The 56,069-nt window shown below is 72.0% G+C and carries 51 protein-coding genes, 2 pseudogenes and 1 riboswitch (2 of these 54 only partly in view); of the genes and pseudogenes, 22 read left to right on the forward strand and 31 right to left on the reverse strand.

Translation table 11 applies throughout. The annotated features are described in order from the left end of the window. Nucleotides 1-445: the beginning of a beta-N-acetylhexosaminidase gene (locus tag ACWD11_RS02035; RefSeq protein WP_451280721.1), read on the reverse strand. 1,217 nt of this gene lie to the left of the window's left edge; only the first 445 of its 1,662 coding nucleotides appear in the window; its start codon is at nt 443-445; the stop codon falls past the left edge of the window. 154 nt (nt 446-599) lie between these two features. Between ACWD11_RS02035 and ACWD11_RS02040 the strand changes: the two genes are divergently transcribed. The 7 genes and pseudogenes from ACWD11_RS02040 (at nt 600) to ACWD11_RS02070 (ending at nt 6,434) form a co-directional block, all read left to right on the forward strand. Then, entirely contained in the window at nt 600-1,175 is a 576-nt protein-coding gene (locus ACWD11_RS02040; RefSeq protein ID WP_451280723.1) for a 2-oxo-4-hydroxy-4-carboxy-5-ureidoimidazoline decarboxylase, read from the forward strand. Between the two features lie 170 nt (nt 1,176-1,345). Beyond that, nucleotides 1,346-1,726 (forward strand): succinate dehydrogenase, cytochrome b556 subunit, encoded by a 381-nt coding sequence (sdhC, locus tag ACWD11_RS02045; RefSeq protein WP_308293287.1) that lies wholly within the window; start codon nt 1,346-1,348, stop codon nt 1,724-1,726. Between the two features lie 5 nt (nt 1,727-1,731). Then, the gene (locus ACWD11_RS02050; RefSeq protein ID WP_250077920.1) at nt 1,732-2,214 is read left to right on the forward strand and encodes a succinate dehydrogenase hydrophobic membrane anchor subunit; all 483 of its coding nucleotides are present in this window, start codon (nt 1,732-1,734) and stop codon (nt 2,212-2,214) included. A 19-nt stretch (nt 2,215-2,233) separates the two neighbouring features. Next, nucleotides 2,234-3,988 carry a succinate dehydrogenase flavoprotein subunit gene (gene sdhA / locus ACWD11_RS02055; protein WP_389415301.1) on the forward strand — a complete coding sequence of 585 codons (1,755 nt, stop codon included), beginning with the start codon at nt 2,234-2,236 and terminating at the stop codon, nt 3,986-3,988. Next, nucleotides 3,988-4,749: a succinate dehydrogenase iron-sulfur subunit gene (locus ACWD11_RS02060; RefSeq protein ID WP_389415302.1), complete on the forward strand. Its 762-nt coding sequence runs from the start codon at nt 3,988-3,990 to the stop codon at nt 4,747-4,749. The genes sdhA and ACWD11_RS02060 overlap by 1 nt, the downstream gene beginning before the upstream one ends. Before the next feature lie 160 nt (nt 4,750-4,909). Then, nucleotides 4,910-5,317, forward strand: a pseudogene (locus tag ACWD11_RS02065) (VOC family protein); the annotation flags it as partial. Nucleotides 5,318-5,450: 133 nt separating this feature from the next. Then, nucleotides 5,451-6,434 (forward strand): trypsin-like serine peptidase, encoded by a 984-nt coding sequence (locus ACWD11_RS02070; protein WP_389415304.1) that lies wholly within the window; start codon nt 5,451-5,453, stop codon nt 6,432-6,434. Between the two features lie 77 nt (nt 6,435-6,511). Here ACWD11_RS02070 and ACWD11_RS02075 read toward each other — a convergent pair whose 3' ends face one another. Beyond that, a complete protein-coding gene (locus ACWD11_RS02075) occupies nt 6,512-8,896 on the reverse strand; it encodes an MMPL family transporter (RefSeq protein ID WP_451281129.1) in 2,385 nt (794 codons plus the stop codon). A 167-nt stretch (nt 8,897-9,063) separates the two neighbouring features. On the opposite strand from ACWD11_RS02075, the gene ACWD11_RS02080 reads away from it, so the two are divergent. Both ACWD11_RS02080 and ACWD11_RS02085 read left to right on the forward strand, forming a co-directional pair. Next, a complete protein-coding gene (locus ACWD11_RS02080; protein WP_389415305.1) occupies nt 9,064-9,753 on the forward strand; it encodes a response regulator transcription factor in 690 nt (229 codons plus the stop codon). After that, nucleotides 9,750-11,192, forward strand: coding sequence for a sensor histidine kinase (locus ACWD11_RS02085; protein ID WP_451280726.1), 1,443 nt, complete (start codon nt 9,750-9,752; stop codon nt 11,190-11,192). The genes ACWD11_RS02080 and ACWD11_RS02085 overlap by 4 nt, the downstream gene beginning before the upstream one ends. 30 nt (nt 11,193-11,222) lie before the next feature. On the opposite strand, the gene ACWD11_RS02090 is transcribed toward ACWD11_RS02085, so the two are convergent. Continuing rightward, a complete protein-coding gene (locus ACWD11_RS02090) occupies nt 11,223-12,446 on the reverse strand; it encodes a metallophosphoesterase (RefSeq protein ID WP_451280728.1) in 1,224 nt (407 codons plus the stop codon). A gap of 18 nt (nt 12,447-12,464) precedes the next feature. Further along, nucleotides 12,465-12,707 carry an SCO4848 family membrane protein gene (locus tag ACWD11_RS02095; RefSeq protein ID WP_389415308.1) on the reverse strand — a complete coding sequence of 81 codons (243 nt, stop codon included), beginning with the start codon at nt 12,705-12,707 and terminating at the stop codon, nt 12,465-12,467. Nucleotides 12,708-12,798: 91 nt separating this feature from the next. Between ACWD11_RS02095 and ACWD11_RS02100 the strand changes: the two genes are divergently transcribed. Further along, nucleotides 12,799-14,085 carry a D-alanyl-D-alanine carboxypeptidase family protein gene (locus ACWD11_RS02100; protein ID WP_451280730.1) on the forward strand — a complete coding sequence of 429 codons (1,287 nt, stop codon included), beginning with the start codon at nt 12,799-12,801 and terminating at the stop codon, nt 14,083-14,085. Here ACWD11_RS02100 and ACWD11_RS02105 read toward each other — a convergent pair. The 5 genes and pseudogenes from ACWD11_RS02105 to ACWD11_RS02125 all read right to left on the reverse strand — a co-directional run. Continuing rightward, a complete protein-coding gene (locus tag ACWD11_RS02105; RefSeq protein WP_451280732.1) occupies nt 14,039-14,941 on the reverse strand; it encodes a YihY/virulence factor BrkB family protein in 903 nt (300 codons plus the stop codon). The genes ACWD11_RS02100 and ACWD11_RS02105 overlap by 47 nt on opposite strands. After that, nucleotides 14,929-15,366 carry a GtrA family protein gene (locus ACWD11_RS02110; RefSeq protein ID WP_451280734.1) on the reverse strand — a complete coding sequence of 146 codons (438 nt, stop codon included), beginning with the start codon at nt 15,364-15,366 and terminating at the stop codon, nt 14,929-14,931. Before ACWD11_RS02110 ends, ACWD11_RS02105 begins: the two co-directional genes overlap by 13 nt. Next, on the reverse strand, nt 15,363-16,343 hold the full coding sequence (locus tag ACWD11_RS02115; RefSeq protein ID WP_451280736.1) for a decaprenyl-phosphate phosphoribosyltransferase: 981 nt from the start codon (nt 16,341-16,343) through the stop codon (nt 15,363-15,365). The genes ACWD11_RS02110 and ACWD11_RS02115 overlap by 4 nt, the downstream gene beginning before the upstream one ends. Then, a complete protein-coding gene (locus ACWD11_RS02120; RefSeq protein WP_451281131.1) occupies nt 16,336-16,944 on the reverse strand; it encodes a phosphatase PAP2 family protein in 609 nt (202 codons plus the stop codon). The genes ACWD11_RS02115 and ACWD11_RS02120 overlap by 8 nt, the downstream gene beginning before the upstream one ends. Beyond that, nucleotides 16,936-17,316, reverse strand: a pseudogene (locus tag ACWD11_RS02125) (phosphatase PAP2 family protein); the annotation flags it as partial. The gene ACWD11_RS02120 and the pseudogene ACWD11_RS02125, both read right to left, overlap by 9 nt. A gap of 133 nt (nt 17,317-17,449) precedes the next feature. Between ACWD11_RS02125 and ACWD11_RS02130 the strand changes: the two are divergent. Together ACWD11_RS02130 and ACWD11_RS02135 are read left to right on the forward strand one after the other, a co-directional pair. Beyond that, entirely contained in the window at nt 17,450-18,805 is a 1,356-nt protein-coding gene (locus ACWD11_RS02130) for an FAD-binding protein (RefSeq protein ID WP_389415313.1), read from the forward strand. A gap of 65 nt (nt 18,806-18,870) precedes the next feature. After that, a complete protein-coding gene (locus ACWD11_RS02135) occupies nt 18,871-19,626 on the forward strand; it encodes a decaprenylphospho-beta-D-erythro-pentofuranosid-2-ulose 2-reductase (protein ID WP_389415314.1) in 756 nt (251 codons plus the stop codon). 111 nt (nt 19,627-19,737) lie between these two features. Here the strand turns inward: ACWD11_RS02135 and ACWD11_RS02140 are convergent, their stop codons facing one another. Continuing rightward, entirely contained in the window at nt 19,738-20,316 is a 579-nt protein-coding gene (locus ACWD11_RS02140; RefSeq protein ID WP_389415315.1) for a 2'-5' RNA ligase family protein, read from the reverse strand. Nucleotides 20,317-20,453: 137 nt separating this feature from the next. Further along, on the reverse strand, nt 20,454-21,467 hold the full coding sequence (gene trpS / locus ACWD11_RS02145; protein ID WP_389415316.1) for a tryptophan--tRNA ligase: 1,014 nt from the start codon (nt 21,465-21,467) through the stop codon (nt 20,454-20,456). A 142-nt stretch (nt 21,468-21,609) separates the two neighbouring features. On the opposite strand from trpS, the gene ACWD11_RS02150 reads away from it, so the two are divergent. The 4 genes from ACWD11_RS02150 (at nt 21,610) to ACWD11_RS02165 (ending at nt 24,674) form a co-directional block, all read left to right on the forward strand. After that, nucleotides 21,610-22,170: an RNA polymerase sigma factor gene (locus ACWD11_RS02150; RefSeq protein ID WP_389415317.1), complete on the forward strand. Its 561-nt coding sequence runs from the start codon at nt 21,610-21,612 to the stop codon at nt 22,168-22,170. Further along, nucleotides 22,163-23,047 (forward strand): hypothetical protein, encoded by an 885-nt coding sequence (locus ACWD11_RS02155; RefSeq protein WP_451280740.1) that lies wholly within the window; start codon nt 22,163-22,165, stop codon nt 23,045-23,047. Before ACWD11_RS02150 ends, ACWD11_RS02155 begins: the two co-directional genes overlap by 8 nt. Before the next feature lie 168 nt (nt 23,048-23,215). Then, nucleotides 23,216-23,893: a hypothetical protein gene (locus tag ACWD11_RS02160; RefSeq protein ID WP_451280742.1), complete on the forward strand. Its 678-nt coding sequence runs from the start codon at nt 23,216-23,218 to the stop codon at nt 23,891-23,893. A gap of 64 nt (nt 23,894-23,957) precedes the next feature. Further along, nucleotides 23,958-24,674: a hypothetical protein gene (locus ACWD11_RS02165; protein WP_389415320.1), complete on the forward strand. Its 717-nt coding sequence runs from the start codon at nt 23,958-23,960 to the stop codon at nt 24,672-24,674. A 125-nt stretch (nt 24,675-24,799) separates the two neighbouring features. Here ACWD11_RS02165 and ACWD11_RS02170 read toward each other — a convergent pair whose 3' ends face one another. Continuing rightward, nucleotides 24,800-26,248 (reverse strand): glycine hydroxymethyltransferase, encoded by a 1,449-nt coding sequence (locus ACWD11_RS02170; protein ID WP_389415321.1) that lies wholly within the window; start codon nt 26,246-26,248, stop codon nt 24,800-24,802. Nucleotides 26,249-26,281: 33 nt separating this feature from the next. Further along, nucleotides 26,282-26,371, reverse strand: a riboswitch (ZMP/ZTP riboswitch). 101 nt (nt 26,372-26,472) lie between these two features. Here ACWD11_RS02170 and rocD point away from each other — a divergent pair. Continuing rightward, complete coding sequence (gene rocD / locus ACWD11_RS02175; RefSeq protein WP_451280744.1) at nt 26,473-27,678, forward strand: ornithine--oxo-acid transaminase; 1,206 nt, start codon at nt 26,473-26,475, stop codon at nt 27,676-27,678. Here the strand turns inward: rocD and ACWD11_RS02180 are convergent. The 3 genes from ACWD11_RS02180 to pdxR are packed head-to-tail and all read right to left on the reverse strand — an operon-like array spanning nt 27,675 to nt 30,697. Next, nucleotides 27,675-28,859 carry a glutathionylspermidine synthase family protein gene (locus ACWD11_RS02180; RefSeq protein ID WP_451280746.1) on the reverse strand — a complete coding sequence of 395 codons (1,185 nt, stop codon included), beginning with the start codon at nt 28,857-28,859 and terminating at the stop codon, nt 27,675-27,677. The two genes, rocD and ACWD11_RS02180, sit on opposite strands and share 4 nt — an antisense overlap. 23 nt (nt 28,860-28,882) lie before the next feature. Continuing rightward, nucleotides 28,883-29,260 carry a hypothetical protein gene (locus ACWD11_RS02185; protein WP_389415324.1) on the reverse strand — a complete coding sequence of 126 codons (378 nt, stop codon included), beginning with the start codon at nt 29,258-29,260 and terminating at the stop codon, nt 28,883-28,885. 39 nt (nt 29,261-29,299) lie between these two features. Next, nucleotides 29,300-30,697 carry a MocR-like pyridoxine biosynthesis transcription factor PdxR gene (gene pdxR / locus ACWD11_RS02190; protein WP_451280748.1) on the reverse strand — a complete coding sequence of 466 codons (1,398 nt, stop codon included), beginning with the start codon at nt 30,695-30,697 and terminating at the stop codon, nt 29,300-29,302. A 52-nt stretch (nt 30,698-30,749) separates the two neighbouring features. Between pdxR and ACWD11_RS02195 the strand changes: the two genes are divergently transcribed. Next, nucleotides 30,750-31,262 (forward strand): carboxymuconolactone decarboxylase family protein, encoded by a 513-nt coding sequence (locus tag ACWD11_RS02195; RefSeq protein ID WP_389415634.1) that lies wholly within the window; start codon nt 30,750-30,752, stop codon nt 31,260-31,262. Nucleotides 31,263-31,306: 44 nt separating this feature from the next. On the opposite strand, the gene ACWD11_RS02200 is transcribed toward ACWD11_RS02195, so the two are convergent. From ACWD11_RS02200 to ACWD11_RS02220, 5 genes are read right to left on the reverse strand one after another with little or no spacing between them, the layout of a single operon-like run. After that, complete coding sequence (locus ACWD11_RS02200; RefSeq protein ID WP_451280750.1) at nt 31,307-32,260, reverse strand: ABC transporter substrate-binding protein; 954 nt, start codon at nt 32,258-32,260, stop codon at nt 31,307-31,309. 1 nt (nt 32,261) lies between these two features. Next, complete coding sequence (locus ACWD11_RS02205; RefSeq protein ID WP_451280752.1) at nt 32,262-34,196, reverse strand: ABC transporter permease; 1,935 nt, start codon at nt 34,194-34,196, stop codon at nt 32,262-32,264. Then, a complete protein-coding gene (locus ACWD11_RS02210; protein WP_389415328.1) occupies nt 34,196-35,287 on the reverse strand; it encodes a quaternary amine ABC transporter ATP-binding protein in 1,092 nt (363 codons plus the stop codon). Before ACWD11_RS02210 ends, ACWD11_RS02205 begins: the two co-directional genes overlap by 1 nt. Next, nucleotides 35,284-36,825 (reverse strand): GMC family oxidoreductase, encoded by a 1,542-nt coding sequence (locus tag ACWD11_RS02215; RefSeq protein ID WP_389415329.1) that lies wholly within the window; start codon nt 36,823-36,825, stop codon nt 35,284-35,286. Before ACWD11_RS02215 ends, ACWD11_RS02210 begins: the two co-directional genes overlap by 4 nt. A gap of 33 nt (nt 36,826-36,858) precedes the next feature. Continuing rightward, complete coding sequence (locus ACWD11_RS02220) at nt 36,859-38,358, reverse strand: aldehyde dehydrogenase family protein (protein ID WP_451280755.1); 1,500 nt, start codon at nt 38,356-38,358, stop codon at nt 36,859-36,861. A gap of 218 nt (nt 38,359-38,576) precedes the next feature. Between ACWD11_RS02220 and ACWD11_RS02225 the strand changes: the two genes are divergently transcribed. Then, nucleotides 38,577-39,458, forward strand: a complete 882-nt coding sequence (locus ACWD11_RS02225) for a GNAT family N-acetyltransferase (protein WP_451280757.1) — start codon at nt 38,577-38,579, stop codon at nt 39,456-39,458. Between the two features lie 94 nt (nt 39,459-39,552). Here ACWD11_RS02225 and ACWD11_RS02230 read toward each other — a convergent pair whose 3' ends face one another. From ACWD11_RS02230 to ACWD11_RS02245, 4 genes are all read right to left on the reverse strand, one after another. Further along, the gene (locus ACWD11_RS02230; RefSeq protein ID WP_389415332.1) at nt 39,553-40,542 is read right to left on the reverse strand and encodes a malate dehydrogenase; all 990 of its coding nucleotides are present in this window, start codon (nt 40,540-40,542) and stop codon (nt 39,553-39,555) included. Nucleotides 40,543-41,039: 497 nt separating this feature from the next. After that, on the reverse strand, nt 41,040-42,209 hold the full coding sequence (locus tag ACWD11_RS02235) for a helix-turn-helix domain-containing protein (protein ID WP_389415333.1): 1,170 nt from the start codon (nt 42,207-42,209) through the stop codon (nt 41,040-41,042). A gap of 567 nt (nt 42,210-42,776) precedes the next feature. Beyond that, a complete protein-coding gene (locus tag ACWD11_RS02240; protein WP_389415334.1) occupies nt 42,777-43,253 on the reverse strand; it encodes a DUF3017 domain-containing protein in 477 nt (158 codons plus the stop codon). Continuing rightward, the gene (locus ACWD11_RS02245; protein WP_389415335.1) at nt 43,243-44,097 is read right to left on the reverse strand and encodes a bifunctional methylenetetrahydrofolate dehydrogenase/methenyltetrahydrofolate cyclohydrolase; all 855 of its coding nucleotides are present in this window, start codon (nt 44,095-44,097) and stop codon (nt 43,243-43,245) included. Before ACWD11_RS02245 ends, ACWD11_RS02240 begins: the two co-directional genes overlap by 11 nt. Before the next feature lie 246 nt (nt 44,098-44,343). Here ACWD11_RS02245 and ACWD11_RS02250 point away from each other — a divergent pair, with 246 nt between their 5' ends. Then, nucleotides 44,344-44,946, forward strand: a complete 603-nt coding sequence (locus ACWD11_RS02250; RefSeq protein ID WP_451280760.1) for a proline-rich domain-containing protein — start codon at nt 44,344-44,346, stop codon at nt 44,944-44,946. A gap of 73 nt (nt 44,947-45,019) precedes the next feature. Here ACWD11_RS02250 and purH read toward each other — a convergent pair whose 3' ends face one another. Beyond that, on the reverse strand, nt 45,020-46,582 hold the full coding sequence (gene purH / locus ACWD11_RS02255) for a bifunctional phosphoribosylaminoimidazolecarboxamide formyltransferase/IMP cyclohydrolase (RefSeq protein WP_451280762.1): 1,563 nt from the start codon (nt 46,580-46,582) through the stop codon (nt 45,020-45,022). Then, nucleotides 46,579-47,196 carry a phosphoribosylglycinamide formyltransferase gene (purN, locus tag ACWD11_RS02260; protein WP_451280764.1) on the reverse strand — a complete coding sequence of 206 codons (618 nt, stop codon included), beginning with the start codon at nt 47,194-47,196 and terminating at the stop codon, nt 46,579-46,581. Before purN ends, purH begins: the two co-directional genes overlap by 4 nt. A gap of 295 nt (nt 47,197-47,491) precedes the next feature. Here purN and ACWD11_RS02265 point away from each other — a divergent pair, with 295 nt between their 5' ends. Then, nucleotides 47,492-48,271 (forward strand): hypothetical protein, encoded by a 780-nt coding sequence (locus ACWD11_RS02265; protein ID WP_389415339.1) that lies wholly within the window; start codon nt 47,492-47,494, stop codon nt 48,269-48,271. 55 nt (nt 48,272-48,326) lie between these two features. Here ACWD11_RS02265 and ACWD11_RS02270 read toward each other — a convergent pair whose 3' ends face one another. Next, nucleotides 48,327-50,048 (reverse strand): cell division protein PerM, encoded by a 1,722-nt coding sequence (locus ACWD11_RS02270; RefSeq protein WP_451280766.1) that lies wholly within the window; start codon nt 50,046-50,048, stop codon nt 48,327-48,329. 96 nt (nt 50,049-50,144) lie between these two features. Here ACWD11_RS02270 and ACWD11_RS02275 point away from each other — a divergent pair, with 96 nt between their 5' ends. Continuing rightward, nucleotides 50,145-51,272: a helix-turn-helix domain-containing protein gene (locus tag ACWD11_RS02275; RefSeq protein ID WP_389415341.1), complete on the forward strand. Its 1,128-nt coding sequence runs from the start codon at nt 50,145-50,147 to the stop codon at nt 51,270-51,272. Between the two features lie 58 nt (nt 51,273-51,330). Here the strand turns inward: ACWD11_RS02275 and sucD are convergent, their stop codons facing one another. The 4 genes from sucD to ACWD11_RS02295 all read right to left on the reverse strand — a co-directional run. After that, entirely contained in the window at nt 51,331-52,215 is an 885-nt protein-coding gene (sucD, locus tag ACWD11_RS02280; protein ID WP_250071099.1) for a succinate--CoA ligase subunit alpha, read from the reverse strand. Between the two features lie 27 nt (nt 52,216-52,242). Next, entirely contained in the window at nt 52,243-53,424 is a 1,182-nt protein-coding gene (gene sucC, locus ACWD11_RS02285; RefSeq protein ID WP_451280768.1) for an ADP-forming succinate--CoA ligase subunit beta, read from the reverse strand. A gap of 427 nt (nt 53,425-53,851) precedes the next feature. After that, on the reverse strand, nt 53,852-55,069 hold the full coding sequence (locus tag ACWD11_RS02290; RefSeq protein WP_451280770.1) for a hypothetical protein: 1,218 nt from the start codon (nt 55,067-55,069) through the stop codon (nt 53,852-53,854). 91 nt (nt 55,070-55,160) lie between these two features. Beyond that, on the reverse strand, nt 55,161-56,069 hold the 3' portion of the coding sequence (locus tag ACWD11_RS02295; RefSeq protein ID WP_451280772.1) for a hypothetical protein. The gene runs 147 nt beyond the window's last position; the window shows 909 of its 1,056 coding nt (coding positions 148-1,056); its start codon lies beyond the right edge, outside the window; it ends in the stop codon at nt 55,161-55,163.

Below are 56,069 nucleotides of genomic sequence, written 5' to 3' on the forward strand. Positions count from 1 at the left end.
TGAGCGACAGCCTTACGTCACCGGCCCGCACGTCGTCCTTCTCGCCCGCGTAGGTCAGCCCCAGCTCCTCGGCGACCAGCCGCCCCTCGTCCGCCAGGTCCGCGTCCCCGACGACCACCCGCCCGCCCCGCTCGGGCCGCCACCCCGGCCCACGTGCGGGCGTGTGCGAGCGGACCGCCGGAATGGTCCGGGGGGTGCGGGACAGCGCGTACGACGGGCTGGGGCTCGGCACCGGCGCCGCCGCGGAGCGGGACGCCCCGGCCGACCGGGACGTGGCCTCGCCGGACGGCTGCCGCACCGCGGCCCCCGTGGGCCCGGCGGAGCCGCCGCCGTCGCCGGAGGCCCACACTCCGAGGCCTACGCCGAACGCGGCGACCAGGGCCCCGACCAGGAGGGCTCGCTGTCCGACCTTCTTCTCCGGCGCCCGGCGCCTGTGCTGGCTCACCCGGCCAACCTACGACCGGCGAGCGCGGTACGCGTCCACCACACGTTCCGAAACTCTCCCGTTCGGCTGAAATTCGGTCCTCGGTCGGACGACTCAGGTGCCCTGTCGATACCGTGGCGACACATCTCTCACAGCATCCCCTGCCGAAACACACGTGACGCCCACACACCTCCCTGGCCAAGTGGCCATACCCCACCAGCAGCGCGGCACCACTCTGGAGCGCTTCAACACGGCATGCGCCGACGAGCTCCGGCACACCCTCCTGACCTGCCTGCGCAGCCTCCGCTGGGCCCACCGCATCACGGCCCACCGGCCCTACCCGACCCCGGAAGCCCTGCTGGCCGCGTCGGACGAAGCGGCGTACGACCTGACCCCGGCGGACCTGACGGAGGCGCTGGCCGGCGAGACGCTGCCGGTGCTGCCGGAGGACGCGTACTCGGCCGCCCACACGGCACTGGATGCCGCGAATGCCGCCTACGAGGCGAAATTCGGCCATGTGTTCGTCATTTGCCTCGACGGGGTGCCGCCGAACGAGTGCCTGGACCACGTCCTGACGGCCATCCGGTCACGATTGACAAACGATCCGGAGGAGGAGCGGGTGGTGGCCTGGGAGGAACTCCGCCGCCTGGCGAGAGGACGCTTGCTGGACTCCCTGAGGGGCGCGGGGAACTGCGCGACCAGCCACAACGCACCCGCACTCGGCACACAACAGGACACACCGCCCACGTAGCCGCCCGCGCTCACCCATATGCGTGCCACTTTGATCACACCGACAGGCCCGGCGTAAGCATCCCGACAGCGCGTCGCTACGATGCTGGGGGCCGGAGGACCGTACCCGGCCGGGCCCGACCGACAGCACAAGCCGGCGCGGCCCCAATCCCCGCTCCCGGAGGGACTTCCGTGCCGGCTGGAACGCTGTACCGCGGCCGGGAAGGAATGTGGTCCTGGGTGGCTCACCGAGTCACCGGCGTCCTCATCTTCTTCTTCCTGTTCGTTCACGTACTGGACACCTCTCTCGTGCGTGTCTCCCCCGAGACCTACGACGAGGTCGTCGCGACGTACAAGACGCCGATCATCGCGCTGATGGAGTACGGGCTGTCCGCCGCCGTCCTCTTCCACGCGCTCAACGGTCTGCGGATCATCGCCGTCGACTTCTGGTCCAAGGGCCCGCGCTACCAGAAGCAGATGCTCTGGGCCGCCGTCGGTCTGTGGCTGGTGCTGATGCTGGGGGCGATCTACCCCCTCCTCGGCCACGCCGCTCGTGAACTGTTCGGGAGCTGACGCCCATGTCCACGACTGAGAAGACCGCGTCCGGAATCGGCCCCGTCGAGGGCCCCTCCGGTTACGACGTCGACAACCCGGCGCCCTACATCGAGGCCCCGCGCAAGCGCACCAAGAACACCCCGAAGTCGACCCGGGGCAACTTCGAGATGGCCGCCTGGCTCTTCATGCGGCTGTCCGGCATCGTCCTGGTCGTCCTGGTCATCGGCCACCTGCTGATCCAGCTGGTGCTCGACGGCGGCGTCTCCAAGATCGGTTTCGCCTTCGTGGCGGGCCGCTGGGCATCCCCGTTCTGGCAGGTCTGGGATCTGCTGATGCTCTGGCTCGCGACGCTGCACGGCGCCAACGGCCTGCGCACGGTCATCAACGACTACGCGGAGCGCGCGAACACCCGGCTGTGGCTGAAGGGCCTGCTCTACACCGCCACGGTGTTCACCATCCTGCTGGGCACGCTGGTGATCTTCACCTTCGACCCGAACATCCGCTAGGCACGGGGCTGCGAGAATCATGAAGATCCACAAGTACGACACCGTCATCGTCGGCGCCGGTGGCGCGGGCATGCGCGCGGCCATCGAGTCCACCAAGCGCAGCCGCACCGCCGTGCTCACCAAGCTCTACCCCACCCGCTCCCACACGGGCGCCGCGCAGGGCGGCATGGCCGCCGCGCTGGCCAACGTGGAGGAGGACAACTGGGAGTGGCACACCTTCGACACGGTCAAGGGCGGTGACTACCTGGTCGACCAGGACGCCGCCGAGATCCTGGCGAAGGAGGCCATCGACTCGGTCCTCGACCTGGAGAAGATGGGCCTGCCGTTCAACCGCACCCCGAACGGCACCATCGACCAGCGCCGCTTCGGCGGTCACAGCCGCAACCACGGTGAGGCCCCGGTCCGCCGGTCCTGCTACGCCGCGGACCGCACCGGCCACATGATCCTCCAGACGCTGTACCAGAACTGCGTCAAGCAGGGCGTGGAGTTCTTCAACGAGTTCTACGTCCTGGACCAGCTGATCACCGAGGTGGACGGCGTCAAGCGCTCCGCCGGTGTGGTGGCGTACGAGCTGGCCACCGGTGAGATCCACGTCTTCCAGGCGAAGGCCGTCATCTACGCCTCCGGCGGCTGCGGCAAGTTCTTCAAGGTGACGTCGAACGCGCACACCCTGACCGGTGACGGCCAGGCCGCCGTCTACCGGCGCGGGCTGCCGCTGGAGGACATGGAGTTCTTCCAGTTCCACCCGACCGGCATCTGGCGCATGGGCATCCTGCTGACGGAGGGCGCCCGCGGTGAGGGCGGCATCCTCCGCAACAAGGACGGCGAGCGCTTCATGGAGAAGTACGCGCCGGTCATGAAGGACCTCGCCTCCCGGGACGTCGTCTCGCGCTCCATCTACACGGAGATCCGCGAGGGCCGCGGCTGCGGTCCCGAGGGCGACCACGTCTACCTGGACCTCACCCACCTCCCGCCGGAGCAGCTGGACGCCAAGCTCCCGGACATCACCGAGTTCGCGCGCACCTACCTCGGCATCGAGCCCTACACGGACCCGATCCCGATCCAGCCGACCGCGCACTACGCGATGGGCGGCATCCCGACCAACGTCCAGGGTGAGGTGCTCGCCGACAACACGACCGTGGTCCCGGGCCTGTACGCCGCCGGCGAGGTCGCGTGTGTGTCGGTGCACGGCGCCAACCGGCTGGGCACCAACTCGCTGCTGGACATCAACGTCTTCGGCAAGCGCGCGGGCATCGCCGCCGCCGAGTACTCCCAGAAGGCCGACTTCGTCGAGCTGCCGGAGAACCCGGCGGAGCTGGTGCTGGCCCAGGTGGAGAGCCTGCGCACGTCCACCGGCACCGAGCGGGTGGCGACGCTGCGCAAGGAGCTGCAGGAGACCATGGACGCCAACGTCATGGTGTTCCGCACCGAGCAGACGATCAAGACGGCGGTCGAGAAGATCGCCGAACTGCGCGAGCGCTACCGGAACGTGTCGATCCAGGACAAGGGCAAGCGGTTCAACACCGACCTGCTGGAGGCCATCGAGCTGGGCAACCTGCTCGACCTCGCCGAGGTCATGGCCGTCTCCGCGCTCGCCCGCAAGGAGTCCCGCGGCGGTCACTACCGCGAGGACTACCCCAACCGCGACGACGTCAACTTCATGCGCCACACCATGGCGTACCGCGAGGTGGGCGACGACGGCACGGAGTCCGTACGTCTCGACTACAAGCCGGTCGTCCAGACCCGCTACCAGCCGATGGAGCGTAAGTACTGATGGCAACCCCCGTTCTGGACAAGGTGGAGGCGGACTCCGCCGCCTCTCCCTACATCACCGTCACCTTCCGCGTCCGCCGGTTCAACCCGGAGGTCTCGGCCGAGGCGACCTGGGAAGACTTCCAGCTGGAGATCGACCCCAAGGAGCGCGTCCTCGACGGTCTGCACAAGATCAAGTGGGAGGTCGACGGCACGCTGACCTTCCGTCGCTCCTGCGCGCACGGCATCTGCGGTTCCGACGCCATGCGGATCAACGGCAAGAACCGTCTCGCCTGCAAGACGCTGATCAAGGACATCAACCCCGAGAAGCCGATCACGGTCGAGCCCATCAAGGGCCTCACGGTCCTGAAGGACCTCGTGGTCGACATGGAGCCGTTCTTCCAGGCGTACCGCGACGTGATGCCCTTCCTCATCACGAAGGACACCAACGAGCCGACGCGTGAGCGACTGCAGAGCGCCGAGGACCGCGAGCGGTTCGACGACACCACCAAGTGCATCCTGTGCGCCGCGTGCACGTCGTCCTGCCCGGTCTTCTGGAACGACGGCCAGTACTTCGGCCCGGCGGCCATCGTCAACGCGCACCGCTTCATCTTCGACTCGCGTGACGAGGCCGGCGAGCAGCGCCTGGAGATCCTCAACGACAAGGACGGCGTGTGGCGTTGCCGCACGACCTTCAACTGCACGGACGCCTGTCCGCGTGGCATCGAGGTCACCAAGGCGATCGCCGAGGTCAAGAAGGCGCTGATCACGCGCCGCTTCTGAGCTCCGCCGCGTTGGCCGAGGGCCCTGCTTCCGTCGCATCGGGAGCGGGGCCTCCGGGCTTTCCGGGGCCCTCTGCACCGTGGCCTGTCCCATGCGCCAACCGTACGAGCCGCCGCTGACAATCCCGGGATCCGGCCGATCATCCACCTACTCTGACTGTGTGTCAGATGACGAGTCCTACGAACTGCTCGGGTTCGACAACGTGCTGCTGCCCGTCGGTGACCTCGGTGAGGCCGTCGGGTTCTACGAACGCGCCGGGTTCACGACGGCGTTCCGGTTCGACGAGGCGGGGATCGCGCTGCTGAAGGTGGGCGGGGAGACCCCCGGCATCCTGCTGCGGCAGGAGGAGGGGCTGAATCACCGCCCGCCGCCCTGGCACGCCCCCCGTCTGTGGCTGGAGGTGCCGGACGCCCGCGCGGCCGCCCGCCGGCTCGCCGACGCCGGGATCGTGCCGCTGGACGAGCCGTTCCCGGGGGCCACCGGATGGACCGTCGAGGTCGCCGACCCCTGGGGGAACGTCCTCGGCCTCACCGACTACACCAAGCGCCCGGCGCTCGGCCGACGCCCCAGAGGCGGACCCGCACCTGCTGAGGCGGCCGGTTTTCGACCACCGACTTGGCATGCACCCTTCCAAAATGGCGCTCAGGTGGGACGCTCCTGACAGCTTCGATCCACTCCGCACCCCTCACAAAGGAGTACGCGTGCGAGGCATACCTCGGATATCCCGCTCCCTCCTCGTCGGCGTCACCGCCCTGCTCACCGCCGCCGGGGCACTGGCCGTACCGGCGAGCGCCGGGCCCCGGTCCGACACCGGCGTCCGTCCGGTCACCCAAGCCGCGCAGGAGAGAGCCGCCGCGTTCTGGACCCCCGCGCGGATGCGGGCGGCCGAGCCGCTGGACCTGCTCCCGGTGAGCGGCCACCGCGGCACGGCGCCGGCCAAGGGCGCCCGGACCACCGTCCCGGCCACCGTCCCGGCCACCGACGCCGGCACCGGCATCCAGGCCTTCCCGCACGGCGGCGGCGCCTGGACCGGCGGCGGGGCCGTGGTCTCCACGGCGGGCCGGGTCTTCTTCACCTACCAGGGCCGTACGGCGTCCTGTTCCGGCAACGCCGTCACCAGCGCCAACAAGAGCACCGTCATCACCGCGGGCCACTGCGTGCGGATGGGCGGCGCCTGGCACACCAACTGGGTCTTCGTGCCCGGTTACCACGACGGCCAGTCCCCCCACGGCCGCTGGACCGCCACCAGGACCCTCGCCACCCCGCAGTGGACGGCGAGCGAGGACATCAACTACGACATCGGCGCCGCCGTCGTCGCCCCGCTGAACGGGCGGTCTCTGACGGACGTCGTCGGCGGACAGGGCCTCGCCTTCAACACGGGCTACAACCTGCGCATGTACGCCTTCGGCTTCCCGGCCGCGAGCCCTTACGACGGGGAGAAGTTCATCTACTGCTCCGGCAGCACCAGCCGGGACTTCCTGCTCTCCAACGACCACGGCATGACCTGCAACATGACCGGCGGCTCCAGCGGCGGCCCCTGGTTCACCCAGTTCAACGAGTCCACCGGCACCGGACTGCTGTCCTCGGTGAACAGCTTCAAGTACAACTTCCTCCCGAACCGGATGTACGGCCCCTACTTCGGCGCCGACGCGCAGAACCTGTACCAGGCGGCACAGTCGTCCTGATCCGCACCGGTCGGTGCACGGACTTCCTGCCGGGGATGACGCGGGTGACGCCGCCCCCGGCAGGAAGCCGTATCCGTTCAGTTGACCGCGTCGACCTCGCCCTCGGCGAGCTCCACGTCGTAGACCAGCGGCTCACCGTCCACCACCACGTGCCCCGCGCGCGAGCCGTGCGCCGAGGCCGTCGCCGCCAGCAGATAGGTGCCCGGCGCCGGGACCGAGACGATGTACGAGCCGTCCGCCAGGGAGGTCACCCGGTCCAGTTGGCGGCCGCCCTTGGACAGCAGGGTGACGGCCGCTCCCGGCACCGGGTCGCCGTCCGCGGTACGGATGAAGCCGTGCACCACCGAGGCACCGCCCTCGACCGCCGGCCGCTGCTCCAGCGCCTCCTCCTTCGGCTCGACCGCCAGATGCGGCAGCCGCTTCTCCAGACCGGCCGGCAGCCACCAGTTGGACTTGCCGAGCAGGAACATCGCGGCCGGCACCAGCGCCGTACGCAGGATGAACGCGTCCAGAGCCACCGCCGCCGCGAGACCGACGCCCGCCATCGCGCCCTCCATGTCACCGCTGAGGACGAACGCGGAGAACACGCAGATCATGATCAGGGCCGCGCAGTTGATGACCCGGCTGGTCTCCGCCAGGCCCACCCGCACGGCGCGCGCGTTGTCCTTGGTGTGCACCCATTCCTCGTGCATCCGGCTGACCAGGAAGACCTGGTAGTCCATGGAGAGGCCGAAGAGCAGCGAGAGCATGATGACCGGCAGGAACGACGTGATCGGGCCCTCCTTGCCGACGCCGATCAGCTCGGTGCCCCAGCCCCACTGGAAGATCGCCACCAGTACACCGAAGGACGCGGCGGCCGCGATCAGGTTCATCAGCGCGGCCGTCAGCGGCACGACCAGCGAGCGGAACGCCACCAGCAGGAGCAGGAAGCCCAGCGCGATGATCGCCGCGATGAAGTAGGGCAGCCGGTCCGAGGTCACCGACGCGAAGTCCTTGAACACGGCCGTCACACCGCCCACATGGGCCTCGACGCCCGCCTGGGCGATCACGTCGTCGCGCAGCCGGTCGATCAGCTGGTCGGTCTGCTCCGACTGCGGTGAGGTCGTCGGCACCACGTTGATCACCGAGACGCCGTTGGCGGGCGGTACGGCGGCCACCTGGGCCACTCCCTCGGTGGACTCGATGGCGGTGACGAGCGAGTCGGGGGCGGGGCCGTCCACGACGACCTGGAGCGGGCCGTTGACACCGGGTCCGAAGCCCTCGGCGAGCAGGTCGTAGGCCTGCCGGGTGGTCGTGGACTCCTGGTGGTTGCCCTGGTCGGTGGCGCCGAGCCGGATCGACAGCACCGGCAGCGCCAGCACCGCCATGACGGCGAGGGCGCCCGCGGCGACCGTCCGCGGCCGCTTCTGGACGTACACCGACCAGCGCGCCGCGAGCCCGCTCGCCTCGTCCGGCTCCGGTCCCGTCGCGGCCAGCCGACGGCGCTGCCTGCGGCTGAGCACCCGCGGGCCGAGCAGGCCCAGCAGCGCGGGCAGCAGGGTGATCGCGGCGAGCACGCTGAGCACCACCGTCAGCGAGGTCGCGATGACCACGCCGTCCAGGAACCGCATGTTCATCACCAGCATGCCGGCGAGCGCGATGCACACCGTGCCGCCCGCGAACAGCACCGCACGCCCGGAGGTGTTCAGGGCCGTCACCGCGGCCTCCTCCGGCTTCATCCCGCGCAGGATGCCGCGCCGGTGCCGGGTCACGATGAACAGCGCGTAGTCGATGCCGACGCCGAGGCCGATCAGCGAGCCGAGCAGCGGCGCGACCTCGGGCACGTCCGTGACATGGCTGAGCAGCATCGTGGAGAGCATGCCGGTGCCCACGCCCGCGATCGCCACCACGATCGGCACCAGCATCGCGAACAGCGAGCCGAAGGCGAGGAACAGCACGACCGCCGCGGCGAGGATGCCGACCGCCTCGGCGGTGCCGGCCGGCGGCTCCTGCGTACGGGCGATCGCCTGTCCGCCCAGCTCCACCTGGAGTCCGTCCCGCTCGGCGGCCTGCGCGGTGTCGACGATGTCCTCGATCACCTCCTTCGGGATGGCGTTGGCCTGCTCCTTGAAGGTGATCTGGGCGTACGCGATCCGCCCATTCTCGCTGACCTGCGGGTCGGTGACCTCACCGACCCCGTCCATCCCCGCGATCTCCTCCAGCGCGGGCCGTACGCGGCTCTCCACGGCCGCGTCCCGCACGGAGCCCTCGTCCACCTTCCACACCACCGTGTCGGTGTCTCCGGCGCGCTCCGGGAAGGCCTTCTCCATCAGGTCGTACGCGCGCTTGGAGTCCGTGTCCGGCAGGGAGAAGACGTTCGCGTAGTCCGTGCCCGCGGCGGAACCGCCGAAGCCCAGGCCGAACAGTGCCCCCACCCACAGCAACAGGACCACCAGCCGGTGCCGATAGCACCACCGTGCCAATGTCGCCACGCTCAACGCTCCTTCATCGGTCGTCGGTCGGTCCCCCAGGTCCTGCACACCACCATCGGGGCCGCCGCTCGCGCGCGGACAGCCGACGGGCTCGACTCTCAAGGAACTCCAAACCGGGAACCGGCCCGGTTGTCAGTGGTCGCGCCGATACTGGGCACATGACTACGGCTGTGGGCACCGTGCTGGTCGTGGAGGACGAGGAGAGCATCGCGGACGTCCTCGCCATCGCCCTGCGCTACCACCGGTTCGAGGTGATGACCGCGGGCACCGTCCGTGAGGCCCTGGCGCTCGCCGGGCGCACCCGGCCCGATGTGGCGCTGCTGGACGTGATGCTGCCGGACGGCGACGGCCGCGCCCTCGGCCGTCAGCTGCGCGTCCATCAGCCGGAGCTGGCGCTGGTCTTCCTCACCGCCCGCGACTCGCCCGCCGAGATCGTCGGCGCCCTGGGCTTCGGCGACGACTACATCACCAAGCCCTTCGACATCGACGTGGTGATCGCCCGCGTCACCGCCGTCCTGCGCCGCACCCGCGCCGCCGACGTCCTCCCCCAGCGCCCGCCGCTGCGCTACGGCGATCTGGAGCTGGACGAGTCGACGTACTCCGTGCACCGCGCGGGCCGCACCGTCGAGCTCACCCCCACCGAGTACGCCCTGCTGCGCTTCCTCGTCCGCAACGGCGGCCGGATCGTGCCCAAGGAGCAACTGCTGCGGCACGTCTGGCAGTACGAGCACACCCCGCCCGAGTCGACCGTCGTGGAGACCTACATCAGCTATCTGCGCCGCAAGCTCGACACCCTCGGACCGCCCGTCATCACCACCCGCCGGGGCGTCGGCTACGGACTGGCATGAGGTTCCGGTGCCTGGGCCGGGGGCATCGCGGCATCCACTCGCTGCGCGCCAAGCTGACCCTGGCGAACGTGGCCCTGCTGGCCCTGGGCATCGTCGCGGCGACCGCGATCAGCCTGATGGCCGCCCGCCACTATCTCCTCGACAAGATCGACTCCGAGCTGCTCGCGACCCGCACCACCCTGCAGAACGCCGGGTTCAGCATGCGCCAGATCGAGTCGCTCGGTGAACTGGGCATCGCCATGGACCAGTTCGCGGGCAGCGGCGCCGAATCCCTGCCGAGTTCGACCGGGTCGGTCTTCGTGGCCGTCGACCGCGTGGGCCGGCCCGTCTCCCTGGGCCCGCTGGCACCGACGGCACGGCAGCGTTCGGTGGCCGCCGAGGTCGGTGATCCCACGGTCCTGGCCGCCGCGGCGGAACCCCGGGACATCGAGGTGGAGGGCACCCCGTACCGGGTGGTCGCCGCCCGCCTGTCCGACGGTCCGGTGGTCCTGATCGCGATCTCCACCGACGCCCTGCACGAGGGCATGGCCAAGGCGCTCAAGCTGGACCTCGCCTTCGGCACCCTGCTGCTGGCCCTGCTGGCCTGTCTGACCCTGTTCAGCGTCAGCCGCAGGATGCGTCCGCTGGAGGACATGGTGGAGACCTCCTCGGCCATCGCGGAGGGCGACCTGACCCGCAGAGTCCCCTCCAGCCGGGACGCCACCCTGGAGGTGGAGCAGCTGCGGCTGGCCCTCAACTCCATGCTCCACCAGGTCGAGTTGGCCTACCGCACCCGTGAACGCAGCGCGGCCCAGCTCCGCCGCTTCGTGGCGGACGCCTCGCACGAACTGCGCACCCCGCTGGCGGCGATACGCGGCTATCTGCAGCTCTACGACAAGGGCATGCTCAGCGACCCCGACCAGCGCAAACGGGCCTGGGAGCGGGTGCTGGCGGAGGCCGACCGGATGGGCCGCCTGGTGGACGAGCTGCTGTGCCTGGCCCGCTTGGACCAGCAGCCCGAACTCCGGTTCCGCAACGTGGACATCAGCCGGCTGGTCCGGGACGCGGCGGAGGACCTGCGCGTCCAGCAGCCGGAGCGTCCGGTGACGGTGTCGGCGGAGGGCGCCCTCCTGGTCCGGGCCGACGAGTCGGGGCTGCGGCAGGTGGTGGGCAACCTGACCGGGAACGTCCGCACGCACACGCCCGTCGACGCCCCGGTCCACCTCGCGGTGGAGCGGGCGGACGGTGTCGTGCGGATGCGCGTGGCGGACCGGGGCCCGGGGCTGGCCCAGGAGGACGCGGCCCGCATCTTCGACCGCTTCTTCCGGGCCGGAGGAGGCGCGGGCAGCGGCCTGGGCATGGCGATCGTGCAGGGGGTGGTGAAGGCGCACGGGGGCGAGGTGGCGGTGGACACGGCGCCGGGCGAGGGGCTGACGGTGACGGTGACCCTGCCGATGTGAGGGGGCGGGGTGCCGTCGACAGACCCCGGATCAGGCCTGCCTGGAGGCCAGTTGGATGACCGTGATGTCCGACTCGGCCCCGACTCGCGTGGGCGGGCCCCACGCGCCGGCGCCGCGGCTGACGTAGAGCTGAGTGTCGCCGTACCGCTCCAGGCCCGCCAAGGTCGGGTTGGCGCCGGCCGCGACGAGGTTGCCGGGCCAGAGCTGGCCGCCGTGGGTGTGGCCGGAGAGCTGGAGGTCGACGCCGTGCTCGACGGCGTCGTGGATCTGCACGGGCTGGTGGGCGAGGAGCACGCACGCGCGTGCCGGGTCGCGGTCGCCGAGCGCCTTGGCGAAGTCGGGGCCCTGGCCCTCCTCCTCGCCCGCGATGTCGTTGACTCCTGCGAGGTCGAACCAGGGCAGTTCGGTCCGGGCGTTCTCCAGCGGGAGCAGACCGAGGCGCCGCACCTCCTCGACCCACTGCTCGGCGCCCGAGAAGTACTCGTGGTTGCCGGTGACGAAGTAGGCGGGGGCGTCGAGGCCGCGCAGCGGGGCCACGGCCGGGGCGAGGTCCCGCACGCTGCCGTCGACGAGGTCACCGACGACGGCGACGAGGTCCGGCCGGGTGGAGTTGATGGTGTCGACGACCCGTTGCGCGAAGCCCCTGCCGAGGACCGGGCCCAGGTGGACGTCGCTGACGACGGCGATGCGGTAACCGTGGGCCGCGCGCGGGAGCTTGGCGAGCGGGACGGTGACCCGCTTCACGCTCGGCCCGTTCAGCACGCCGTACGTGCCGATCCCGACGGTCCCCACGGCCGCCGCCGCGGCGGCGCCGCCGATGACACGGGAGCCGAACAGGCGGCGGGAGGGGGCGGCCACCAGCAGCGGGCCCTCGGGCTCGGGCGAGGAGGGCGCGCCCACCGGCACCGGCTCGGCCTGCCGCACGGGCGCCTCGGCGGGCTTGCGGCGCTCCAGCAGGCGGCGCAGCAGCGGTCGTAGGGCCTCGCCCGCCAGCAGGGCCAGCAGCAGGTACATCGAGAGCGCCAGCCACAGGAAGCCCGGCCACGCCAGCACCTGCTGCAGCCAGAAGGGCGCGCCGGTGCGCTCGGCCACCAGGGCGGCGAACGCCAGCAGCCAGCCGCCGGCGATCAGCGCGGCGCCCGCGCGGCGGACCCAGCCGGGGCCGCTGGAGGTGTCGCGGAAAAGGCGGCGCCACACGTACCAGTTGGCGGTCACCATGACCGCCAGGACGAGCACCACGAAGACGATGACCACGAAGTCGTATCCCTCTGCCTATGACGTCCGGCGCAATGCACGCACCCCGCGCAACCCGATGGCCCCGACAACCGTCCCCAATACGAAGGAGACGACCGCGAGCAGCAGGTGCACCCAGAAGTAGCCCGTCGGGTCGCCCGCGTCGTCGAACGCGAGCCCGCTGCCGTCCTTGACGAGGTTCTTGACGAAAGTGATCCAGATGAACCAGCTCCACACCCCGAAGGCGAGCAGGAACCAGGAGACGGGGCGGCTGAGCTTCATACGTTCAGTATCACCGCCGCGTGTCCGGTTCCACGGCCGGGGTGGGGGTCGGGGCGGGACATCACCCGCGGTGCCCTGTACGTTCTCGTCCGTGCCCGCACCCCAGAAGACCACCAGGCGATCGCTGCTGGTCACTTCCGCCGTTGCCGCCTCCCTCGCGCTGAGCGTGCCCGTCTCTCACGCGGCCCCGAGTCCCTCACCGACTCCGTCCGCGACTCCCCCGGCGACCATGTCGACGGTGGGCGGCGAGCGGCTCGGGCAGCCGGGGACACAGGTCGAGCTGGCGAGCGGGGTGCCCGTACTGCCCAAGAAACTGTCCGCGCGCTCGTGGATCGTCGCCGACGCCGAGTCCGGCGAGGTGCTCGCCGCGCACAACGCGCACTGGCGGCTCGCCCCCGCGAGCACGCTGAAGATGCTGTTCGCGGACACCCTGCTGCCGAAGTTCCCCTCCTCCACCAAGCACAAGGTGGTCCCCTCCGACTTGGTGGACGTGGGATCCGGGTCCAGCCTGGTCGGGATAAAGGAGGGCGAGAGCTACACCGTCCACGATCTGTGGCTGGGTGTCTTCCTGCGCTCCGGCAACGACGCCGTGCATGTGCTGTCGAAGATGAACGGCGGCATCGACAAGACCGTGGCGGAGATGAACGCGCACGCCGAGGAGCTCCAGGCGCTCGACACCCACGCGGTCTCCCCCGACGGCTACGACGCCCCCGGGCAGGTCTCCTCCGCCTACGACCTGACCCTGATCGCCCGCTCCGGACTGCAGAAGGAGGACTTCCGGAAGTACTGCTCGACGGTCTCCGCGAAGTTCCCGGGCGAGACGAAGAAGACCAAGAAGGGCAAGAAGGTCCGCGAGTCCTTCGAGATCCAGAACACCAACCGGCTGCTCAGCGGGGACGCCGGCATCTCCGTCTACCAGGGCATCGCGGGCGTGAAGAACGGCAACACCACCAACGCGGGCGCCACCTTCACCGGGGTCGCCGAGCGCGACGGCAAGGTGCTGCTGGTCACCGTCATGAACCCGGAGAAGGACGAGCACAACGAGGTCTACAAGGAGACCGCGCAGCTCTTCGACTGGGGCTTCAAGGCGGCCGGCAAGGTCCAGCCGGTGGGCGAGCTGGTGCCGCCGAGGAGCGCCGTCGAGGCGAGCGCCCAGCCGGGCGCCAGCGACTCCGGCGCCGGCTCCGGCGAGGCCGGCGGCTCCGGGGACGGCGAGCCGGTCGCGAAGCCGGTGGTGGGTGCCACGGCCGAGGGCGGTTCGAGCGGCGTCGGGATCGCGCTCGGGGTGACCGGTGGGCTGCTGGTGCTGCTCGCGGCGGGCGCGCTCCTGGTCAACCGCCGGTGGCCGCTGCCGGATCTGGTACGCCGACGTCGGTGACCTCTTCCGCCTTGGTGCCGGTCGCCGTCCACGCCGCGCAGAACACCACGAGCTTCGAGGTGAAGTTGATCCACAGCAGCAGGGCGACCGGCACCCCGAAGGCGCCGTACATGCTCTTCGAGGCCACGCCCTGCATATAGCCGCTGAGCAGCAGCTTCAGCAGTTCGAAGCCGATCGCGCCGATCAGCGCGGCCACCATCAGGCGGCGGCGCGGCGGCTCGACCCCGGGCAGCAGCGTGAGGACGTAGAGCAGGACCAGGAAGTCGGCGAGGACGGCGACCGCGAAGGCGACGATGTGCAGCAGGACGCTGCCGAAGCCGCCCTCGGCGATCCCCAGTTCCTTGATCAGCCGGCCGACCAGCGCGGACGCCACGGCGGAGGCGGCGATCGTGACCAGCACGGCGCCGCCGAGACCCAGCGGGATGCCCGCGTCCTTCGCCTTGTGCAGGACGGGGTTGTCCTCCTCGTCGTCCAGCTCCCACACCGCGCGCAGGCACTCGCGCATGGAGCCGACCCAGCTGATGCCGGTGAACAGCAGCAGGGCGCCGGCGATGAGGCCGATGGTGCCGGCGTTGTCCACCAGGCCGTCGACGTTCAGCTGGTCGGAGATGCCGGGCACCTGCTCGGCGATCTTGTCCTCGAGCGTGTTCTGCTGGTCGCTGCTGAGCGTGGCGGCGGCGATCGCGGCCGCCACGGCGAGCATGGGGAACAGCGCGACGAAACTGGTGAACGTCATCGCCGCGGCCAGCCGCGTCCATTTCACCCGGTCCATGCGCTCGTACGACCGCCACGCGTGCGTGGTCATCAACCGGGCCATGAGCGGCCCGATGACGGGGAGCTTTTTCAGCCAGTCCATGATCCGACTCTCCCCTCGTTGCGAAAGACCCATGTACGGGTTCCCCAGAACCGCAGGACAGTCGCCAGCGCCATGCCCACTCCGGCGCCGGACACGACGTCCGCGCGCGGGGAGGTGAACCCCAGGCCGTAGTGGCTGACGGCGAGGCAGAGCAGTTGTACGGCGGCCCCGGCGACGTTCACCGCGAAGAAGGCGGCGTACGGGCGCAGGCCCCTGGGGCGGGTGTGCCGGTAGGTGCCGAGCGCGTTGCCCGCGTAGGCCACCGTGCAACCGGCCACGAAGGACAGCGCCTTGGCGGTGAGCGGGTCGAGACCGGCCGGTCCGCGCAGGGCGACGAACAGGCCCGTGTCGACGGCGTAGGCGAGCAGGCCCGCGGCGGCGAAGCCCAGCAGTTCCCGCCGGTCCGCCCACGCGCGCGTCCTCACCAATTGGCCACCGCCAGGCCGTACATGGCGAGCCAGACGAGCGCGATCAGGGCGAGGGCGCGGTCGCGCAGTACGACGTCCTCGGGTTCGCCCGCCGTGCCGCGGTCGGCGAAGACGGCGTACCGGAGGATCGCGAGGATGAACGCGACCATGGACAGCTGCCGCCAGGGCAGCACGCTGGTGTGCGGGACCCCGCCCTCCTCCAGCGCCCACAGGCAGTACCCGAGGACGGCGACCCCGGCCGCGAGCTGCCACACGAAGCGCAGGTAGCCGGTGGTGTACTCGGTGAGCAACGCGCGCGTGGCGCCCGCCTTTCCGGCCATCTGCACGGCTTCGGAGTAGCGCTTGGCCGACACCATGAACAGCGCGCCGAAGCCGGTCGTGATCAGGAACCAGCGCGAGAGCGGGATGCCGAGCGCGAGCCCGCCGACCATGGCCCGCATCAGGAAGCCCGTGGTCACGACCACCAGGTCGACGACCAGGACGTGCTTGAGGCTGACGCAGTACGCCAGTTGCATGCCCAGGTAGGCGGCGAGCAGGGCGGCGACCAGGGGGTGGCTCAGCCAGGCGGCGGCGGCCGGGGCGAGGACGGCGAGGGCGCCGCCGACGGCGTAGGCGACCAGTACGGGTACCTGGCCGGCCGCGACCGGGCGGTGCCGTTTGGTGGGGTGGGCGCGGTCGGCCTCCGCGTCGCGGGCGTCGTTGATCAGGTAGACAGCCGCGGCGCAGGCGGTGAAGAGGGTGAAGACGAGGGCGAGTTGGGTGAGGGCGTGGGTCGTGAAGAGCTGGCCCGCGGCGGCGGGGGCGGCTACCACCAGGACGTTCTTGACCCACTGTTTGGGGCGGGCGGTCCGGAGGAGGCCGCGCAGGAGGCCGGGGGTCGTGGTGCCGGTGGCGCGCGGGGGCGTGCGCTGTTCCAGGAGCGCGGGTTCTCTGGTGCCGGGCGTGGCACCGGCCAGGGGCGTGATCTCAGTCATGCGCGCCGCCCTTCATCCACCGCGCGCCCGCACACGCCGTGAGAACTCCCAGGGCGGCGCCCGCCACCACGTCGGAGGGGTAGTGGACGCCGACGACCAGACGGGAGAGACACATGGCGGCAGCGAGGGGCGGGAGGACGACGCGGGCGGCTGTGAGGGTGGGGTGGGGGGTGGTGTCGGCGGGCCGGGGTGTGGTGTCGGCGGGCCGGGGTGTGGTGTCGGCGGGGCGGGTGGCCGTGCCTACGGGGTGGGCCGTGTCGGCAGGGCGGGCGGTCGTAAGGGCGGGGTGGGGTTCCGTGGGCGGCAGGCGCTTGGCCGTGAGGGCGAGGTGAGGCGCCGTGTCGGCGGAGCGGGCGGCCGTGCCGACGGGGCTGGCGGGCGTAAGGGCAGGGCTGGTGGCCGTGAGGGCAGGGTGGGGTGCCGTGAGGGCAGGGTGGGGTGCCGTGCTGGCGGTGTCGGTTGCCCGGAGGGCGGTGTCGGTTGCCCGGAGGGCGGGCGCGGCTGCCTGGCGGGCGGGCGCGGCTGCCTGGCGGGCGGGCGCGGCTGCCCGGCGTGCGGGCGCGGCTGCCCGGCGTGCGGGCGCGGCTGCCGTGGCGGCCAGGGATGGCGCTGTGCTGCCGCGCGCTGTCAGCATGCCGAAGGCGACCGCGGCGGCCGCTGCGGAGGCCGCGTGGGAGCTGGGGAAGGAGTGGCGGCCCGCGGTGCGTACGAGGGGGGCGACGTGCGCGGGGCGCGGGCGGCGCACCACCCTCTTCACTCCCATGCTGGCGAGGTGCGCCCCCGCGGTGAGCGCGGTCCCGCGCAACCAGGCGCCGCGCCGCGCTCCGTCGGCGGCGGCTCCCGCGAGGCCCGCCGCCAGCCACAGGGCACCGTGCTCACCGGCCCAGGACAGGGCCCGCGCGGCGCCGGCGACGCGCGGATCACCGCCGTACACACGCAGCGCCGAAAGGATTCGGTGGTCCAGATGGTCCATGAGGACTCACTGTTCACGCCGACCCCGCCGTAACTCCGGCAATATTGAGCGACATCCCATTAATCACCCATTTCGGGGAGAGTAGGGATGTTTCACAACGAATCGCTCGTTAACCGGCGATACGGTCGCCGACATGCCTGCCGACACCGTTTCCGTCACGGGATGGGGCCGCACCGCTCCCACCGCCGCCCGTCTGATCCGCCCCCGGACGTACGAGGAGGCCGCGGCCGCCGTCCGCGCGTGCGGGCCCCGGGGCGGCATCCCGAGAGGCCTGGGGCGGGCGTACGGGGACGCGGCGCAGAACGCCGGTGGCGCCGTGCTCGACATGACGGGCCTGGACCGGGTGCACGCCATCGACGCCGACGGCGGCACCGTCCTGTGCGACGCGGGCATCTCCCTGCACCGGCTGATGCAGGTGCTGCTGCCGCTCGGCTGGTTCGTGCCGGTGACGCCCGGCACCCGCCAGGTGACCGTCGGCGGGGCGATCGGCGCGGACATCCACGGCAAGAACCACCATGTCTCCGGGTCCTTCTCCCGGCACGTCCTCTCCCTCGAACTGCTCACCGCGGACGGCGAGATCCGCACCGTCGGCCGGGGGACGCCGTTGTTCGACGCGACCGCGGGCGGCATGGGCCTGACGGGCGTGATCCTGACAGCCACGCTCCAGTTGCTGCCGGTGGAGACCTCGCTGATGTCGGTCGACACCGAGCGCGCGACGGACCTCGACGACCTGATGGCCCGCCTCACCGCCACCGACCACCGCTACCGCTACTCGGTGGCCTGGATCGACCTCCTGGCCCGCGGGGCCGCGACCGGCCGCGCGGTCCTCACCCGCGGCGACCACGCCCCCCTGGAGGCGCTGGGCGACGGCACACGCGCGCGGAGGGACCCGCTGGCCTTCCGCCCCTCCCAGCTTCCGTCCCCGCCCGCCCTGTTCCCCGAGGGCCTGCTCAGCCGCCGCACGGTCGGCCTGTTCAACGAGATCTGGTACCGCAGGGCGCCCCGCGCGCGTACCGGCGAACTCCAGCGGATCTCCACGTTCTTCCACCCCCTGGACGGGGTCCCGCACTGGAACCGCGTCTACGGCCGCGGCGGCTTCGTGCAGTACCAGTTCGTCGTCGGACACGGGCGGGAAGACGCCCTGCGCCGGATCGTGCGGCGCATCTCGGACCACCGGTGCCCGTCCTTCCTGGCGGTCCTCAAGCGCTTCGGGGACGCCGATCCCGGGTGGCTGTCCTTCCCGGTCCCCGGCTGGACGCTGGCCCTGGACATCCCGGCGAACCTGCCCGGCCTCAGCCCCCTCCTCGACGAACTGGACGAGGAGGTGGCCTCGGCGGGCGGCCGCGTCTACCTCGCCAAGGACTCCCGCCTGCGCCCGGAGCTGCTCGCCGCGATGTACCCGCGCGTGGCCGACTTCCGCGCCCTGCGCGCCGAGACGGACCCGCGCGGGGTCTTCACATCGGACCTCTCCCGCCGCCTCGGCCTGTAGCCCACGCCCGTCGGCCTGTCGCCCGCCACTCCACCCCTCACCGCCCCCTCCCCCAAGGAGCCGTCATGAAGGACGCCTTCGGCCTCCCCCAGTCCCTGCTCGTCCTCGGCGGCACGTCCGAGATCGCGATGGCGACCGCCCGCCGGCTCATCGCCCGGCGCACCCGCACGGTGTGGCTGGCGGGACGTCCGACGCCCGCCCTGGAGGAGTCGGCCGAGCAACTGCGCGCGCTGGGCGCCCGCGTGCACACCGTCGCCTTCGACGCGCTGGACACCGAGTCCCACGAGTGGGTGCTCGGCAAGATCTTCGCCGAGGGGGACATCGACCTCGTGCTGCTGGCGTTCGGCGTCCTCGGCGACCAGGCCCACGACGAGCGCGACCCGGTGGCCGCGGTGCGCGTGGCCCAGACGAACTACACCGGCGCGGTCTCGGCGGGCCTGATCTGCGCCGGCGCCCTCCAGAACCAGGGCCACGGCTCCCTAGTCGTGCTGTCCTCGGTGGCCGGCGAACGCGCCCGCCGCGCCAACTTCATCTACGGCTCCAGCAAGGCGGGACTCGACACCTTCGCCCAGGGCCTCGGTGACGCTCTGCACGGCACGGGCGCCCACGTGATGGTCGTACGCCCCGGCTTCGTACGCTCGAAGATGACCGCCGGGCTGGAGGAATCCCCCCTGTCGACGACCCCGGAAGCCGTGGCGACGGCGATCGAGCTGGGGCTCAGGCGCCGGTCGGAGACGGTGTGGGTACCCGGGGCCCTGCGCATGGTGATGTCGGCGCTGCGGCACCTGCCGCGTGGCGTGTTCCGGCGGCTACCGATCTAGCACTTTCACAGCACGCCCTAGGCGGGAGATCGGCGTCGCCGGTGTCAGGGGCGGGACCAGCCCCCACCGGCCCGCAGATCACCCACGACCTTTGTCCGCCCTCCCGGCGAGTCAACTCGCCGGGATCGACCCGCGCTTGACGTGGCTCGCCTGCGGCGGCACCACCGCCCCGCCGAAGGCGTACTCCCGGAGCTTGCGCCACACGCCGTCCGCGCCCTGCTCGTAGAGCGCGAACCCGGTGCAGGGCCACTCGGCCTCGTAGTCGGCGAGTTCCTCGAACGCGCGGTCCATCGCCGCCTCGTCGATGCCGTGCGCGACCGTCACATGCGGGTGGTACGGGAACTGAAGCTCACGCGCCACCGGACCGGACGCGTCCCGCACCTGCTTCTGCAGCCACGTACAGGCGTCCGCCCCCTGGACGACCTGGACGAAGACGACCGGTGACAGGGGCCGGAAGGTCCCCGTGCCGGACAGCCGCATCGGGAAGGGCCGCCCGGCCGCCGCCACCTCCATCAGGTGCGCCTCGATCGCCGGCAGCAGCGAGGCGTCCACCTCGGTGGGCGGCAGCAGGGTGACATGCGTGGGGATGCCGTGAGCCGCGGCGTCGCCGAAGCCCGCGCGCCGCTCCTGGAGCAGGCTGCCGTGAGGCTCCGGGACCGCGATCGACACGCCGATCGTTACGGTCCCCACGTCGTCTCCTGTCGTCGTGACGGTCGGTTCTCTCAGCCGTCGGCTATCGACTGTACGGCCACGGCTGTGCTGCGGGCAGGCGCAAGGGAAGTGATGTGCAGCGCTCTGCCAGTAGTACGTGTGTGCGGTGGTGCGCCTCAGTGCTTGGCGGGCAGGAAGCCGACCCTGTCGTAGGCCTGCGCCAGCGTCTCCGCGGCGACGGCACGCGCCTTCTCGGCACCCTTGGCCAGGATCGAGTCGAGCGTCTCCGGGTCGTCCAGATACTGCTGGGTCCGCTCCCGGAACGGCGTCACGAACTCGACCATGACCTCGGCGAGGTCCGTCTTGAGCGCACCGTAGCCCTTGCCGTCGTACTTCTGCTCCAGTTCCGCGATTCCGGCCCCCGTGAGGGTCGAGTAGATCGTGAGCAGGTTGCTGACGCCCGGCTTGTTCGCGGCGTCGTAGCGGATGACGGTGTCGGTGTCGGTGACCGCGCTCTTGACCTTCTTCGCGGTGGCCTTGGGCTCGTCGAGGAGGTTGATCAGACCCTTCGGCGTGGACGCCGACTTGCTCATCTTGATCGACGGGTCCTGAAGGTCGTAGATCTTCGCCGTCTCTTTGAGGATGTACGGCTTGGGGATCGTGAAGGTCGCGCCGAACCGGCCGTTGAAGCGCTCGGCGAGGTCGCGGGTCAGCTCGATGTGCTGGCGCTGGTCCTCGCCGACCGGGACCTCGTGGGCCTGGTAGAGCAGGATGTCGGCGACCTGGAGGACCGGGTACGTGAACAGGCCGACCGAGGCCCGCTCCGTGCCCTGCTTGGCGGACTTGTCCTTGAACTGGGTCATGCGGGAGGCCTCGCCGAAACCGGTGAGGCAGTTCATGACCCAGCCGAGCTGGGCGTGCTCGGGGACATGGCTCTGGACGAAGAGCGTGCAGCGCTCGGGGTCGAGACCGGCGGCGAGGAGCTGGGCGACGGCCAGCCGGGTGTTCCCGCGCAGCTCCGCCGGGTCCTGCGGGACCGTGATCGCGTGCAGGTCGACGACCATGTAGAACGCGTCGTGGGTCTCCTGGAGGGCCACCCACTGGCGGACGGCGCCCAGGTAGTTGCCGAGGTGGAACGAGCCTGCGGTGGGCTGGATTCCGGAGAGCACACGGGGTCGGTCAGAAGCCATGCTCACCATTCTCTCAGGTCTCGGCGCCCGATCCGGAACCGATCGCGAACTGGTCCGCAACAGGTGGGAACCGATCCGTCTGCTGCGGTGTAACAAGGGTGTGAGAACGCGGGAGAGGGGCCGCATCGTCGATGAGGCCGCGGTGATCGCTCGCGTACGCGCCGGGGATCCGGAGGCGTACGCCCAGTTGGTGCGTGCCCATACGGGCATCGCGCTGCGGGCGGCCGCCGCGCTCGGAGCCGGTGCGGACGCGGAGGACGTGGTGCAGCAGGCCTTCGTCAAGGCGTACTGCGCGCTGGGGCGGTTCCGGGACGGTTCGGCGTTCCGGCCGTGGCTGTTGTCGATCGTCGCCAATGAGACGAGGAACACAGTCCGCACGGCGGCCCGGCAGCGCACGCTCGCCGGCCGGGAGGCCGCCTTCGTGGAGGCCGAGCCGCTGATACCGGAATCGGCGGACCCGGCGGCGGCGACGCTGCGCCAGGAGCGCCGCGCGGCCCTGCTGGCCGCCTTGGAGAAACTGAGCGAGGAGCACCGCCTGGTCGTCACCTACCGCTATCTGCTGGAGATGGACGAGCCGGAGACGGCCCAGGCGCTGGGCTGGCCCCGCGGGACGGTGAAGTCCCGGCTCAACCGCGCACTGCGCAAGCTCGGCAAGCTGCTGCCGGATTTCGAGCCCGGGGAAGGAGGTGAGAAGCATGAGTGAGGAGCGCGAGGCGTACGACGGTGACGGCAGCCGCGGGCTGCCGGAGGAGCTGCGCTCGCTCGGTCGGTCCCTGGACCGGCCTGAGCCGGCCGGTGCCGAGACGATGGCCGAGCGGGTGCTGGGGCAGATACTCGCCGAGCGGATCCCGACGCCGGTGGCCGAGCCGGCGGGGGCCCGGGAGCGGATGCGGGCGGCGCGGCGGTGGGTGCGGGCGCGCCGGCGTTCGCTGACGGCGGCGCTGTGCGGTCTGCTCACAGTGCTCGTGCTCACTCCCCCGGTGCGGGCGGCGGTCTTCGACTGGTTCGGCTTCGGCGGGGTCGAGGTGCGCTACGACCCGTCCGCCCGGCCGTCGGCGAGCGCCGAGGTGCCTCGCTGCGAGGGCTCGGGTTCGGTGTCGCTCGCGCAGGCCGGGCGCCGGGCCGGGTTCGAGCCGGCCGTGCCGGGGGCGCTGGGCGCGCCGGACGCGGTGACGGTGACCGGGGAGCCGCGGGGGCGGTTCCTGGTGAGCCTGTGCTGGCAGGAGGGCGGCCGGACGATCCGGCTGGACGAGTTCTCGGCCCGGCTGGACACCGGTTTCATCAAGACCGTGCGGGAGCAGCCGGAGTGGCTCACGCTGGGCCGCTCCTCGGCGCCGGAGCCCGCGCTGTGGTTCGCGCGACCGCATCTGCTGAGCTTCTGGCTGGTGGGCGCGGACGGTTCTCCGTACACCCGCGAGGAGCGGACGGCGGGGCCGACCCTGCTGTGGATGCACGGGACGGGCACGGCGGACGACGACATCCTCACGCTGCGTCTTGAGGGCGTCGCGTCGAAGGAGCGTGCGGCGGAGATCGCGACGTCGCTGGAGGCCGCGCAGTCGCCGGAAGGGGCCTCCGAATAGTCGGTCGGGGGTGGGAACCCCGGCGGGCCGGGCGGTGTACCAGAAGTGACACGCGGCTCGCGGACGGGCCGCTCGGTGATCGACTGCTTGGGGGTTCGGATGCGCGGGCGAGTGCTCGGTTCGAGAGGCGGACGGCGTCGGCTGACGGCGTCGGCAGGGGCGTTGACGGTGGCGCTGGGGATGCTGGTGTGGGGGGCGGCACCGGTCTCGGCCGGGGGGCCGACGAGCGCGTTCCTGGCCTCCCCGGAGACCGGGAAGGCGGGAGGGCTGTACGCCTCGGACCGCAGGTACGCCCAGCTGGATTCCCTCATCCAGGCGGGCACCCCGGGTACCCCGCCCAAGGACGCGATGGCGGACCGGCGCGTCACCGTTACCTGGCTGGTACACGACACCTCTCCGTGGCGGGTCGACCAGATCTTCCCCGTCACCGGGGGCGAGGACGTCTGGGTGCACCGGGCGATGGACGTCACCGAACGGACGGACGGCAGCTGGCACCGTGCCCCGAATCCCGAGCGGCTGCGGGCCCTGCTGGCGGACGTGGGCGTGCTGAGTCAGGGGGACGGTGGTGCGGACCTGTCGTCCTTCGCGCTGCGGGAGGTGTACACGGCCGGCGGGGAGCACGGGAGCGTCCCGGAGACGGAGACGGAGACGCCGGTGACGGGTGCCGCGGCGTCCCGGCCCGTGGCGGCTTCGGGGACGGGCGAGGACACCGACTGGTGGTGGGCCCTGCCCGGCGGTGCGGCCGGGGCGGTGCTGGCGCTGACGCTGCGGCCCTTCGTCACGCGGGGGCCGCTGGGCGGCCGGAGGGGCGACCCGGGACCCCGGCAGGAGCTGCGGGACGCGTGAGGGGCCCGGGCGGACGGAATCGACACGGGGAGGTCGAGGGCGGATGAGGGTGCCCAGGGGGCGGATGGCTGCGCGACTGGTGCTGCTGGGGCCGGTGTCGGCGGTGCTGGCGCTGTGCGGCGGAGCACCGGCGGCCGGGGCGGTGGGCGGGGCGATGGGCGGTGCTGTGGGCGGTGCGGTAGGGGGTGCGGGACGGGCTCCCGATCTGGCGATGGTGGTCGCGGGCGGCGCGGGGCAGCCGACCGCGGTGCGGTCCGGGGAACCGCGGTTCGCCCGGCTGTGGCAGCTGCTGGAGCCGACGTACACCGGGACCGAGCGGGTGCCCGAGGCGTGGACCGAGGGCCGGCATCCGCCGGTGCGGCTCATGGTGGTGTGGGGGCTGACGGGGGTGGGCGGCCGGCCCATGACCGACAGTCCGCCGGGCGGGGACGTGGCGATGCAGCGGCAGGATCAGCTGTTCGTCGCCGAGGACGGCACACCGTGGGTGCGCTCGGATCCGGCGCCGGATGTGGAGGACGACGACATCCGCTGGCATCGGGCGCCGCGCTCGGTCTTCGAGCGGCTGGACCGGTCGGGGCTGCTCGGCGGCCCGGTGCGGACGGCCTCGGCCGAGGCCGACGGCCCGGTCCCGGCGGTGGACGCCGTGTGGTGGGCGATACCGGGGCTGGCCGTGGGCTTCGCGGCCGGGGCGGGCGGCACGCTGGCGATACGCCGCGCGGCGGCCCGCCCTGGAGGGGGGCCGCCGCGGGAGGAGCCACGACAGCAGCTCATCGATCTGTGAGCGTCACCGATCCGTGAGCGGGTCACCGATCCGTGCGCGTCACCGATCCGTGAGTGTCACCGATCCGTGAGTGTCACCGACCCGTGCGCGTCACCGTTCCTTGACAACTCAACAGGGAGTGCCGGTCAGCCGAGGTCGATCTCCGGGTACAGCGGGAAACCGGCCACCAGGTCGGTCGCCCGGCGGGAGATCTCGTCCGCGATCTTTGGGTCGAGGACGTGGGCGGCCTTGGAGGGGGCGCCCGACTTGGTGGTGCCGGGCTCCGCGGTGGTCAGGACGCGGTCGATGAGACCGGCGACCTCGTCCATCTCGGCGGTGCCCAGACCACGGGTGGTCAGGGCGGGGGTGCCGATGCGGACGCCGGAGGTGTACCAGGCGCCGTTGGGGTCGGCCGGGATGGCGTTGCGGTTGGTGACGATGCCGGACTCCAGCAGCGCGGCCTCGGCCTGGCGGCCGGTGAGGCCGTAGGAGGTGGCCACGTCGATCAGGTTCAGGTGGTTGTCCGTGCCGCCCGTGACCAGGGTCGCGCCCCGGCGCATCAGGCCCTCGGCGAGGGCGCGGGAGTTGTCGACGATGCGCTGGGCGTAGTCCTGGAAGGAGGGCTGCCGGGCCTCGGCGAGGGCGACGGCCTTGGCGGCCATGACGTGCGGGAGCGGGCCGCCGAGGACCATCGGGCAGCCGCGGTCGACCTGGTCCTTGAGGGAGTCGTCGCACAGGACCATGCCGCCGCGCGGGCCGCGCAGCGACTTGTGGGTGGTCGTGGTGACGATCTGGGCGTGCGGGACCGGGTCGAAGTCGCCGGTGAGGACCTTGCCGGCGACCAGTCCCGCGAAGTGGGCCATGTCGACCATCAGGGTCGCGCCGACCTCGTCGGCGATCTCACGCATGATCCGGAAGTTCACCAGACGGGGGTAGGCGGAGTAGCCGGCGACGATGATCAGCGGCTTGAAGTCGCGGGCGGAGGTGCGCAGGGCCTCGTAGTCGATGAGGCCGGTGGCGGGGTCGGTGCCGTAGGAGCGCTGGTCGAACATCTTGCCGGAGATGTTCGGGCGGAAGCCGTGGGTGAGATGGCCGCCGGCGTCCAGGGACATGCCGAGCATCCGCTGGTTGCCGAAGGCCTGGCGCAGTTCGGCCCAGTCGGCATCGGAGAGCTCGTTGACCTGGCGGACGCCGGCCTTCTCCAGGGCGGGGGCCTCGACACGGGCGGCGAGGACCGACCAGAAGGCGACGAGGTTGGCGTCGATGCCGGAGTGCGGCTGGACGTAGGCGTGGCGGGCGCCGAAGAGTTCCCTGGCGTGTTCGGCGGCGAGCGACTCGACGGTGTCGACGTTGCGGCAGCCGGCGTAGAAGCGGCGGCCGACGGTGCCCTCGGCGTACTTGTCGCTGAACCAGTTGCCCATCGCCAGCAGGGTGGCCGGGGAGGCGTAGTTCTCGGAGGCGATCAGCTTGAGCATCTCGCGCTGGTCGTGGACCTCCTGGCCGATGGCGTCGGCGACCCGCGGTTCCACGGCGCGGATGACGTCGAGGGCGGCGCGGAAGGCGGTGGATTCGTGGGAAAGGGGCTGCTCGGGCAAGTCGGCCTCCGGACGGCGTGGTTTCAGCGTTCACGGTTCGGCCCAGGCGCACGGCACACAGTCACGACCGGGCCGCTCCCCGATGGTCGGTCCCATCCCAGCGCGCCAGTCACGGCCCGCCGTCAGCCTACCGGGCGCGCCGTCGGGTGAAGGTCCCGCGTCCACCATCCGAGCGAGGATAGGAAGGGGACTCCGCTCGTCTCCCGGAGTCTTCTGGAGGTCCCGTGACCACTACGGAAACCCTCATCGCCGCGGCCGAGGCGCACGGCGCGCACAACTACGCGCCGCTGCCGGTCGTCGTCGCCTCGGCCGACGGGGCGTGGATGACGGATGTGGAGGGGCGGCGGTATCTGGATCTGCTGGCCGGTTACTCGGCGCTCAACTTCGGTCATCGCAACCGGCGGATCATCGAGGCGGCCAAGGCGCAGCTGGAGCGGGTGACGCTGACGTCGCGGGCGTTCCATCACGACCGGTACGCCGCGTTCTGCGAGGAGCTCGCGCGGCTGTGCGGCATGGAGATGGTGCTGCCGATGAACACCGGGGCGGAGGCGGTGGAGACCGCGGTGAAGACGGCCCGGAAGTGGGGGTACCGGGTCAAGGGCGTGCCCGCGGAGATGGCGAAGATCGTGGTCGCGGGCGGCAACTTCCACGGCCGTACGACGACGGTCATCAGCTTCTCCACCGACCGGGAGGCGCGCGCCGACTTCGGGCCGTACACGCCCGGGTTCGAGATCGTGCCGTACGGGGATCTGACGGCGATGCGGGCGGCGATGACGGAGAACACGGTCGCGGTGCTGCTGGAGCCGATCCAGGGCGAGTCGGGGGTGATCGTGCCGCCGTCCGGTTATCTGCCGGCGGTGCGGGAGCTGGCCCGGGAGCGGAACGTGCTGTTCGTGGCCGATGAGATCCAGTCGGGGCTCGGGCGGACGGGGCGGACCTTCGCGTGTGAGCACGAGGGGGTGGTGCCGGACATGTATGTGCTGGGCAAGGCGCTCGGCGGCGGCGTGGTGCCGGTGTCGGCGGTGGTGTCGTCGGCCGAGGTGCTGGGGGTGTTCCGGCCCGGGGAGCACGGGTCGACGTTCGGGGGGAATCCGCTGGCCTGTGCGGTGGCGCTGGAGGTGATCGCGATGGTGCGGTCGGGCGAGTACCAGGCGCGGTCGGCGGAGCTCGGCGCGCATCTGCACCGGGAGCTGGCCGCCCTGGTGGACATGGGGCGGGTGACACAGGTGCGGGGGCGCGGGCTGTGGGCGGGGGTGGACATCGCCCCGGCGTACGGGACGGGCCGGGAGGTGTCGGAGAAGCTGATGGAGCGGGGTGTGCTGGTGAAGGACACCCATGGCGCGACGCTGAGGATCGCCCCGCCGCTGGTGATCGGCAAGGAGGATCTGGACTGGGGGCTCGCCCAGCTGCGGGCGGTGCTGGGGGTCTAGAGGATCACATGGGGCAGGAAGCGGGCGTACTCGTCGGTGATCAGTCCCGCCGATTCGCGGATGCCCAGGCCTGCCGCTTCGTCCTCGACGACCCAGGCGCCGAGGACGACCCGGTTGCCGTCGAAGTCGGGCAGGGGTGCCAGCTCCTGATAGCAGCAGGGCTCGTCGCGCGGGACGGGGTCGGTGCCCGGTTGGTGGACGGTGACGCCCGCGCCTTCGCGGCCCAGCAGGGGCTTGGCGACGTAGCCGGTGGTGCGGGCGAGGTCGCGGGGGCCGTCGAGGTGGGCGGGGAGCAGGTTGGGGTGGCCGGGGTGGAGCTCCCAGAGGATCGCCAGCAGGGCCTTGTTGGACAGGAGCATCTTCCAGGCGGGTTCGATCCAGAGGGTGGATCCGGTGCCGCCGCCGTTGTCGAGGGTGTCCAGGACGTGGCCGGCGAAGCGGTCGGTGGTGAGCCACTCCCAGGGGTAGAGCTTGAAGCAGCTGCGGATGAAGCGGAGCCGGTTGTCGACGAAGCGGCCGGAGAGACGGTCCCAGCCGATCTCCTCCATGGAGATCCAGTCGGTGTCGAGGCCGGCCTGCTCGGCGGTCTCCTTGAGGTAGGCGACCGTCATCAGGTCCTCGCCGAGCTCGTCGGCGGCGGAGTGCGCGAAGTACAGCGGGCTGCCGGGCGGGAGGAGGGGGGCCTGTTTCCTCCAGGCGGCGACCAGGCGTTCGTGCAGCGAGTTCCACTGGTCGGCGCCCGGGAAGCGCTCCTCCATCCAGAACCACTGCGGGGAGGCGGCCTCGACCAGGGAGGTGGGGGTGTCGGCGTTGTACTCCAGGAGCTTCGCCGGGCCGCGGCCGTCGTAGCGCAGGTCGAAGCGGCCGTAGAGGGACGGGAGTTCGGTGCGGCGGTGCCAGGCCTCGGTGACCGCTTCCGCCACGCGCGGGTCGGTGATGCCGAGGTCGGCGAGGCGCCCGGAGGTGACGATGTGCTCCGCCGCCCGCAGGCACATGCGGTGGAGTTCCTCGACGACCTCCTCCAGCGCCTCGACCTCCTCCAGGGAGAAGACGTAGTAGGCGCTCTCGTCCCAGTACGGGCGCAGGGAGTTGTCGGGGTAGCGGGTGAGCGGGTAGATCAGGCCCTGTTCCTCGACGGTCCGCTGCCAGCCGGGGCGGGGTTCTATGGTGCGGCGTTCCATGGTGGACGTCCGGACGGTCCGGGTCAGCCGCCGCCGCTGCCGGAGCCCGAGCACCCGAAGCCGCCGCGGTCGACGGCGTCGCTGCGGCTGAAGGTGCCGTAGTCGGCGTAGCCGCCGTCGACTTCGGCGTCGTAGTACCAGGCGGCGTCGGCGCCGCCGCCCTTCTTCTTGCCACTCTTGCCGCTCTTGCCGCCCTTGCCGTACGAGGAGCCGGAGGAACCCGAGGCGCCCGACGTGCAGTTCTTGTCGGCGATGACCTTGTAGCCGTCCCAGGTGTAGCTGTCCCGGTCGACGCAGCGGCGGTCGGGCTCGGAGCCGCAGGAGGTCAGTGCCGCCGCGACGACTCCCATACCGCCCAACACCACCGTGCTGGAGCGCAGTCGGCGCTTCGTGCGAGCCATATCCCGTCTCTCCCCGTGTCCTTCGGCTGGACGATTACCCTACGGCAGCACCCGGCAAAGGGCTTCGAGGGCCCCCGCCCAGGCATGGTCGGGCGGGGTTCCGTAGCCGACGACCAGGGCGTCGAGGGGTTCGGCGATGGCCTTGTCATGGCGGAAGTGGGCCAGGCCGAACAGGGACAGGCCCTGCCAGCGGGCCGCCTGGAGGACCGATGCCTCGGTGCCGGGCGGCAGGCACAGCACGGCGTGCAGGCCGGCCGCGATCCCGGTGGCCCGGACCGTCGGGGCGCGCTCGGTGAGGGCGGTGACCAGGGCGTCCCGGCGTCGGCGGTAGCGCAGCCGGGAGGCGCGGACATGGCGGTCATGGGCACCGTGGCCGATGAACTCGGCCAGGGTCAGCTGGTCGAGCACCCCGCAGCTGTCCACGTCGCCCTTGGCCCGGGTCACCGGTTCCACCAGGGCGGGCGGCAGGACCAGCCAGGCCAGGCGCAGGCCGGGGGCGAGGGACTTGCTGGCGGTTCCCAGGTAGACGACGTGGTCGGGGTCCAGGCCCTGGAGTGCGCCGACGGGCTGGCGGTCGTAGCGGAACTCGCCGTCGTAGTCGTCCTCCAGGATCAGGCCGCCGGTGCGGCGGGCCCAGTCCACGACGGCCGCCCGCCGGGAGCGGTGCAGGTCGGCGCCCATCGGGAACTGGTGGGCGGGGGTGAGCAGTACGGCACCCTCGTCGGTCAAATCGGCTGGGTCGGTGCCGAGTTCGTCGAAGGGCAAGGGGGTGGTGGCGAGGCCGGTGCCGGCCAGGACGGCGCGGTGTTCGGGGAGTCCGTACGACTCGACGGCGATCGTCCGGGCTCCGCGGGCCCGCAGGACCGAGCCGAGCAGGTGCAGGCCCTGGGGGAAGCCGGAGCAGATGACGATGCGTTCGGGGTGGGCGCGGACGCCGCGGGCGCGGGAGAGGTAGGCCGCGAGGGCGGTGCGCAGTTCGATGCGGCCGCGGGGGTCGCCGTAGCCGAGGACGTCGTAGGGGGCGGTGTTGAGGGCTCGGCGGGCCGCCTTGAGCCATTCGGCGCGGGGGAAGGCGGCGAGGTCGGGGGTGCCGGCGGTCAGGTCGTGGGTGGGGCGGGGGCGGGCGCGGCGGGTCGGAGCGGTGGCCGTGGGGGGTGTGGAGCGGCCCTCGGCGACCCGGGTGCCCGAGCCCTGGCGGGCGGTGAGCCAGCCCTCGGCGACGAGGTCGGTGTAGGCGTCGGCGACCGTGTTGCGGGCGATGCCGAGGTCGGCGGAGAGGGAGCGGGAGGAGGGCAGCCGGGTGCCGGGCGCCAGCCGGCCCGTGCGGACGGCCTCGCGCAGGGCGTCGGTGAGGCCCCGGCGCAGACCGGGTCCGGTGGCCGGGTCCAGGTGGAGGTCGATCCCCAGGGCCCGAGAAGTGGCCCATGCGTCTGCCATGGAAATGGACCATACTCCTGGGCCTTTCGCTTCGTAGGGTCGAGGCATGACGATGACCAGTGATCACACCGCCCCTGCCGAAGCCACCGTCGAGTACGCGCCCGAGCACCCCCCTCGGCTGCGCTGGGCCGACCACGCGCCCGAGGTCTACAAGGCGATGGTCCGGCTCGACGCGGCGGCCCGGCGGGGTCTGGACCCGAAGCTGCTGGAGCTGGTGAAGGTCCGCGCCTCGCAGCTCAACCACTGCGCCATGTGCGTGGACATGCACTCCAAGGACGCCCTGGCGGCCGGGGAGAGCGTGGAGCGGATCATCCAGCTCTCCGCCTGGGAGGAGTCGGCGCACTTCTACACCGAGAAGGAGCTCGCGGCGCTCGCGCTGACCGAGGCGGTCACCGTGCTCACCGAGGGTTTCGTGCCCGACGAGGTGTACGCGAAGGCCGCCGCCCACTTCGAGGAGCCGGAACTGGCCCAGTTGATCGCCTCGATCGCGGTGATCAACGCCTGGAACCGGTTCGGCGTGACCTGCCGGGTGACGCCGGGGCACTACCAGCCGGGCCGGCACTGACCGCCGGGGTGTGCCGCGCCCGGATCACGTCCGGGCCGTGACCGTCAGGACAGCCACGGACGCCAGGTGGACTCGTGGCTGTCCGCCCACTTCCTCGCCGCCTCCTCGGGGGTGAGCTTCTGTTCGGCGATCATCAGGGAGACCTCGTTCTGGTCCTCGGTCGTCCAGCGGAACTTCTTCAGGAAGGCCGCGGCCTTCCCGCCGTCCTGCGCGAAGTCGGCGTTGAGGTACTTCTGCAGCGGGGTGTGCGGATAGGCGCAGGCGACCTTCTCCGGATCCGCGTCGCAGCCCTCCTGGTACGCCGGCAGCTTCACCTCGGTCATGGGGACCTTCTCGAACAGCCACTGGGGGGCGTACCAGTAGGTCAGGAAGGGCTTCCTCTCCTTGGCGAACTGCTTGATCTGGGTGATCTGGGCGGCCTCGGAACCGGCGAAGACCACCTGGTAGTCCAGGTCGAGGTTCTTCACCAGTGCCTTGTCGTGGGTGACGTAGGAGGGCGAGCCGTCCAGCAGCTGGCCCTTGCCGCCGCTCTCCGGGGTGCGGAGCCGGTCGGCGTACCGGTTGAGGTTCTTCCAGTCGGTGACGTCGGGGTGCTGCTTCGCGAAGTACGTGGGGACGTACCAGCCGATGTGGCCGGTGACGCCGAGGCCGCCGCCGTTCACGATCGTCTTCTTGTCCTCGACGTACCGCTGTTCCTGGTCGGGGTGGCCCCAGTCCTCCATGATCGCGTCGACCCGGCCCTGGCTGAGCGCGTCCCAGGCGGGGACCTCGTCGACCTGGACGGTGTCGACGCGGTAGCCGAGTTCGTGTTCCAGCAGGTACTGGGCGACGGCCACGTTGGCCTGGGCGCCGACCCAGGACTGGACGGACAGGGTGACCGTCTTCGCACCCTGGGCGTTGGCGAACGGCGAGGCCTGCCGGGTCATGTCGGCGGCGCCGCAGCCGGTGAGCAGCAGCAGCGCACCCACCGCCGCGGTCGTGGTGACACGGACGCGCATGTCACGCTCCCTTCTTCGTGCGGCGTTCCGTCGGCTGGGTCACCCGGTCGAGCATCAGACCGAGGCAGACGATCGCGGCGCCGGCCACCAGGCCGGTGGCGAGGTCGCCCTGGGCGAGGCCGAAGACGACGTCGTAGCCGAGCGCGCCGCCGCCGACCAGGCCGCCGATGATGACGACGGCGAGGACCAGGACCACGCCCTGGTTGACGGCGAGCAGCAAGGAGCGGCGGGCGAGCGGGAGCTGCACCTGCCACAGCTGCTGGGCCGGGGTCGCGCCGAGCGAGCGGGCCGACTCCAGGGCGGCAGGGTCGATCCGGCGCAGGCCCTGGGCGGTGATCCGGACGACGGCGGGCAGGGCGTAGACGACGGCCGCCGCCACCGCGGGGGCGCGGCCGACGCCGAACAGGGCGACGACCGGGATCAGGTACACGAACTGCGGCATCGTCTGGAAGACGTCCAGGACGGGGCGCAGAGCGCGGTCCACCCGGTCGTTGCGGGCCGCGGCGATGCCGGTCGCGACGCCCAGGACGAGGGTGACGGCGACGGCGGCGAGCACCTGGGACAGGGTGTCCAGGGACGGTTCCCAGGCTCCGAGCACGCCGATCGCGGCCATGGCGAGGGTCGCGGTGAGCGCGGTGCGCCAGGTGCCGATCAGCCAGGCGAGGGCGGCGACGACGAGCAGGACGGCCCACCAGGGCAGCCACTGCAGGCCGTCGCGTACGGGGTCCAGGACCCAGGTCGTGAAGTGGCCCGCCCACTCCGCGGTGCCGCCGACGACCGGGACGCCCGAGTAGAGGTGGGCGGTCATCCAGTCGACGGCCCGGTTGACCGGGGCGGCGATGTTCAGCACCCAGGCGTCGGGCCAGTCGAGGCGGCCCACGAGACGTCCGGCGACGGCGGCGGCCAGGGCGGCGCCGAGGGCGTACGCCCATGCCGCGCGGCCCGTCCGTTCGGTGCCGTCGGCGGCCGCGGCGGTGACGCGGTCCAGGACGACCGCCAGCAGCACGATCGGGATGCCGGCCGCCAGGGCGGCGCCCACGTCGACCGAGGCCAGCGCCTGGTAGACGCGGTCACCGAGGCCGCCGGCGCCGATGACCGACGCGATGACGGCCATGGACAGCGCCATCATGATCGACTGGTTGACGCCGAGGAGGAGTTCCTTGCGGGCCAGCGGGATTCGGGCGGTCAGCAGCCGCTGGCGGGCGGTGGCGCCGAGGGAGTCGACGGCCTCCAGCACCTCCTGGTCGGCGCAGCGCAGGCCGAGCGCGGTGAGGCGGGCCATGGGCGGGGCGGCGTAGACGACGGTGGCGAGGACGGCCGCGGGGACACCGATGCCGAAGACCAGGACGACCGGGAGGAGGTAGGCGAAGGCGGGGAGGACCTGCATGGTGTCCAGGACCGGGCGCAGGACGCGGTCCATCCGGTCCGAGAGGCCCGCGGCGAGCCCGAGGAGGGCGCCGACGGCGACGGACGCCAGCACGGCGACCGTCATCAGGGCGAGGGTCTGCATGGTCGGCACCCACATGCCGAGGGCGCCGCAGGCCAGAAAGGCGGCGGCGGTGCCCAGGGCGAGCCCGGCGCCTGCGACGCGCCAGGCGACAAGCGCGCCGACCGCGGTGACGCCGGCCCAGCCCGCGGCGAGCAGCACCAGGTACACGGCGCGTACGCCGAGGACGACGGCGTTGCTGACGTGGCCCAGGAAGTGGAGGAACAGGGGGTGGCTGTCCCGGTTGTCGATGATCCAGTCGCTGGTCCTGGTCAGCGGGCCGGTGAGGTCGACGGTGAGGGCGTCCGGCCAGCTGCCGCTCGCCCAGCGGGCGTGGGCCAGCGGGACGAGGATCGCGGCGGCCAGGGCGAGCAGGGTGAGCTTGGCCGCGGCTCGGTTTCTCAGGACGCGCGGCAGGGTGCGGGGCGCCGGTGCGGTGATCGTCGCCATCAGACCGGCTCCGGGGTGGGATCGACGGGCGTCGGCCCGGCGGCACGGCCACCCGTGCCGACGGCGGATCCGCCGGCCACGACGCCCAGCAGGGCGGCGGCGTCCACCACGCCGAGGCAGCGGCCGCGGTCCACGATCCGGGCGGGGCTGCCCGTACGGGCGACCGCCTCGATGGCCTCGGACACCGTGGCGTCCGGGGCGAGCGCCGGGCCGTTGCCGGCCTCCTCCGCGGACGCGGGCCGCATCGCCGTACGCACCGTCATGACCTGCTCGCGCGGTACGTCCCGGACGAACTCCCGGACGTAGTCGTCGGCCGGGGAGCCCACGATCTGTTCCGGGGTGCCCAGTTGGACCACCTTGCCGTCGCGCATCAGGGCGATGCGGTCGCCCAGTTTGAGGGCCTCGTTCAGGTCGTGCGTGATGAAGACCATGGTGCGGCCCTCTTCGCGGTGCAGCCGGACGACCTCCTCCTGCATGTCCCGGCGGATCAGGGGGTCGAGGGCGCTGAAGGGCTCGTCGAACAGCAGCACTTCGGGGTCCACCGCGAGGGCGCGGGCCAGGCCCACGCGCTGGCGCTGGCCGCCCGAGAGCTGGCTGGGTCTGCGCTGTTCCAGACCGGCCAGGCCGACCTTGGCCACGACCTCGGCGGCGCGTGCGCGGCGTTCGGACCTGCCGACGCCCTGGATCTGCAGGCCGTAGGCGACGTTGTCGAGGACCGTGCGGTGGGGCAGCAGGCCGAAGTGCTGGAAGACCATCGCCGCGCGGTGGCGGCGCAGCCGGCGCAGCCGGGCGGTGTCCATGGCGCGGACGTCCTCGCCGTCGATGGCGATCGTGCCGGAGGTCGGCTCGATCAAGCGGGTCAGACAGCGCACGAGCGTGGACTTGCCCGAGCCGGACAGGCCCATCACCACGAAGACCTCGCCCTTGCGGACGTCGAAGGAGACGTCCCGCACCGCCGCCGTGCAGCCGGTGCGGGCGCGCAGCTCGGCGGGGGCGAGCGCGGCGAGTCCGGGGTCGGCGGGGACGCGGTCGGCCTTGCGGCCGAAGACCTTCCACAGGCCCTGCACGGAGAAGACCGGAGTGCCGCTCATCGGGCATCGCCGCCGATCAGGTCCACCGCGCGTTCCCCGACCATCAGTACGCCGATCATCGGGTTCACGGCGGGCATGGTCGGGAAGACGGAGGCGTCGGCGATGCGGATGTTCTCCAGGCCGCGGATGCGCAGCTCGGGGTCCACCACGGCGAGTTCGTCGTCGGCCGCGCCCATCCGGCAGGTGCCGGCCGGGTGGTAGACGGTGTGCGCGGCCTTGCGGGCGTACTCGCTGAGCTCCGCGTCACCGACGATCTCCGGGCCCGGGCAGACCTCGCGCTTGAGCCAGCCGGCCAGCGGCTCGGTCCTGGCGATCTCGCGGGCGATGCGGATGCCGTCGACCAGGGTCCGCGCGTCGTAGTCGTCCTCGTCGGTGAAGTAGCGGAAGTCCAGCGCGGGCTTGACCGAGGGGTCCGGGCTGGTCAGGTACAGCCGGCCACGGCTCTTCGGCTTGGGGATGTTGGGGGTCATCGAGACGCCGAACTCCGGACGTTGGTAGCCCAGGCGCTCGGGGTTGTCCGTGAAGGGGATCTGGTAGAAGTGGAACATCAGGTCGGGGCCCGCGTGTTCGGGGTCGCGGCGCACGAACAGGCCCGCGTCGGAGTCCATCGCGGAGTTCTCCGGGATGGGGCCGTCGGTCTCCCAGACGATCACCGACTCGGGGTGGTCGAGCAGGTTCTCGCCGACGCCGGGCAGGTCGAGCGCCACGGGTATGCCGAGCGCCTCCAGGTCCGCGCGGCGCCCGATGCCCGAGTGCAGCAGTAGCCGCGGCGAGTCGACGGCACCGGCGCACAGCAGCACCTCGTTGCGGGCGCGGACGAGGAACTCCTCGCCGTCCTTGGCGCGTACGTGCACGCCTTGTGCGCGGGTGCCGTCCAGCTCCAGCCGGTAGGCCCAGGTCTCCAGCAGGATCGTCAGGTTGGGGCGCTCGTCCATCACCGGGTGCAGATACGCCACCGAGGCGGACGACCGCTTGTTGTTCTCCGGGTGGTAGGCGAGGTCGAAGAAGCCGGCGCCCTCGGTGAACGGCTTGTCGTTGAAGCCCTCCACGCGCGGGACGCCGAGCGCCTTCTGCGCCGCGTCGACGAAGTCGCGGGCGATGGCGTTCCGGTCCTTCTCGTCGACCGGGACGATGTTGTTCAGCAGCCGCGCCCAGTACGCCTCCATCGGCACCGCGCCCCAGCCCTCGGCGCCGGCCGCCTCCCACTCGTCCCAGTCGGAGGGCAGGGGCTTGAAGGCGATCAGGGTGTTGTGCGACGAACATCCGCCGAGCACGCGGGCGCGGCTGTGCCGGATGTGGGAGTTGCCGCGTGGCTGCTCGGTGGTGGGGTAGTCGTAGTCGAGGTCGCCGCCGAGCAGGCCCATCCAGCGGCGCAGGGTCAGCACGTCGTCCCGGCCGACGTCGCTGGGGCCGCCCTCGATGACGGCGACGGTGACATCGGGGTTCTCGGTCAGCCGGGAGGCGATGACGGAGCCTGCGGTGCCGCCGCCGATGACGACGTAGTCGTAGACATGGGTGTTCGCGGACAGAGGGGGCATGGGGGTGCTCCAGGAGGTGCGGGGCGGAGGGGGTCAGCCGGCGAACCAGCGGACGGGCTTCGGGGCGAGGTTCTGGTAGACGTGCTTGCTCTCGCGGTACTCGGCGAGGCCGGCGGGGCCCAGCTCGCGGCCGACGCCGCTCTTGCCGAAGCCGCCCCACTCCGCCTGCGGGAGGTAGGGGTGGAAGTCGTTGATCCAGACGGTGCCGTGGCGCAGCCGCCCGGCGACCCGGCGGGCGCGGCCGGCGTCGGCGGTCCAGACGGCGCCCGCGAGGCCGTACTCGGTGTCGTTGGCGAGGGCGACGGCCTCGTCCTCGGTGCGGAAGGTCTCGACGGTGAGGACCGGGCCGAAGACCTCTTCGCGGACGACCTTCATCTCGCGGTGGCAGGCGTCGAGGACGGTCGGCTCGTAGAAGTAGCCGGCGCCGAGCCCTTCCGGGCGCTTGCCGCCGGTGCGCAGGACGGCACCCTCCTCCAGCGCGGAGGCGACGTACGCCTCGACCTTCGCGCGCTGCTGCTCGGAGACGAGGGGGCCGCACTCGACGCCCTCGTCGGTGCCGCGGCCGAGCCTGATGTGGCCTGCCCGGCGGGCGAGTTCGGTGACGAAGCGGTCCCGCACCGACTCCTCGACGATGAGGCGGGCACCGGCCGAGCAGACCTGGCCGCTGTGGATGAAGGCGGCGTTGAGGGCCTGGTCGACGGCGGTGTCGAAGCTCTCGTCGGTGGCGCAGGCGTCGGCGAAGACGACGTTGGGGTTCTTGCCGCCGAGTTCGAGGGCGACCTTCTTCACGCCCGGTGCGGCGGCCTGCGCCACCTTGGTGCCGCTGACCAGGCCGCCGGTGAAGGAGATGAGGTCGATGTCGGGGTGCTCGGCGAGCCGGGCGCCGACCGAATGGCCCGGCCCGGTCACGATGTTGGCGACACCGCTCGGCAGTCCTGCCTCGGTCAGCAGGCCGATCAGCGCGACGGTCGTCAGCGGGGTGATCTCGCTCGGCTTGACGACGAAGGTGTTGCCCGCGGCGAGTGCCGGAGCGATCTTCCAACTGGCCTGGAGGAGCGGGTAGTTCCAGGGGGTGATCAGGGCGCAGACGCCGACCGGCTCGTGCACGACGACGCTGTGGATGTCGGGTGAGCCCGCGTCCACCACCCGGCCCGGGGCCTCGGCGGCGACGAGGGCGGCGAAGTAGCGGAAGGCATCGGCGACACAGTCGATGTCGACGCGGCCCTCTTCCAGGGTCTTGCCCGCGTCCCGGCTCTCCAGCGCGCCGAGTTCCTCGCGGTCGCGCACCAGCAGGTCGGCGACGCGGCGCAGCAGGGCGGCGCGTTCGGCGGCCGGGGTGCGCGGCCAGTCGCCCTCGTCGAAGGCACGGCGAGCGGCCGCGACCGCCAGGTCGGTGTCCTGCTCGTCGCCCTCCGCGACCACGGCGAAGGGCCGGGCGACCGCTGGGTCGACGATGTCGCGGGTGGCGCCGGAGATCGCTTCGCGCCACTCGCCGCCGACATGGATCGTCCGTCGTTCGTACTGCCTTGCCATGATCGGTATTGCCTTCCGTTCCTGTTCGGTGCCCCTGAGTCACCTGGGTGTCACCTTCTGGGACCGGCAGCACCTGCCCTGGCCTCCTCGATTGCATGCGCGATCCATGGCCGAAAGTGGGCGGCGTCACGGAAGATGCGGGCAAAGAGGGCGAATTGCACGGCGCGTCCTCCTGGAACCTGGACTCCCTCGAGAACTTTGACTAAAGTCAAAGAAATATGGAGCCCGTGTCGACGGAGCATGTGACGGCTTTCCGCCGCTTCAACCGCTACTTCACGCGCCGGATCGGCGCCCTCGACGACCACTACCTCGGCCAGGACCGCCCTCTCGGCGAGGCCCGGCTGCTGTTCGAGATCGGTGACGGGGTGTCCCTGCGGGAGCTCAGGAGCCGACTCGGCCTGGACGCCGGGTACTTGAGCCGGATGACCCGGGCGCTGGAGGCGCAGGGCGTGGTCCGGGTCAGGGTGCATCCCGAGGACAGCCGGTCACGGATGGTGGAGCTGACGCCCGCCGGACGCGTCGAGCTCAAGGAGCAGCAGCGGCGCGCCAACGCCCTGGTGGCGGACCTCCTCGGCGGCCTCACCGAGGGCCAGCGCACCGAACTGACCGAGGCGATGGCCACCACCCGCCGCCTGCTGCGCCTCGCCGCCATCACCGTGCGGCACGTCGACGGCGCGAGCGGGGACGCACGCGCGTGCCTCGACGCCTACGCCACCGACCTCGACGCCCGCTTCCCGGAAGGCTTCGACCCCGGCGCTCTCGTCCGGCCGGAGGAGGTCTCCGGGGACGCCGGGGCGTTCTTCGTGGCGTACGAGGAGGGCCTGCCGGTGGGCTGCGGGGCGCTGCGGCGGCTGGAGCCGGGCGTCGGCGAGATCCGCCATGTGTGGGTGCACCCGGACGCCCGGCGCCTGGGACTGGCCCGCCGGCTGCTCAGCGCGCTCGAACGCGAGGCGTCGGCACGGGACGTGACGGTCGTACGGCTGGACACGCACGTCGTGCTCGCGGAGGCGCAGGCGATGTACCGGGCGTGCGGGTACCGGGAGATCCCGCGGTACGACGACAACGTGTACGCCGGGCACTGGTTCGAGAAGCGGCTGTGACGGTCCGCCCGGGGAAGTGGACCGAACGGACCACAGGCCCCGTTCCGGCGGAGACCGGAGCGGGGCCTGTGCGGGGTACTGACCGAGCCGGGGCTCAGATGAGGCCGAGGGCGCGGACCGCCTCGCGCTCCTCCGCGAGCTCGGCCACGGAGGCGTCGATACGGGCGCGGGAGAACTCGTTGATCTCCAGGCCCTGGACGATCTCGTACTTGCCGTCCTTGCAGGTGACGGGGAAGGAGGAGATCAGACCCTCCGGGACGCCGTAGGAGCCGTCCGACGGGATGCCCATGGAGACCCAGTCGCCGTCGGCGGTGCCGTTGACCCAGGTGTGAACGTGGTCGATGGCGGCGTTGGCGGCCGAGGCGGCCGAGGAGGCGCCGCGGGCCTCGATGATGGCGGCGCCGCGCTTGGCGACGGTCGGGATGAAGTCGTCGGCCAGCCACTGCTCGTCGTTCACGACCTCGGCGGCATTCTTGCCGGCGATGGTGGCGTGGAAGATGTCCGGGTACTGGGTGGCGGAGTGGTTGCCCCAGATGGTGAGCCGCTGGATGTCGGCGACCGTGGAACCGGTCTTCTTCGCGAGCTGGGTCAGCGCGCGGTTGTGGTCGAGGCGGGTCATCGCGGTGAAGCGCTCGGCCGGTACGTCCGGGGCGGCGGCCTGGGCGATCAGGGCGTTGGTGTTGGCCGGGTTGCCGACGACGAGGACCTTGATGTCGTCCGCGGCGTGGTCGTTGATGGCCTTGCCCTGCGGCTTGAAGATGCCGCCGTTGGCCTCCAGCAGGTCGCCGCGCTCCATGCCCTTGGTGCGGGGGCGGGCGCCGACGAGGAGGGCGACGTTGGCGCCGTCGAAGGCGACGTTCGGGTCGTCGCTGATCTCGATGCCCTGGAGAAGCGGGAACGCGCAGTCGTCCAGCTCCATGGCCGTGCCTTCGGCGGCCTTCAGCGCCGGGGTGATCTCCAGGAGGCGCAGCTTGACCGGCACGTCCGCGCCGAGCAGCTGGCCGGAGGCGATGCGGAAGAGCAGGGCGTAACCGATCTGGCCGGCCGCGCCGGTGACGGTGACGTTCACGGGAGTGCGGGTCATGGCGTTCTCCGTATGACAGCTGGCGGTGGGGCGTCGCTGCCCCGGATGTTTGATCGATCTCTTGGCGTCAAGAGAGATCCAGCGGTCAGGCTATCGCGCCTCCGGGATCCCGGGCGTCCGGGTCGGTGTGGCCCACCCCACAGACCCCCCACAGACCCCCCAAAGGGGGCGGCCGCCCGTCCGGGAGAGGTGGAACGAGGCGGCCGCCGAGTGGGGGTGCCGGGTTGCCGGACTCCCGTGGGGGTACCGTGCGCGTGCCCGGGATGACGGCGGCTAATCCTGCGCCGCCGAATTTCTTTACCCGCCTCAGCGACCGTCCCGGTGCCGCCGGGCCCGGCGGCCACATCTCGCCCCCTGACGTCCCCTGACCGGGGGACGCCCCCCGCTCGGCCGCCGCGCGCGGACGCACCCCCAGCTCGGCCCCCGCGCGGGGACGCACCTTCCCGCTCGCCCGCCCCGCGCGGGGACGCACCCTCCCGCTCGGCTCGCCCGCCGCGCTACTTCGTGCAGCCCTCCTGACCCGCCGCGAGGGTCACGCAGGCCGTCGCGTCGCCCGCGTCCTTGACCGCGACCATCGGGGTGTACGCGATCGTGTCACCGGTGACCGTGATCGCGCCGGTCTGCTCCGACTTGCCCACGCTCACCCGGACCTGGTCGCCCTCGGCCCCCTGGGTGATCCGGCCCCACGCGGCACTGCAGGTCTCGCTGTACCGGACCTCCACCACCGTCGTGCCCACGGTCGCCGTCTTCGCGGTCGTCACCAGGTCACCGCTGCACCCCATGCTCTCCGCGTCCTTGCCGGTGCAGGACGCCCCGCTGCACTCCACGCCCGGAGGCAGCTCCGCGTCCTTGGTCACCGTCGGCGAGGGGGACTTCGTACCGCTCTCGTTCTTCGCGCCGCCGCCGTCCGTCAGGAAGAACGCGGCGGCGACCACCACCAGCACGCCCACGACGCCCGCCAGGAACATCGTCAGCCGACGCTTGCCCCGGCTCTCGCCCGAGGGAGCGGCGGCATGCCCGGCCCGCGGCCCACGCGGCGGTTCGCTGTACGACGGAGTCGGCTGCGGAGCCGGTGCCGGGCTCGCGGACGGTGCCGTACCGCCGCCGTTGCTCCCGGTCCGCGACGGGCCCCGGTACCCCGCCATGCCCCAGGAGTTGGGGCCCGACGCCGCCGCTTCCTCCACCGAGTCCCGTACGTCATCGGCGTCCGCGGACCGCGGCGGCACCGTCGGCGCCACCCCCGCCGGACCCGCGATGCCCGGCGTCGCCGTCGCGCTGCCGTTCCTGCGGGCCGTCCGGGCACCCTTCGCGTTCGCCGGAGGCGCACCGAACTCGCCCAGCGCGGCGCGCGCCTGCGAGATCCGGATCGCCTCCATCGTCATGTCGTGCCGCATCTCCGAACGGCTCCAGGCGCGCTCGGCGAGCTCCCACATCGTCGTGAGGTGGACCGGATTGGTCCCGGTCACCTCGGCCAGCGCCACGATCGCGCCCTTCGGCGCGAGCAGCCGCCCGTTCAGATACCGCTCCCAGGACGTCTTGCTGTAACCCGTCCGGTCGGCCACCGCTGCGATGCTCAGGCCACTGCGGTCCACGAGCCGGCGCAACTGGCTGGCGAACTCTCTGACCTGCGGATCCAGTTCATCCGGCAAGTCCTTCCAACGAGGCATTGCTTCCCCCCTCTTCCCCCCGGTTCGTGCTGTACGTTCCCCGCGCGTGTCACCCTCTGCCGAGTCCCGTTCTGGCTACCCAGTGGGATGCGCCGAGTCAGGATCTCAGTTCCCGGGGTGGGGGCGCACGGGAGCGTAGGGGGCCGTGGGCATGCACCGTCGCACGCCTGGCGGGCCGTGGTCCAGTCTCCCACCGCCCGTTTCCTCTCGGCCCGTCTCCCCCCGGTGACGCCGCTGACAGCCGTGCGGGACGTCCCGGACCGTCCCGATTGGCCACGCTAGCCCGACTGTCGACCGACTTCGATCCAAATCCGCAAACTTGTCAACACATCAACACACAGACCGCACATATCCCGTCACCGCATGCACACGACGCCCATCCGGCCCCAGCGGTTCCGGAGCTCCGCGCGCTGTGGCAGGCCGCGCACACCGTGGCGGAACGGTCACCGCTGTGCCACAGCGCCCTGACAGCCGTTGAACAGGCACTTCCCGGCGCGGGAAGGTGGACGCACGGCGGCGGCCCGTCCTTGCTCGGGGGAGAGGACGGGCCGCCGTCGTACGGATGTGCTAGTTGCTGACCGTGAAGTGCAGGGTGTCCTTGAGGAACGGGATCTCCAGCAAGGGGTCCGGCTGCACCATCAGCGCCAGCAGGAGAATCGCGGTGCCGAGCACGCCGTAGGTGAGGATGTCGGTGAAGCGGGAGCGGACCGCGAGCATGCCGACGTCCGGGACCAGCCAGCGCAGCAGCCCGCCACCGATCAGGGCCACCCCGATCAGCAGGGTCCCGGCGCGGAAGGCGTCCAGAGCGGTCACGAGCAGGCCGGTGCCGACGAGCACGAGCACCAGCAGGACCGGCCACTGGCGAGCCGGTGCCGGGGCGTCACCGGGAGCGGCCCGGCCGCCGCCCTCGGGGCGCGCGGTGTCCCGGGTGAACAGCGGGAAGCGGCGGGTCGTACGGCGCGGCCGGCCCTCGGCGTCCGGCGCGCTGACCGCGTCCCGGACCTCGATCTCGTCGTCCGGCTCGAAGGGCCGCTCAGCCGACACTGCGCTCCGCCGCCTCGACCACGTTGACCAGCAGCTGGGCCCGGGTCATCGGGCCGACGCCGCCGGGGTTGGGGGAGATCCAGCCGGCCACCTCCGCCACGTCCGGGTGGACGTCGCCGACGATCCTGCCCTCGGCGCTGCGCGAGACACCGACGTCGAGCACGGCCGCGCCGGGCTTCACGTCCTCGGGACGGATGAGGTGGGCGGAACCGGCGGCCGCGACGATGATGTCCGCGCGCTTGAGGTGCGCCGACAGATCGCGGGTGCCGGTGTGGCACTGGGTCACGGTGGCGTTCTCGCTGCGCCGGGTGAGCAGCAGCGGCATCGGCCGGCCGATGGTCACACCACGGCCGACGACCACGACCTCGGCGCCCTTGATCTCCACGCCGTAGCGGCGCAGGAGGGTGAGGACGCCGTTGGGGGTGCAGGGCAGGGGGGCCGGCTCGTTCAGGACGAGGCGGCCGAGGTTCATCGGGTGCAGGCCGTCCGCGTCCTTGTCCGGGTCCATCAGCTCCAGGATGCGGTTCTCGTCGATGCCCTTGGGCAGCGGCAGCTGGACGATGTAGCCGGTGCAGGCGGGGTCCTCGTTCAGCTCCCGTACGACCGCCTCGATCTCGTCCTGGGTGGCGGTGGCGGGCAGTTGGCGCTGGATGGAGGCGATGCCGACCTCGGCGCAGTCGCGGTGCTTGCCGGCGACGTACTTCTGGCTGCCGGGGTCGTCCCCGACCAGGATCGTGCCGAGGCCGGGCGTGACGCCCTTCTCCTTCAGCGCCGCCACACGGGCGGTCAGATCGGACTTGATCGCGGCTGCGGTGGCCTTGCCATCGAGAATCTGGGCGGTCATGGCCCCATCCTCGCGGATGACGGGGTCCCTCTTCCAATCCGGGCCCCCGGCCGGCTGTCCGCCCATGATCAGGTGTGTTGCACTTGCACAACACATAGGGAGTACGGCTGGACAACGAACCGGCCACTGAAGAACGATTGTGGCCACAGTGCCGCGGGCAGTACCGGGGGGACGAACCGCATCTGTTGAACCTTCCTCCGAACCGTGCCGCTCGTCGTCCCCGCAGTCACACGGAGGAACACCGCCATGAGTTTCGGCGAACCGAACAGCCCGTACGGGCCCCCGCCCCAGCAGCCGAACCCCGGTTACGGCTATCCGCAGCAGGGCCAGCCGCCCGGCGTCCCGCCGCAGGGCTACGGCGCCTACCCCGCGGGTCCTCCGGTGCACCCCGGCGGTTACGGCTACCCGCCGGCCGGTCCGGCCCGGATGCCCGGCATCACCCGTGCCGCGCAGATCATGCTCGGCGTGATCGCCCTGTGCCACATCGTCATCGCCGCCGTGTACGGCGTGGCGTTGGCCGACTGGGACCAGACGATGCTCGAGGCGGGCGTCACCGGTGACGCCGAGGCCGAGCGCTACGCGGATCTGGGCAAGGGCGTCGTGGTCTTCTTCCTGGGCCTGGCCGCCGTCTTCGCGATCCTCGGGCTGGTGCTGCTGCTGCAGTTCGCCAAGGGCCGCAACGGCGTCCGCGTCTGCTCGATCGTCTACGCGTCGTTCGCGATCGTCAGCGGCATCTTCGCACTCGGCATCTACCTCCTGGGCCTGCTCATCATGATCCTCGCGATCCTGGTGATCGTCTTCGCGGCGAAGCGGTCGAGCGCGGAGTGGTTCAAGCGCCCGCGGCACTGAACAGTGCGCGCCCTTGCGCATCAAGGGCCGTGTCCCACCCGGATCAGGGGGACACGGCCCTTTACTCGTGGACTCAGTGGAAGAAGTGCCGCGTCCCCGTGAAGTACATCGTCACGCCCGCCTTCTTCGCCGCCTCGATCACCTGCTCGTCGCGGACCGAACCGCCGGGCTGGACGACCGCCTTGACGCCGGCCTCGGTCAGGATCTCCAGGCCGTCGGGGAAGGGGAAGAACGCGTCGGAGGCGGCGTAGGAGCCCTGCGCGCGCTCGGCGCCCGCCCGCTCCACCGCCAGCTTCGCGGAGTCGACCCGGTTCACCTGCCCCATGCCGACGCCGACCGAGGCGCCGTCCTTGGCGAGGAGGATGGCGTTGGACTTGACCGCCCGGCAGGCCCGCCAGGCGAAGGACAGCTCGGCGAGCTCCTCGGGGGAGAGCGCCTCGCCGGTCGCCAGGGTCCAGTTGGCCGGGTCGTCGCCGTCGGCCTGGAGGCGGTCCGTGACCTGGAGCAGCGCGCCGCCGTCGATGGCCTTGACCTCGACCGGGGCGGCCGGGGCCTCGGGGCAGCGCAGCACGCGGATGTTCTTCTTCTTGGCGAGGGCCTCCAGGGCCCCCTCCTCGTAGTCCGGCGCGACGATGACCTCGGTGAAGATCTCCGCGACCTGCTCGGCCATCTCCTTGGACACCGGGCGGTTGACGGCGATCACCCCGCCGAACGCCGACAGCGGGTCGCAGGCGTGCGCCTTGCGGTGCGCCTCGGCGACATCCGCGCCGACCGCGATCCCGCACGGGTTGGCGTGCTTGATGATCGCGACGGCCGGCTCGGCGTGGTCGTACGCGGCACGGCGGGCGGCGTCGGTGTCCGTGTAGTTGTTGTACGACATCTCCTTGCCGTGCAGCTGCTCGGCCTCGGCGAGACCGCCGCACTCGGAGGTGTACAGCGCGGCCGGCTGGTGCGGGTTCTCGCCGTAGCGCAGGGTGTTCTTCCGCTCCCAGGTGGCGCCGAGGAAGTCGGGGAACGAGGAGTCGTCGAGGGGCGCGTACTCGGACGCGAACCAGCTCGCCACCGCCACGTCGTAGGCCGCGGTGTGCCGGAAGGCCTCCGCCGCGAGCCGCTTGCGCGTGGCGAGGTCGAAGCCGCCGTCCCGCACGGCCGCCAGGACGTCGGCGTACCGCGAGGGGCTGGTCACCACGGCCACCGAGGGGTGGTTCTTGGCGGCGGCGCGGACCATCGAGGGGCCGCCGATGTCGATCTGCTCGACGCACTCGTCGGGGGAGGCGCCGGAGGCGACGGTCTCGCGGAAGGGGTAGAGGTTGACGACGACCAGGTCGAACGGCGCCACGCCGAGCTCCGCCAGCTGCCGCTGGTGGTCCTCCAGGCGCAGGTCGGCGAGGATGCCCGCGTGGACCTTCGGGTGCAGCGTCTTGACGCGGCCGTCCAGGCACTCGGGGAAGCCGGTGAGCTCCTCCACCTTGGTGACGGGGACGCCGGCCGCGGCGATACGGGAGGCCGTGGAGCCGGTCGACACCAGCTCGACGCCGGCCTCGTGCAGCCCGCGGGCGAGGTCCTCGAGACCCGTCTTGTCGTAGACGCTGACGAGCGCCCGTCGAAGGGCCCGCTTGTTGCTCTCGGCGGTCACTGGATAACTACCTTTCGTCCCTCAATGCGATAGCCGTTGCGGGCGAGCCGCCCCACGACATCGACGAGCAGCCTGCGCTCGACTTCCTTGATGCGCTCGTGCAGAGCGCTCTCGTCGTCCTCGTCCCGGACCTCGACCACGCCTTGCGCGATGATCGGTCCGGTGTCGACGCCGTCGTCGACGAAGTGGACGGTGCAGCCGGTGACCCTGGCGCCGTACGCGAGCGCGTCACGGACGCCGTGGGCGCCGGGAAAACTGGGCAGCAGGGCGGGGTGCGTGTTCACGAACCGGCCGCCGAAGCGCGCGAGGAATTCCTTGCCGACGATCTTCATGAACCCCGCGGAGACCACGAGATCGGGCTCGTATCCGGCGACGGCCTCGGCGAGCGCCGCGTCCCACTCCTCGCGGCTGCCGAAATCCTTGACCTTCCGTACGAAGGTCGGGATGCCGGCGCGCTCGGCGCGGGCCAGCCCTTCGATGCCCTCGCGGTCGGCTCCGACGGCCACGATCTCGGCGCCGTAGGCCTCGGTGCCGTCGGCGGCGATGGCGTCGAGCAGCGCCTGGAGATTGGTGCCGGATCCGGAGACCAGCACGACGAGGCGCTTGTCAGCCACAGCGGGGGCCTTTCTCGGGGGTGCGTCGGTACGGTGGCCGGGCCCGCACGGCGGTATGTACGTTCGTACGAATGCTTCGGGCCCCCGGATACGGGGAAGCCTACGAAGCGGCCGACCGTCAGCAACGATACCGGCACACCGGGCAGCCCCCTCGGGACGGGGGCGTGGCCGGAAGGTAGCGTCTGAGAAGGGCCCGGTCGGGAACGCCGTTCGTGGACGGTGCGTTCACAGGGTGACGGACCTGGTGCCGCCAGCAGTAGTCAGCCGTAATCACCTAGGGGAAGACGCTCACTTGATGCCGGACCGCAGCCTGCGACTCCTCACGCTCCCCCCGCAGCCGGTGCAGGGAGGGGAGCGCCGTGGCGTGCTGCTGCGCGAGCGGCCCTCCTCGCCGCCGGACGCGCCGTCGGGCGGGAACAGCGGCGACGAGCGGGACGCCAGGCCGAAGGACGACAACCCCTTCGCGCCGCCGCCGGAGGGCACCCCGGACCGCCCGTGGCAGCCGCGCCGCCCGGCATCCGGAGGCGGCGACTCCGGTGACGGCGACCAGGGCTCACCCTGGGGCAGCCAGTGGAGCGACCGCCAGCCCGGCCGGTCCTCCGGCGGCTTCGGCGAGCGCCCCGGCCCGAACCCCGAGACCCCGAGCGGCAACGACGGCCCCGGCACGAACATGCGCTGGGATCCGACCGACCCTTCGCAGCGCCGCGCGCGCTACGCCCTGCTCTGTGGCATGTGGGCCTTCTTCTTCGCCCTGTTCAGCTGGCCGTACGTCGCCCTGATGCTCGGCGCGCTCGCCCTGTACTGGGGCATCACCGCCCTGCGGGCCAAGCCCCGCACCCCCGACCCCGACACCCCGGCCCCGGCGAACACCGGCCGCCCCCAGACGACGGCCGCGGTGAGCGGTGTGGTCACGGCGTCCCTGGCGATCGCCCTGGTGGCGGCGGGCTTCACGGCGAAGCTGGTGTACAACGACTACTACACCTGCACCACCGACGCCCTGACCTACCAGGCGAAGCAGGCCTGCGAGGACCTGCTGCCGGAGGAGCTGCGCGGGGTTCTGGGGGACACCGGCTGAGGCACTGACCGGGGTCGGAGCCGCGCCCCGGGTCCGGGCCCGGAAGGGGCGGGCGTCACGAGGACTCGGGGGCGTCCTCCTGCCCCGACGCCTCCCGCAGTGCGGCCCAGCGCGCCTCCCGTGCCGCGTCGTCCGCCGGCCAGACCGGCGGCCAGACCGACTCCGGCTCGGTCGGCAGGAAGTCGTACGGCTCGAAGCTGTCGTCGTCGCCGTCGTCGTACGAAGCCTGTGCGGCGGACGGGATCTTTCCTTCGTGAAAGGCCTTGTCTCCGGGCGGGGCCTTCTCACCGCCCTGAGTCTTCTCCCCGCGCTGAGCCTTTCCGGCGAACAGAGCCCTCACGCCGCGCCGAGTCCGACCCGCCGACGGAGTCTTCCCTCCGAGCGCGTCCTCCCCGCTGGGCGCGTCCTTCCCTCCGGGCGCGTCCTTCCCGCCCCGCTCCTCCGCCCGAGGCGTCCCCACCCGAGGTGCGGGCCCGTCCGCCCTCCACCGGCACCGCCACCACCGCACCGCCACCGCCACCGGCACCGCGACCAGCACGCCCCACGCCAGCGCGGCGGCCCCCACCTGCCACCACACCGGTCCGAACCCGGCCAGCGCCGCCACTCCGAGCGCACCGCCCGCCATCGCGCCCAGCCCCGCCATGGCCGCCGCACCCAGGACCGCCGCCAGCACCGCCGCTCCGGCGGTCCGCCCCCGGGACCACGCCGAGCCGTCCGTCTCCGCGCTCCCGGCCCGTCCCACGAACCACCCCACGGTCACCCCGGCCAGCACCGGCACCGCCCCCGCCGCCCAGTTCACCGGCGTCCCCGGCCCCGCCTCCGGGACCGCCGCCAGCAAGGGGAACGGCGGCAGCAGCGCGGCGGGCGAGGAGAACAGCGGCCCCACGACGTGCCCCGCACCGAGGGAGAAGCCGGGGCCCAGGGAGTACGCCGTGCCCCACACCGCCGCGTTCGGCATCAGCGCCAGACACAGCAGCAGCACCGCGAACTGCCCCGACCACCCCTCGGTGAGCTGGAAGAACGACGTCCGCGCCGCCCCGCCGTGCCACACCAGTGACACCGCCAGCAGCAGCGCCCCGCCCCCGAGCAGCACCGCCGTACCCGCCCCGGCCGCCCGTGCCGCGGCATCGAGACGGGCCCGCGCCTCTCCCCCGACGACCGGCCGCCGCATCCCCGCCGGCAGCAGGATCAGCACCTCGTCCACGGCGTCCCGGGGCCGCCCGTACGCCGTCCACACCCCCGCCCCGGCCGCTGCGATGACGACCAGCGGCACCCACACCCCGGTCCACACCCAGTCCGGCCGGAGCACCCCGCCCGCCGCGTACCCCGCGGCGGCGGCGCCCACGGCGAGATAGCCGAGCACGACACCCGCCCAGGCCGTACGCCCCGAGACGGTGGGCTCCTCCGACTCCTCCCCCTCCACCGCGTCCCGCGCGGCGCGGTGCACCAGCCACACCGGGAGCGCGAGCAGCAGCAACGGCGTGACGCCCACCGGCGCGGGCACGCCGGACAGCGTGTCGACGCGGACCAGTTCGGCGCCGTGCGCCAGCAGCCACAGCGCCGCGGCGACGTGCAGCGCGCCCGAGGGACCGCTGTCGGGGTAGGGCGAGCTGATCCACAGCACCATCACCAGCACGGCGAGCGAGCCGAGACCGAGGCCCGCGGCCACGGCGCCACCCAGGAGGCTCGCGGCCAGTCCGGGGGAGCGGTCGCGCGCCCGGTTGAGCAGGGACGACAACGGCGATCGACGAACGGTCAGCTGGATCACGCCCGCCATGCTCCCAACGACACGCGCTTTCCCGTCGTAACAGGCGAACCCCCGTTGTGTCGCTCAATATACGTTTATGTACATTTTCGTCCGAAGGGGCACCTCGTGACGCAGAGCCCTGCAACCCCGCTGCCCCCGCCCAAGGAACGCCGACGCCTGCGCGAGGCCCAGTCGTTGACGCAGGCTCAGGTCGCGGCGCAGGTGGGCGTGACCCGGGAGACCGTGCGCGCGTGGGAGACCGGTCGCATGACGCCGCGCGGCCGGAAGCGGGAGGCGTACGCGCGACTGCTGAACGAGCTGACCACGACGCCGGCCGCCCAGGAGGCCCCGGACGAGCCCGAGGTGACCGCACCTCAGCAGAGCGCCGACACCGCCGAGCTGCCCGTACGGACCCCGCCGCCCGAACCGGCACCCGCGGAGGTCGAGTCGTCCCGGCCGCTGACGCCCGCTCAGGCCTTCGACGCGCTTTACGCGTTCTGCGCGCCCGCCCTCGTACGGCAGGCCTATCTGCTCACGGGGCGACGCGAGCTGGCCCGGGAGTCGGTCGAGCGGGCCTTCGACCGCGCCTGGCAGCGCTGGCCGGAGGTGGCCGTCGACCGGGATCCGGCGGGCTGGGTGCGGGCGACGGCGTACGAGTACGCCCTCTCCCCCTGGCACCGCTTCCGCCCCCGCTACCGGCACCCCGAACCACCGCCCGCCAACCCCTCCGACCGCGCGCTGATGGACGTACTCCTCACCCTGCCGCCGCCGTACCGCCGCACCCTGCTGCTCTACGACGGAGTGGGCCTCGATCTCCCGGACACCGCGGCGGAGACGGAGGCGAGCACGCCCGCGGCGGCGAACCGGCTGCTGCACGCGCGCGAGGCGGTGGCCGCGCGGCTGCCGGAGCTGGCCGACCCCGCCGAACTCCACCGGCGGCTGGCCGAGGTGGCGTCGGCGGAGCGCCTGCGCGCCGCGAAGCCGCCGACGGTACGCACCGGCAGCGAGCGCCGGGCCAGCTTCTGGACCCGCGCCGCCATCGCCTTCACGGTCGCCCTCATCGGCACCACGGCCCTGACGCTGCGCACCGCACCCCGGCAGTACGAGGCGCCCGTCTCACCGGGCCGGACCGTCCAGGGCGTCCCCCCGAAGGTCGCCCCGGGCCCGCTGTCCGAGACGGAACAGGAGCTGCGGGCCAAGCTGCGCCAGGAGACGGCGAGCGGTCCGCAGCGGCTGGTACCGCTGCCGGGATGACGCCGATGGGCCCGCTCCCCACCGGGGAACGGGCCCATCCGACGGATCAGCCGGAAGCTCAGGCGCTGAGGATCTCGCGCGCCAGCTTCGCCGTCTCGGTCGGCGTCTTGCCGACCTTGACGCCGGCGGCCTCCAGGGCCTCCTTCTTCGCCTGGGCGGTGCCGGACGAACCGGAGACGATGGCGCCGGCGTGGCCCATGGTCTTGCCCTCGGGCGCGGTGAAGCCCGCGACGTAACCGACGACCGGCTTGGTCACGTTCTTCGCGATGAAGTCCGCGGCCCGCTCCTCGGCGTCGCCACCGATCTCGCCGATCATGACGATCAGGTCGGTCTCGGGGTCGGCCTCGAACGCGGCGAGCGCGTCGATGTGCGTGGTGCCGATGATCGGGTCGCCACCGATGCCGACGGCGGTCGAGAAGCCGATGTCACGCAGCTCGTACATCATCTGGTACGTCAGCGTGCCGGACTTCGAGACCAGACCGATACGGCCCGGCTTGGTGATGTCGCCCGGGATGATGCCGACGTTCGACTGACCCGGGGTGATGATGCCGGGGCAGTTCGGGCCGATGATCCGGGTCTTGTTGCCCTTCTTGCCGGCGTACGCCCAGAACGACGCCGAGTCGTGCACGGCGATGCCCTCGGTGATCACGACGGCCAGCGGGATCTCGGCGTCGATGGCCTCGACGACCGCGTCCTTGGTGAACTTCTCCGGCACGAAGATGACGGAGACGTTGGCGCCGGTGGCCTCGATGGCCTCCTTGACGGTACCGAAGACCGGTACCTCGGTGCCGTCGAAGTCGACGGAGGTGCCCGCCTTGCGCGGGTTCACGCCGCCCACGACCGTGGTGCCGTCGCCGAGCATGAGCTTGGTGTGCTTCATGCCCGTGGCGCCGGTCATGCCCTGGACGATGACCTTGCTGTCCTTGTTGAGCCAGATAGCCATGGTGTGTTCTGTCCTCGTCCTGAGTGCTTACTTGGCGGCGTGGGCCAGCTCGGCGGCCTTGTCGGCCGCGCCGTCCATGGTGTCGACGCGCTGGACCAGCGGGTGGTTGGCGTCGGTGAGGATCTGCCGGCCGAGCTCGGCGTTGTTGCCGTCGAGACGGACGACGAGCGGCTTGGTGACCTCCTCGCCGCGGTCCTCCAGGAGCTTCAGCGCCTGGACGATGCCGTTGGCGACCTCGTCACAGGCGGTGATGCCACCGAAGACGTTGACGAACACGGACTTCACGTCCGGGTCGCCGAGGATGATCTCCAGGCCGTTGGCCATGACCTGGGCGGAGGCGCCACCGCCGATGTCCAGGAAGTTCGCCGGCTTGACGTTGCCGTGCGCCTCACCGGCGTACGCGACGACGTCCAGGGTCGACATGACCAGACCCGCGCCGTTGCCGATGATGCCGACCTCGCCGTCGAGCTTGACGTAGTTGAGGTTCTTCTCCTTGGCGGCGGCCTCGAGCGGGTCGGCCGCGGCCTTGTCGTGGAGCTCCTCGAAGTCGGGGTGACGGAACTCGGCGTTGTCGTCGAGCGACACCTTGCCGTCCAGGGCGATGACCTCGCCGGAGGCCACCTTCGCCAGCGGGTTCACCTCGACCAGGAGGGCGTCCTCCTTGATGAAGGTGTCCCACAGCTTGACGAGGACGTTGACGACCTTGTCGGCGACCTCGGCCGGGAACTTCGCGGCCTCGACGATCTCGCGGGCCTTCTCCTCGGTCACGCCGTCGATCGCGTCGATCGGCGTCTTGGCGACGGCCTCCGGACGGTTGGCCGCCACCTCCTCGATGTCCATGCCGCCCTCGACGGAGGCGATGGAGAGGAAGGTGCGGTTGGCACGGTCCAGCAGGAAGGAGACGTAGTACTCCTCCAGGATCTCCGGAGCCGTCTCGGCGATCATCACCTTGTGGACCGTGTGGCCCTTGATGTCCATGCCGAGGATGTCCGTCGCGCGGGCGACGGCCTCGTCCGCGGTGGCGGCGAGCTTCACGCCACCGGCCTTGCCACGCCCGCCGACCTTCACCTGGGCCTTGACGACGGACTTGCCACCGAGGCGCTCAGTGGCTGCGCGGGCCGCCTCAGGCGTGTCGATGACTTCACCGGCCAGCACCGGTACATCGTGCTTGGCGAAGAGGTCCCTCGCCTGGTACTCGAACAGGTCCACGCGCTTCCGTCCCTATCAGTGATCTCGCGGTTCGTTGGATGCGTGGGCGTGCCGCGAAGGGCAACGTGACGTCCGCTGTCACTAGGGAGGCGCACACGGTGTCCGAGCGCGCGGCATGTCCGTCTCGCAGGTTATCGCCGCTCGACGGGGGCTTCTAAATCAGGGGTCACACCTGAGCGGTGATACCTGTCACATGATGCCGTGCTCACTGGCACGGAGTGCCTGATGTGAAGGGCCTCACCGGGCTGGGGTTGGCCCGGTGAGGCCCCTGGAACAGCCCGAAGGGGCAGGAATCGACTGCGCCCCCGAGGGCTCCGGCCGGGCGGTCCCCACCCCAATGGGGACCGCCCGGCCGTCCGTGAGGTCCCGGCCGGACGGTCCGACGGCTTTCGGCCGTCCGGGTCCTTACGCCTCACGGAGCCGGGATTCAGAGGGAGCGGAGGTACCCCGGGGTGACCGAGTCGGCGACGCCCTGGACGCCGGTGACGGCGTTGCCCGCCAGCGGGGTGCCGGTCAGGTTCTCGGCGACCGGGGAGACATGGCCGGCGACGCCGTGGGCGAAGGGCTGGACGTCACCCACGACGCCCTGGGCCGCGGTCCCGGCGGCGTACGCGACCGGCTGGACGAGGTCCGCCACGGGGTGGGCGACATGGCCGACGGCACGGTGCGCGAAGGGGCCGACATCCCCGGCGAGGCCGTGGGCGAGCGGCTGCGCGTCGGCCGCCACGCCGTACGCCAGCGCACCCGCGTCGGTCACGGCCTGCCCGGCGACCGGAGTGACCCCGCGCACGGCCGTGTGCGCGACGGGCGGCAGCACGGCCCCCTGCGCGTCCGCGGCGACCTGACCGACGAGTCCGGTGGCGTACGGGGGTACGTCGGCGAGGGCACCGTGGGCGACCGGCTGGGCGCCGGAGACGGTGCGGGTGGCGAGGGGGTGGACGTCCGCCACGGTTCCGGTGGCGACGGCGTGGACGTCCGCCACGGTTTCGGTGGCGACGGCGTGCACATTGGTGGCGGCGCCGGTGGCGACCGGCTGGACGTCGGTCACCAGGCCGTATGCCGCGGCGGTGGCGGCGTCGACCGCCCGGGTGACCGGGGGGAAGGCTCCGTCCACGGCGGCGGTGACGAGGGGCGGGACGGCCGCGGTGCTCGTTTCGTCGAGGACGGCGGTGGCGGTGCCGGTCGGGGCGCTCAGGGTCCGCTCCACCTCCGGGGCGAAGGCGGCGAGGGGGCCGAAGAGGTAGTCGACGGTGTCGGGAGTGGTGGGGATTTCGGGGGTGGTGGGGATTTGGGGGGTGTTCGGGATTTCGGGGGTCTGCTGCGCGGTCTGCGCGGCGCGGGCCGCCTTGACGCCCTCGGTGAGCTGCGCGGCGCCGCCCTTGAGATTGGGGGCCTTGGGGGCCTTGGGGGTCTTAGCGGCCTTGGTGGCCTTGGGGGTGGTCGTGGTGCTCGTTTCGACGGATGCCGTCTGCTTCGAGGTGGCGGTGACCGTCTCGGCCACGCCCTCGGTGACGTCTTCCGTGGCGTCCGGCACGGACAGCGTGGCGGAGGGCAGCTCGTCCGCGCTCGCGGCGGTGGAGCCGAGCGCCCACGCGCCGGTGACACCGGCGGCTATGACGAGGGAACGGCGGATGTTCTTGTTCATGCGTACGTCGGATCCTTAAAGGAGATTGGGGACACGGGCAGACCTGTTCCGCCCCCGCGCGGCAGGTCCACTGCGCGGGAAAAGGCCTGCTCTAGGCGGGGGATACGGGAATGTCCCGGTACGCGTCCCTGATCTCGTCGGCACCGACGTGCGCGGCGGCGCCGGGCACCAGCCGCGGCGGGGCCGGGTGATGTGCGGCGACCGCATGCGCGTCGCCATGCCTGGGCGTGCCGTTGTCGACCGTCGCACGGTGGTCCAGGGCACCGCCCGGAACACCTGCGGGCGCGTGCCGCGCGGGCACGGGCGCGGTGGAGTCGGCACGGTGGGGGTGGGGGTGAGCGGAGGTGCGGTGCGCGGAGGTGCGGTGCGCAGGCGCGGTGGTGTCGTACGGCGTGACGCCGTGCGGGGTAGCCGTGGCGGCCTCCCCGGTCGCCGGCCCGGCGGAGTCCGCTTCGCCAGCCGGAGTGGAGGTCACCGGCACGGGTGCCGGTGCCGGCAGCGTCTGTTCCGGCAGCGCGGGGAGTTCCGGGAGGCCGGGGAGTTCCGGGAGGCCGGGGAGTTCCGGGAGGCCGGGGAGCACGGGAAGTTCCGCATCCGGGGCCTGGGGCAGCTCCGGCAGAGTGGGCTGCTCGGGCAGAGCGGGCTGGTCGGGCAGAGTGGGCTGCTCGGGCAGAGCGGGCTGGTCGGGCAGAGCGGGCTGGTCGGGCAGAGCGGGCTGGTCGGGCAGAGCGGGCTGGTCGGGCAAGGCGGGCAGGGCGGGCAGGGCGGGCAGCGACTCCCGCGGCGGCACCGTGCCCCGTGCTTCGTCCAGCCCCTCGGTCACCGCGCCGACGAGCTCGCCGACGGGCCGCACGACAGGCTCGGTGACGGCCGGAACGGTGTCCTCGGTGACGGACCGAAGCTCTCGCCCCTGCGGCTCCCCGGCCCCGGGCTCCCGAGCCACCGACCCGGTCACCCCCTCGACCGCCGTGCGCACGTCGACCGACAGAGCCGTGGGCGC

This window comes from Streptomyces sp. NPDC002776 (assembly GCF_053592195.1).

What these genes read in the sequence shown, in the direction of transcription:
- ACWD11_RS02230 (WP_389415332.1), bottom strand. Translation starts at nt 40,542, where the DNA reads ATGACCCGCACTCCCGTGAACGTCACCGTCACCGGCGCGGCCGGCCAG.
- ACWD11_RS02235 (WP_389415333.1), bottom strand. Translation starts at nt 42,209, where the DNA reads ATGCCTCGTTGGAAGGACTTGCCGGATGAACTGGATCCGCAGGTCAGA.
- sdhA (WP_389415301.1), top strand. Translation starts at nt 2,234, where the DNA reads ATGAAGATCCACAAGTACGACACCGTCATCGTCGGCGCCGGTGGCGCG.
- ACWD11_RS02220 (WP_451280755.1), bottom strand. Translation starts at nt 38,358, where the DNA reads ATGGCAAGGCAGTACGAACGACGGACGATCCATGTCGGCGGCGAGTGG.
- ACWD11_RS02050 (WP_250077920.1), top strand. Translation starts at nt 1,732, where the DNA reads ATGTCCACGACTGAGAAGACCGCGTCCGGAATCGGCCCCGTCGAGGGC.
- ACWD11_RS02245 (WP_389415335.1), bottom strand. Translation starts at nt 44,097, where the DNA reads ATGACCGCCCAGATTCTCGATGGCAAGGCCACCGCAGCCGCGATCAAG.
- ACWD11_RS02060 (WP_389415302.1), top strand. Translation starts at nt 3,988, where the DNA reads ATGGCAACCCCCGTTCTGGACAAGGTGGAGGCGGACTCCGCCGCCTCT.
- ACWD11_RS02080 (WP_389415305.1), top strand. Translation starts at nt 9,064, where the DNA reads ATGACTACGGCTGTGGGCACCGTGCTGGTCGTGGAGGACGAGGAGAGC.
- ACWD11_RS02115 (WP_451280736.1), bottom strand. Translation starts at nt 16,343, where the DNA reads ATGACTGAGATCACGCCCCTGGCCGGTGCCACGCCCGGCACCAGAGAA.
- ACWD11_RS02225 (WP_451280757.1), top strand. Translation starts at nt 38,577, where the DNA reads ATGGAGCCCGTGTCGACGGAGCATGTGACGGCTTTCCGCCGCTTCAAC.
- ACWD11_RS02180 (WP_451280746.1), bottom strand. Translation starts at nt 28,859, where the DNA reads ATGGAACGCCGCACCATAGAACCCCGCCCCGGCTGGCAGCGGACCGTC.
- ACWD11_RS02200 (WP_451280750.1), bottom strand. Translation starts at nt 32,260, where the DNA reads ATGCGCGTCCGTGTCACCACGACCGCGGCGGTGGGTGCGCTGCTGCTG.
- ACWD11_RS02105 (WP_451280732.1), bottom strand. Translation starts at nt 14,941, where the DNA reads ATGGACTGGCTGAAAAAGCTCCCCGTCATCGGGCCGCTCATGGCCCGG.
- sucD (WP_250071099.1), bottom strand. Translation starts at nt 52,215, where the DNA reads ATGGCTATCTGGCTCAACAAGGACAGCAAGGTCATCGTCCAGGGCATG.
- ACWD11_RS02135 (WP_389415314.1), top strand. Translation starts at nt 18,871, where the DNA reads ATGAAGGACGCCTTCGGCCTCCCCCAGTCCCTGCTCGTCCTCGGCGGC.
- ACWD11_RS02195 (WP_389415634.1), top strand. Translation starts at nt 30,750, where the DNA reads ATGACCAGTGATCACACCGCCCCTGCCGAAGCCACCGTCGAGTACGCG.
- ACWD11_RS02215 (WP_389415329.1), bottom strand. Translation starts at nt 36,825, where the DNA reads ATGCCCCCTCTGTCCGCGAACACCCATGTCTACGACTACGTCGTCATC.
- ACWD11_RS02155 (WP_451280740.1), top strand. Translation starts at nt 22,163, where the DNA reads ATGAGTGAGGAGCGCGAGGCGTACGACGGTGACGGCAGCCGCGGGCTG.
- ACWD11_RS02290 (WP_451280770.1), bottom strand. Translation starts at nt 55,069, where the DNA reads ATGAACAAGAACATCCGCCGTTCCCTCGTCATAGCCGCCGGTGTCACC.
- ACWD11_RS02130 (WP_389415313.1), top strand. Translation starts at nt 17,450, where the DNA reads ATGCCTGCCGACACCGTTTCCGTCACGGGATGGGGCCGCACCGCTCCC.
- ACWD11_RS02095 (WP_389415308.1), bottom strand. Translation starts at nt 12,707, where the DNA reads ATGAAGCTCAGCCGCCCCGTCTCCTGGTTCCTGCTCGCCTTCGGGGTG.
- ACWD11_RS02270 (WP_451280766.1), bottom strand. Translation starts at nt 50,048, where the DNA reads ATGGCGGGCGTGATCCAGCTGACCGTTCGTCGATCGCCGTTGTCGTCC.
- ACWD11_RS02205 (WP_451280752.1), bottom strand. Translation starts at nt 34,196, where the DNA reads ATGGCGACGATCACCGCACCGGCGCCCCGCACCCTGCCGCGCGTCCTG.
- ACWD11_RS02265 (WP_389415339.1), top strand. Translation starts at nt 47,492, where the DNA reads ATGCCGGACCGCAGCCTGCGACTCCTCACGCTCCCCCCGCAGCCGGTG.
- ACWD11_RS02165 (WP_389415320.1), top strand. Translation starts at nt 23,958, where the DNA reads ATGGCTGCGCGACTGGTGCTGCTGGGGCCGGTGTCGGCGGTGCTGGCG.
- trpS (WP_389415316.1), bottom strand. Translation starts at nt 21,467, where the DNA reads ATGGCTTCTGACCGACCCCGTGTGCTCTCCGGAATCCAGCCCACCGCA.
- ACWD11_RS02185 (WP_389415324.1), bottom strand. Translation starts at nt 29,260, where the DNA reads ATGGCTCGCACGAAGCGCCGACTGCGCTCCAGCACGGTGGTGTTGGGC.
- pdxR (WP_451280748.1), bottom strand. Translation starts at nt 30,697, where the DNA reads ATGGCAGACGCATGGGCCACTTCTCGGGCCCTGGGGATCGACCTCCAC.
- ACWD11_RS02250 (WP_451280760.1), top strand. Translation starts at nt 44,344, where the DNA reads ATGAGTTTCGGCGAACCGAACAGCCCGTACGGGCCCCCGCCCCAGCAG.
- ACWD11_RS02085 (WP_451280726.1), top strand. Translation starts at nt 9,750, where the DNA reads ATGAGGTTCCGGTGCCTGGGCCGGGGGCATCGCGGCATCCACTCGCTG.
- ACWD11_RS02210 (WP_389415328.1), bottom strand. Translation starts at nt 35,287, where the DNA reads ATGAGCGGCACTCCGGTCTTCTCCGTGCAGGGCCTGTGGAAGGTCTTC.